A 55,838-nucleotide genomic window follows, 5' to 3' on the forward strand; every position below is an offset into this window, starting at 1 on the left:
CTCTCCGTTCCTGCGGCCCCGGATCTTGCGCATCAACCACTTGGCCGGGTCGTAGTAATCCCCGACGACCCGTTCCTTGAGCGGGATGATGGAGTTGTCCGTGATGTTGATGTGCTCCGGGCAGACCTCGGTACAGCACTTGGTGATGTTGCAGAATCCAATGCCGCCCCGGCCCTCCTTGAGGTACTCCGTCCGGTGGCCGGTGTCCATCGGGTGCATCTCGAGGCTCTGGATCTTGGCGAAGAACCGCGGGCCGGCGAACGCCGGGTGCTTGTGATGGCTGCGCAGCACGTGGCACACGTCCTGGCAGAGGAAGCACTCGATGCACCGCTTGGGCTCATATAGCCTCTCTACGTCCTCCTCGTACATGGTGAACGGGGCCTTCTCCGCCGGCTTGAACTCCGGTATGGAGCGGGCGACCTCGTAGTTCCAGGAGACGTCGGTGACGAGGTCCTTGATCAGGGGGAACGCCCGCATGGGGCTCACCCTTATCTCCTCGCCCTCGTAGTCGTCCACCCGGGTCTTACACAGCAGCTTGGGCCGGCCGTTCACCTCGCCGCCGCAGGAGCCGCAGTGCGCGGCCTTGCAATTCCAGCGTACGGCCAGATCGGGGGAGATGTGAGCCTGGACGTAGAGGACGGCGTCCAGTACCACCATTCCCTCCACCAGCGGTACATCGTACTCCACGAACTCACCGCCCTCGGCGTCGCCCCGGTAGATGTTTATCCTCACCGTCTTCTGCGTCTCGGGGCTCGCGCCCCGGTGCTGGCTGCTCTCCATTCAGTCCTCCTCAAAAAGCCGGGAGAGATGTTCCGGCATGGGCTCTATCTCACGGGTCGTGATCTCGACCTCTCCGTCGCTCCCCTTGCGGGCGACGAAGTTCACCTTTCCGAGCTCCTCGTCCAGCCCCTCATGATCCAGCCGCCACTGCGCCCCGCGCTGCTCGCGGCGCTCCAGCGCGGACATGAGGATGATCTCCGAAACCTGGAGCATGAAGTGGATGTCCAGCGCGGTGTGCCAGCCGGGGTTGTACATCCGCGAACCCTCGATGCGTACCCCCGGCGCGCGCTCCTTGAGCGCCCGCACCTTTTCCAGCCCCTCCCGGAGCGACTCCTCGGTGCGCATGATGCTGGCGTGCTCCTGCATGATCTCCTGCAGCTCGGACTGGATGGCGTACGGGCTCTCGCCGCCCTCCGGGTTCTCGAAGGGCCTTAAGACCCGCTCCTTCTCCTGCCGGATCTGGTCCTCGTCCACCTCCAGCGAGTAGCCGTTGGCCTTGACGTACTCCGAGGCCCCGATCCCGGCCCGCCGGCCGAAGACGAGCAGGTCCGAGAGCGAGTTCCCGCCGAGCCGGTTGGCCCCGTGCAGCCCGCCGGCGACCTCACCGGCGGCGAAGAGCCCGGGAACCGTGGTCGCCCCGGTCTCGGCCTCCACCCGGACCCCGCCCATCGTGTAGTGGATGGTCGGGTAGACCTCCATCGGCTCCCTGGTTATGTCCACGTCCGCCAGCTTGAGGAACTGCTCGTACATGGTGGGGAGCTTCTTCTTTATCTTCTCGGGCCCCAGATGTGTTATGTCCAGATAGACGCCGCCGTGCTCGCTGCCGCGGCCCTGCTCGACCTCGGTGTAGTTGGCGCGGGCCACGACGTCGCGCGAGGAGAGCTCCATCTTCTCGGGGTCGTAGCGCTCCATGTAGCGCTCGCCCCTGGAGTTCTTGAGAATCCCGCCCTCGCCGCGAACCCCCTCGGTGACGAGTATGCCCCGCACCCCGGGCGGCCATACCATGCCCGTGGGGTGGAACTGCACCATCTCCATGTCCACAAGCTCGGCTCCGGCCTCGTAGGCCAGTATCACGCCGTCGCCGGTCCCCTCCCAGGAGTTGGAGGTCACCTTGTAGATCCGGCCCCACCCCCCGGTGGCCATGATCACGGCCGGGGCCTTGAAGTGAACGAAGCGCCCGGTCTCCCGCACGTAGCCGAGAGCCCCGACCACCCGCTCGCCGTCCTTCAGGAGCCTCGTGATTGTGGTCTCCATGTAGACCTCAGCCCCGGTGTGCAGCACCTTGTCTTGCAGCGTCCGGATCAGCTCCAGCCCCGTGCGGTCCCCGACGTGACAGAGCCGGCGGTAGGTGTGCGCGCCGAACGGACGCTGCATGATCCTGCCGTCCGGCGTGCGGTCGAAGAGACCGCCCCACTCCTCAAGCTCGTAGACCCGGTCGGGAGCCTCCTTGGCGAATATCTCAGCCATCCGCCAGTTGTTGATGAACTTCCCGCTCTTCATCGTGTCCTTGAAGTGGGTCTCCCAGCTGTCGTCCGGGTCCACGTTACCCATGGCCGCCGCGATCCCACCCTCGGCCATGATCGTGTGCGCCTTGCCCAGCAGCGACTTGCAGACGATCCCGACCGAAAGCCCCCGCTCGGCAGCCTCGATCGCCGCCCGCAGACCGGCCCCGCCGGCCCCGATCACCAGGATGTCGTGCTCAACCGTGTCGTGCCTCTCCATGCTCAAAACCTCAGATCCGGAAGAGTATCGGGTCGCTTATGATCTGGGCTATGACCAACCTCAGGTAGATGTCCGCGAACACCACCGAGAACAGGCTGGCCCAGGCCCAGGTCGCGTGCCGGGCGTTCAGCTTGCTGACCCCCTTGTAGAGCTTGCGCAGCGCACCGCCGCCCTTAAAGCAAGAGTAGCAATCCAGCCGGCCTCCGATCAGATGCCTGAATGAGTGACAGCCGAAGGTGTATCCGCCGAGCAGGATCGCGTTGATCAGCAGGATCAGAGCCCCCAGCGGCAGCGCGAACCCGCCATCCACCGGGAACATCGCCAAGACCGCCTCTATGGCGAGAAACGTGACGATTATGATCGAACCGTAGAAGAAGTAGCGGTGAATGTTGTTGAAGATCCAGGGCGCGGCCCGCTCGCCCCGGTAGCTCTCGGGCTCGCGGGGCTCCTTTCTCTGAGCATCGTCCGAGCATGCCGGAGGGTCCCAGAAGAAGGCCCGGTAGTATGCCTTGCGGTAGTAGTAGCAGGTTGCCCGGAAGCCGAGCGGAATCCACAGGATGAAGACCGCCGGCGAGAGCCACTCCCACGGGCTGGGTATGTAGGGCGAGTAGAAGGGTGACAGGTAGTTTATACCTTCAGGGGTCTGGTACGTCGCAGCGTGCGACTGAAAGAACACCACCCACAGCGAGTAGAAGGTGAACAGCGTGAGCGCCGTGACGATGGCTATCGGACCGGCCCACCACGGCAACCGCCGGTTGATGGCCGATGTGATGGCTGCCAGACTCAAACCGGATCACGCTCCCTCGATGCCTCTCCCATAGAACGCACCTCTCTCCCTCGGGGAAGATTCCTCGACGATAGTGAAGAATAAACCACCCGCACCCCTAACGCTGTGAAAAGTTTCTGCGGAGCCCTCTCAAAAGAGAAAGCGCCCGGCCGCCCCGTAAGCCGGATTCTGTTCTATCCCGCCATCCATCTCCGGGAGGCCGTCCCCCCGGGCCTCTCTGAGAGAGGCCGCGCCTACCAGTCCGGAATCTTCCGGACAATTTGGCTTGCTCGCACCGGTAGTTTACCTGGCCGGTCCCTCACGGGATACCGCCGGTGGGCTCTTACCCCACCCTTTCACCCATCACCTGTGCCCAGGGAAACTCCCCCGGGCCATCGGCTGGTCTACTCTCTGTTGCACTTGACGTGGCGGCGGGCTTGCGCCACACCGCCCCTCAGGTTGTTAGCCTGAGCGGCCTTTCCGGACCCGGATGTCTCCACCCGGGCCCTCGCGAGTCCGGACTTTCCTCTGCACCCGCCGGAGGCGGGCACAGCGGCGGGCCGGACGGCCGGGCGTTTTCCATCCCCTGATTATACCGCGCGATCTACTTGCGGCGGAGTAAGACGATGCGTCTTGGGGTTACGTGAACCTCCACCTCCCGCACCCTCTCCCAGCGGCGAGTCCAGTAAGGATCCTCCTGCACCTCGGGATCGAACCACACCCCCCACCGCCCCTCCTCACAGTCCAGAACCCCCTCGTAGGAACTGTACTCCTTCGGATCGTGCAGCGCCGAACCGGCATCCCTGCGGTAGATCCCATTGCGCGACCGGAAAGACTGCACAGAGGACGCACTCGTCCCCAACGCACTGGCTATCCACTCGTCGCTCTTCCCCTCCTCTACCCAGCGCCGGATGTCGTCTACGAACTTCCTGAGCGAAACCCTCTGGTTTATTCCCATAACCCTTCCACTTTCCACTAGCCTTACATCGCAGTATATCCGGTCGCGGGGGTGATTTACAGGGCCGGGCGTAGATTTTGTCAGACAGGCATTATCTGGTATACATCTTGCGTGACATGGAGACGCTGATAGACATTCTAACGGAGATACTGCGGCTGATACCTTTAATTCTGGCGTACTACATACCGGCGTTGCTGGCCTTCATCATCTGGCGGGAGCGCAGTCCTAACTACCGGATGAAGGCGGGTCTGATACTGGCTGTGGGGTTCGGGTTCATCATCTTCGTGAAGCTGCTCTTCCAGCCCGGCACACAGCTTGCGGCGCTGGCGCTGGTCTCCTCCGTTCAGATAGCGGCGGCGATGCTCTTCGCCTACCTGACGGTTTACCGGCTGGCCGATTAGGGGTTCAGGGCCTCTTTCACGGCCTTCTGCCGCCGGTCCAGGCGGTAGAGCGTGATATCTGCTTTGGCTCCCTTGTAGGGCTTCTTGCGGGCCGGTTTGAGGTAGCCCTGCCGGAGCATGGCGTCTAGGACGCTGCGGATCTCCTCCCGCGAGAGCTCCAGCTCGCCGCGTTCGGTACGCTCGCGGATACTGCTGAAGATGTTCACGAAGGAGGCCGGGGTCTCCAGGTCGGCCACGCTCTTGCACACGATGCCGAACTCGTAGGGCGTGAGGTCGCTCAGCTCGAGCTCTCCGTTCGGTGAGGCGGGGGCCTCGGCGGACCTCTCCTTCCCGTTCCTCTTTGCGGGAGTCTTCTTCGGTTCCGCGGCGGGTCCGGGCTCTTCGGCCGGCGGGATCTTCTCGTCCGGCAGGTAGACGTGCAGTTCCAGGTCTTCGTCTACGGTATTGACCAGCCCCCGCTTTTCGGCTTCGACCACGAAGTCCTTGAACTTCTTGAAGCCGTGGTCGCGTTCGTCGAACGAGCCGAGCTGCACGATCATCTGCTGCTTGACCTGCCCCAGCACCCGGGTCTTGTCGCCCTTCTTGAGGGTTCTGACGGCGCGCACCAGTTCCTCGTACGGGTCCACCGCTTTCCTGGGCTTCTCGTCCCGAGCCGCGCGCTCCTCCTCCAGCAGCGAGGCGTAGGAGATGAACCGGTCGGCGGACTCGATGAGGTGGTAGGAGGTCGCCTCGGAGACCCCGATAACGACCACCTGCTTGCCCCGGCTCCTCAGCAGGTTCACAAGGGGTATGAAGTCCCCGTCGCCGGTCACCAGCACGTAGGTGTTCACCTGCGGGTGGTTGTGCAGGAAGTCCGAGCACTCCACCGCCAGCATCACATCTATGGAGTTGGTACGGCGCTTAGAGGCCCGGCCGCCCGGGAAGTACCGGGCGGAGATATAGCGCGGGGCTATGCCGTTGGAGTACAGGGTCGGTGGCGCCTCGCGGAAATCTCCGTCGGTCCAGTCGGCGTAGGCGGTAGCCGCCACGATGCGGCCGAACTCCCGGCTCTTCTCCAGAATCGCCGAGACGTTCGGCTTCGCCCCGTACTCATTCACCGTGGAGATGTAGATGTTCTCCCAGTCTATAAAGATCGCCAGGTCTTCGGAAAGGTTCTCTTTAGCCATCTCTTCTTCGTCTCTATACGTTGTAGCGCTCCCGGATCCAGACCGCCGTCTGGGAGACGGTGCTGTCCTCCAGCACGGCCTCGACCCAGAGCACCCGCTCCTCGGCGGCGAAGTCTTCGGGAACGTCAAACTCGGCTATTATGGTCTGCGACTCGCTCTCGTCGAACCAGAGGGCATACTCCTCGGACTCCTGCAGGACCTGGCCGTCCTCGTCGGAGACCAGCACGGAGGCCGGCCAGGGCCGGTCGCCCGCGTGCTCGCAGCCCTCGAACTTGGCGTAGACCACGAAGGAGGCGGGACTCCGGGGCTCGACCTTCAGCTCCTCCAGGATGCCGAAGAGCGTGATCTTGCCCTCTACCTCCGCGTAGCCCTCGGCTATCACGAGAGCCGTGCAGTCAACTACGCCTTCGCAAGAGTTGTGATCCACGGCCTACCCCTTCTGATTACGCTTGCCGTCGCCGTTGGCGATTCCCTCGATGGCCAGCTCGTCCCCCTGGTTGGCCCGGTTTTCGACTATGTTGCCTGAGGATACCACCTTGGCCAGCGCGCTGACAGAGTCGCCGACGCGCAGGTTCATCACGCGCACGCCCTGCGCGCCGCGGCCCTGCTGCGAGACCGAGCCGGAGTCGATGCGTATCGTGGTCCCCTGGTTGGAGACGATGACCAGATCGTGCATCCCCGGCTTCACCACCCGCACCCCGGCGATCCGGCCGCGCTCCTCGCCGGTCTTCATGGCGATGACCCCCTGACCTCCCCGGCCCTGCGCCCGGAACTGGGAGAGCGGGGTGCGCTTGCCGTAGCCCTTCTCGGTGATCATGAAGAGATCCGCCGCGTCGTCCGAGACCACGTCCATCGAGAGCACCGAGTCGCCCTCCCTGAGCGTGATGCCCTTGACGCCGGCGGTGGCGCGCCCCATGGCCCGCACGTCGCTCTGGCGGAACCGGAGGCCCTTGCCGCCCCGGGTCACCAGTATCACCTCGTCCCCCTCGGAGGCGTGCCGCACGTCTATGAGCTCGTCGTCGCCGGCGAGGTTGATGGCGATGATGCCCTCGTTCTTCAGCGGCGTGTTGTACTCGGAGAAGAGCGTCTTCTTCACCACTCCGTTCCTGGTGGCGAAGAGCAGGTACTCGGCCTCGTCGAACGCTCTGGTCGCGATCACGGCCGCGATGCGCTCATCCTGCGCGAGCGGGAGCAGGTTCGCTACGTGGCGGCCCCGGGCCGTGCGGCCCATGCGCGGGAGCTGGTGCACCTTGAGGCGGTAGACCTTGCCCTTGTTGGTGAAGAAGAGCATGTAGTGGTGGGTCGTGGTGATAAAGAGGTGCTCTATGTAATCGCCCTCCTTGAGCTCCATGCCGTTCACCCCGACCCCGCCGCGGCCCTGCTTCCGGAAGGAGCTGACGGGTACGCTCTTGAGGTAGCCGCCGCCGGTGATGGAGATGACCACCTCCTCCTCGGCGATCAGATCCTCCACCTCGAAGTCCGCACCCTCCTCGGAGGCTATCTGGGTCCGGCGCTCGTCGGCGTAGGCGGCCTTGATCTCCAGCAGCTCCTCCCGGATGATCTCGTACACCTTCCGTTCGTCGGCGAGCACGCCCTCCAGGTACTCGATCTTCTCCAGAAGGTCTCTGTGCTCGCGCTCGACCTTCTGCCGCTCCATGGCGGTCAGCCGCTGCAGCCTGAGGTCCAGGATCGCCTGCGCCTGACGCTCGGAGAGCCTGAACTTCCTCATCAGGTTCGTGCGCGCCGTCTCGACGCTGCGCGAGCGGCGGATGGTCTCCACCACCTCGTCCAGATTGGCCAGCGCGATCATGAGGCCCTCAAGAATGTGCGCCCGCGCCCGCGTCCGCTCCAGCTCGTAGCGCGTCCGGCGCGTTATGACCTCGAACTGATGGTCGATGTAATGCCGGAGAGCCTGCTTGTACGAGAGCGTCCGCGGTACGCCGTCCACCAGCGCGACCATATTCACACCGAAGCTCTGCTGCAGCTGGGTATGCTTGTACAGGTTGTTTAGAACGACCTTCGGGACAGCCTCACGCTTGAGCTCGATAACGATGCGCATCCCGGTCCGGTCGGACTCGTCCCGGAGATCCGAGATGTCCCTGATCTTCCGCTCCTTGACCAGCTCGGCGATCTTCTGCAGCAGGTGGCTCTTGTTGACCTGGTAGGGGATCTCGGTGATCACGATCTGGGTCTTGTTGCCCTTGATCTGCTCGGTGTGCGCCCTGGCCTGGACCCGGATGGAGCCGCGCCCCGTCCGGATGGCGTTCCTTATCCCCCGCCGCCCAACGATTATGCCGCCGGTCGGGAAGTCCGGACCCTTGATGTACCGCTCCAGCTCCTCGTCCCCGAGATCGGGATCCTCGATCAGGGCCACCGTGGCGTCGATAACCTCGCCCAGGTTGTGGGGCGGGATCTTGGTCGCCATCCCGACCGCGATCCCGTCCGCCCCGTTCACCAGCAGGTTCGGGAAGCGCGCCGGCAGCACCTCGGGCTCCCGCTTGCTCTCGTCGAAGTTCGGGACGAAATTCACCGTATCCGAGTTGATGTCCCGCAGCATCTCGGTCGCGATGCGGGTCATGCGTGCCTCGGTGTAGCGCATGGCCGCCGCCGGGTCGCCGTCTATGGAACCGAAGTTCCCCTGCCCGTCCACGAGCGGGTGACGCATCGCGAACTCCTGCGCGAGCCGCACCAGCGTGTCGTAGACGGCCGCATCCCCGTGCGGATGGTAGTTACCGATGACCTCGCCGACGACCGTCGCGCTCTTGCGGTACGGCCGGTTGGGCTGCAGCCCGAGGTCGTGCATGGCGTACAGTACCCGCCGGTGAACGGGTTTGAGACCGTCCCGTACGTCCGGCAGCGCCCGCGAGACGATCACGCTCATCGCGTAGGAGAGGAAGGAGTCCTTTATCTCCTCTTCTATGGAGTGGGGCTGAATGTTTCCCGAGAACGTATCAAGCATCTATGTTCTTCACCTCTTTGGCGTTGGCCTCGATGAACTCCCGGCGGGGCTCCACCTTGTCCCCCATCAGGGCCGTGAACAGCTCGTCGGCGACCGCCGCCGACTCTATCCCGACCTGCAGCAGCGTCCGCTTCTCCGGGTCCATGGTGGTCTCCCAGAGCTGCTGGGCGTTCATCTCCCCAAGCCCCTTGAAGCGGGATATGGTGGCCGCACCATCGGCCCCGAGCCTGCTTAGGATCTCCCGCAGCTCGGCGTCGGTGTAGGCATAGTAGTCCCGGCGCTGGTAGGTGATCTTGTACAGCGGCGGCAGCGCTATGTAGACGTAGCCGGCCTCGATCAGCTCCGGCATGTTCCGGAACAGGAACGTCAGGACCAGCGTCCGGATGTGGCTGCCGTCCACGTCGGCGTCGGTCATGATCACGATCTTGTTGTACCGGGCCTCCTCGATGTTGAAGCTCTCCCCCACCCCGGCCCCGATGGCGCTGATCATGGCCTGTATCTCGGCGTTGGAGAGAACCTTGTTCAGGTTCGCCTTCTCGACGTTGAGTATCTTGCCCCGCAGCGGCAAAATGGCCTGGAAGTTCCGGTCCCGGCCCTGCTTGGCGCTCCCGCCCGCCGAATCTCCCTCCACGATGAACAGCTCGCTGCGCGCCGGGTCCCGGGAAGTGCAGTCGGCGAGCTTGCCGGGCAGCGTGGAGCTCTCCAGATACCCCTTGCGGATGGCGTTGCGCGCTTTGCGCGCCGCCATCCTCGCCCGCGCGGCGTTGAGCGCCTTGTTGACGATTGCCTTGGCCTGCCCCGGGTTCTCCTCCAGAAACTCGGCCAGGAAGCGGTTCGTCGCACTCTCGACGAGACCCTTGATCTCGGTGTTCCCGAGCTTGGTCTTGGTCTGCCCCTCGAACTGCGGCTCCTTGAGCTTCACCGAGATGACGGCCGCCAGCCCCTCCCGGATGTCGTCGCCGGTCAGGTTCTCCTCCTTCTCCTTGAGAAGCCCCTTCTGCCGCGCGTAGTCGTTGATCGTGCGCGTCAGGGCAGACCGGAACCCCGAGAGGTGCGTCCCTCCCTCATGCGTGTTGATGTTGTTGGCGAAGGTGAAGACGTTGTCCTGGTAGCCGCTGTTCCACTGCAGGGCGACCTCCACGTGACCGGCCTCCTCCTCGCGCTCGAAGTAAAAGACGGTCTTGTGGATCGGGTCCTTGGCCTCGTTGATGTGGGCGACGAAGTCCCGGATGCCGCCCCTGTACCGGTACTCGACCGTCCGGGGCTCCTCACCACGCTCGTCGGTGAGCCGGATCTTGAGCCCCCGGTTCAAAAACGCCGACTCCCTGAACCACCGCGAGAGCGTGTCGAAGGAGAACTCCTGCGTCTCGGTGAAGACCTCCGAGTCCGGCTTGAACCGGATGGTAGTGCCCGTGCCCTCCCTCTTCTTGAGCTTCGCGCCCCGCTTCAGCTCACCCTGCGGGAATCCGCGCTCGTAGCGCTGGGTCCATACGTACCCCTCGCGCTTTATCTCCAGCTCCAGCCACTCCGAGAGCGCGTTGACAACCGAAGCACCCACGCCGTGCAGACCGCCCGAAACCTTGTACCCCTGGCCGTCGAACTTCCCGCCGGCGTGCAGGGTGGTCATGATGACCTCCGCGGCGGACTTGCCGTACTTCTGCATCCTGCCGACCGGCATGCCGCGCCCGTCATCCGCAACGGAGATGGAACCGTCCCCGTGAATGGTGACGCCTATCTCCGTGCAGTAACCGGCTAGCGCTTCGTCTATGGAGTTGTCTACGATCTCCCTTACGAGATGATGTAGACCCCGCGGACCCGTGGACCCGATGTACATTCCCGGGCGACGCTTGACCGCCTCGAGCCCCTCGAGGACTTGTATGGAACTGGCATCGTACGTGCTCTCGGCAGCACCGGATCCGGTCCTAGCAGCCAAAGCGAAAGACCTCCCTCGTGATATAACCTCTGAAGTTGCCTATTCTCAGCCGGGAATCGCCAGATATTTTGCTCAATGGTGGCACCCGTAGATTTTAACACAAAAAGCTACTTCTTCCCAGAAAAAGGGGCTTTTCGGGTCCCTACCCGGCCTTCTGATCCGGCTCCTGAATGACGCTCCCCCCCGCAACGCGGACCACCCGGGCCCGCTTTAGAACCTGCGGGCTGAAGTACTCCCGGTTGGTGGTGGTCACCACCGCCTGCGAGCTCTCCATGAAGTACCCCGCCACGTACTCCCGCCGGCGCTCGTCCAGCTCGCTCATAACGTCGTCCATGAGCAGCACCGGGTCCTCCCCCGTCACCTCCCGCACGTACTCCCTGGCTGCGAACTTGAGCGCCAGCGTGGCCAGCCGCTGCTGCCCCTGAGATCCGTAGGTGGTCAGGTCCACCCCCCCGAGCAACAGCGTAAAATCGTCCCGGTGCGGCCCGACCGAGGTCCTCCCCCGCTCTATGTCCGACTCGTGAGCCTCTCTGAGCGCCTCCGCGTACGCTTCCGGGGTCACACTATGGGAGTAGCGCATCCCGGCCTTCTGAGAGCCATACAGGGCCCTCAGAGCGTCGCTGAACATCTCGCCCAGGGGTCCGATGGCCGCCTCCCGGCCGCGCAGGAGCTGCAACCCCAGCTCCACCACCCGCCGGTCCCAGGTGGAGAGCGTGCGGCGGGAGGAGATCCCGTCCCGGATGCGCCGCAGGAGCTGGTTCCTGTGCTGGACGGCCCGGGCGTAGTCGGCCGCGGCCCGGGCATACGCCGGCCGCAGCGAAGAGAGGATGCCGTCCAGAAATTCCCGGCGGTCGGCCGGAGCCCCCTTCACCACCCGGATATCGTCCGGGAAGAAGTTCACGACCCGGACGCCGGCCTCGCCCGCGGCGTAGCGGGCGAGCGAATCCCGGCGCACCCCATCCACGCTCAGGCGCTTCTTCTGACCCGGCGCGTAGCCGACCGCCACGGCCCTCTCGCGCCCGCCGGCGACGACCCGCATCTCGGTGCGCGCGAACTCTGCCCCCCAGCGCACTACCTCGGAGTCGTTCGGCGTGCGGGGCGAGGAGCCGGTGGCGGTGAACGCCAGCGATTCCAGCAGGTTCGTCTTGCCCTGGGCGTTGTCCCCGACGACCACGTTGAGCCCGGGGGCGAGACTCACCGCCGCGTCCCGGTAGTTCCTGAAGTTCACCAGTCGGATGGCCCGGATGTAGGAGCTCATCCCACCTCCAGCCGCCGGCCGAAGACCTCCACCACGTCCCCGGACCTCAGCCGCCGGCCCCGGCGCGTCTCGACCTCGCCGTTTACCTTCACCTCTCCGGACTGGATCACGACCTTCGCCTCCCCCCCGGTGGAGACCACGTCGGCCAGCTTCAAAGCCTGGCCGAGCCTGGTGCCGGCGGGCACCTTCAAATCAGCTCCGGTACGGGTCGCGCATGGGCATGATCAGGTACAGGAAGTCTCCTTCCTCGCCGTCCTCGGACTCCGGCACGATCATACCGGGCTTGAGCGACTCGTTGAACTTGAAGATCACGTTCTCCGAGTCCACAAGCGACACCCCGTCCAGCAGATACTCCGGATTGAAAGAGATGGTGAACTCGTCGTCGCTGGAGGCACTCAGGCGCTCCCGCGCCTCGCCCAGCTCCTGACTGCGGACCATCACCTCTAGCTCTCCCCTCGAGAAAGCGAGGCTGACCGGCACCGGCGGATTCTGCCGCTGCACGAAGAGGCTCACGCGCCGCAGAGTCTCCAGCAGCTCCCGGCGGGGTACCGAGATCTCCCGCTCGAACACCTCCGGCAATAGCCGCCGGTACTCCGGGAAGCTGCCCGCGATCAGGTTCGTCCCGAGCACCACATCCCCGATCCCGAACACGGCCTGGTTCTCGGTGAGCGAGACCTGTATCCCCTCCTCCCCGGAACCGCCGTAGATCCGCTTCACCTCCTGCAACGCCCGGGCCGGAACGATCGCCTCTATGGAGCCCTCGAACTCGTTCTCCAGCGGTGTCTCCTTGATGCTCAACCGGTAGGAGTCCGTGGTCACCATCCGCACCCGCGAGTCCTCGAAGTTGATGAGCACCCCCGTCAATACCGGACGCGTCTCATCCCGCGAATAGGAGCGCGAAACCTTGTCCACGGTCTCTATCAGAGCGTTCCCGGCGAGCGTGAACGACCTCTCGGGATTCAGCTCGGGCAGCTCCGAAAACTCCTCGGCTGCAAACGCCCGGATCTTGTACTCGTTCCCCCGCGTCGCCAGACGTATAACCCCGGCCGATGAATCGTGCTCCAGCTCTATCCGTCCCTCCGGCAGCGACCGCACGATGTCGTTGAAGATCCGGGCCGGAATGAGCACCCGCCCCTCCTCCTCCACATCGGCAGCAAGAGCAGTCCGGATCGAGAGCTCTATGTCCGTCGCCGCCAGACTTACCTCGCCTCCCCCCGCTTCCACAAGGATGCCCTCGTGGACCTGGTGAGTAGACCGGACCGGAGCTATCCGGGCGGCGAGTGCCACCTTCCCGGCAAGATCTTCCTTGTTACAAACTACCCTCAACTCCGCAACTCCTTTCTCTATTACTACTATTTAAAACCATTTATCTATTGTCGTAGTAGTAGTAATAGTCCCTGTGGATATGTGGATAACCGCCTGAATCCCTTTTACCTAAGCCGAAAAACCATCGTGCCGGTTGTGGATAAACCTGTGGATAAACGGCGTAAACTTGTGGATAACCTGTGGATAAATCGCCCACTTATCCACAGCCCGAAGTTATCCACAAAATTATCCACAGAGTTATCCACAGATCAAGACCCTCTTATCCACAGAGTTATCCACAGGGGATAAGCATGAAAACACTAAATTACTTACGTAATAGGTGGGTTGTGGATAATTTTATCCACAATTGTGAGGAGTTATCCACAGATTTTGTGGATAACTCGCATCGACTGTGGATAAAAAACCGGTGGTTATCCACAGGCGACGCGTCGCCTGTGGATAGTGTGTGGATAATTTTCCGGGGAGCGGCCGCAACTTTGTAACTATATTCCTCCCCCTCAGGGAGAGGGGTTGTGGAGGTTTTTTGGCTAGCGTTTGCTCTTGATCTGGTAGGTGAGTTCGTGGATCTGGTTAAAAACGTCGCGGTCGCTGTTGATAAGTTTGGCTATCTTACCGGTGGCATGGATGACCGTGGTGTGGTCCCGGCCGCCGAAGGCCTTCCCGATCTTCGGGAGCGATTCGTCCGTCAGTTCCCGGCAGAGGTACATGGCGACCTGCCGCGGGTATGCCAGCGACCGGGATCTTCCGGAGCCCAAAAGGTCGGACTTGGAGATACCGAAGTACCGGCAGACCTCGTGCTGGATGAGCTCGACCGGGATCTCCCGGTAGTCCGAGTCGGGCAGAATGTCCTTCAGGACCTCCTCGGCCAGATGCACGGTCACCTCCCGGCCGTACAGAGCTGCGTAGGCCAGGATCCGGACCAGCGTGCCCTCCAGCTCCCGGATGTTCGTGGAGACCTTAGAGGCGATGAAGGTCATCACCTCGTCGTCCACCTCCAGCTTATCCATCATTGCCTTCTTGCGCAGGATGGCGATGCGGGTCTCCAGATCCGGGGGCTGAATGTCGGTCACCAGCCCCCACTCGAAGCGGCTTACCAGCCGGTCCTGCAGGGTCTGGATGTGCTTGGGGTGCCGGTCGGAGGCTATGACGATCTGCTTGTTCTCCTCATACAGCGCGTTGAAGGTGTGGAAGAACTCCTCCTGGATACCCTCCTTCTTCTCCAGAAACTGGATGTCGTCTATGAGGAGGACGTCGTTCTCCCGGTACCGGCGCTGGAAACCGAGCGGCTTGTCGTCCCGGATGGAGTTTATGAAGTCGTTGGTGAACTGCTCGGCCGTGACGTACTTTACCTGCATGTTCACGTCCTGATCCTCGATGTACTGCCCGATGGCGTGCAGCAGGTGCGTCTTGCCGAGCCCCACCCCGCCGTAGATGAAGAGCGGGTTGTATACCACACCCGGCGTCTCGGCCACGGCCAGCGCCGCCGCGTGTGCGAAGCGGTTCCCCGCCCCGATGACGAAGGTGTCGAAGGTGTACTTGGCCTTGAACGGCCGCGGCTTCCTGGCCTGCAGCACGGACTCGACACCCTCGTTGAACCCGCTCCGGCCGCCATTGCCTTCTCGCCCGCGCGGCCGGTCCGGGTTCTCCACGTTCACGATCAGGTTCGCATTCTCGTAGCCCGTCACGTCCGTCAGAGCTTCCTCGATGAGCTCCTTGAACTTGGTCTCTATGTAATCCCTGGCGAGGTCGTTGGGAACCTCGATCTCCAGCGTCCCCTCGTAGAGATCCACCGGCCGCGTTCCCTCAAACCATAGCCTGAGCGAGGGAGCGTTTATGTGCTCCGAAACGATATCTATTACCCTGCCCCAGACATCCTCTACGTTATTGCGCATGCCCTACTGGACCCAGCTCTTGACTATGGCGCGGACGAGATCCCTCCCCAGCGGGGTTACCACCCGCTTCCCCGACTCGTCGCTCTCCACGAGCCCATTTCCCTCTAGTACCGAGAGATCGCGGTACGCAGTGCTGACGCTTATCTCCAGCCGGTCCGCCACCGTGGACGGACCCACCTCACCGTACTCCATTACCGTCAGCAATACTTTCTGCTGCCGCTCGGAGATGTTTATCCTGGGTACCGCATCCGGATACTTCCGCGGCGCAGATGCCTCACCGACCCCCTCCGAACGCTCCGGCGCTCTGCAGGAGATCGTGACCACCGTGCCACCGCCGATGTTGTCCTCTATCTCTACCCGGCCCCCTACCCTCTCAGCCGCCGCCCGAGCTATCCCCAGCCCGGCCCCCACACCTCGTATCTCGCTACTGATCTCCGGCGAAGCCCCAGTGAAACCGAACTCGAATGCCCGGTCCTTCTCCTCTATGCCCGGCCCCTTGTCCGAAACCCTTAACGTGCTGCCCTCATCTAGCAGCGAAATGACCACACCCCGGTAGCCGGCGTGTATGAGATTGTCCAAAACCTCCCGTACGGCCTCCTCGGGTAGCCTCCCCCCCAGCTTCCGCACGCGGTCGAAGATGATCGCACAGAGCTTGCTGGTGGCAGACTGCGGCCGGGAGGCAGAGACCTCTAGAATCTCCAGCTCGCGCTCGCCGGAGTACACGGCGATGCGAACGCTGATCTCAGCGCCGCCCGGAGCCGGTTCGAACCTGTTGGAGCGAGCTACCCCCACGGGGAAAATTATACTTATCCACAACCACCGTGCCAGACTGTTGAAAATCGAAAACCTGATTTGCAGGATATTCCTGAGGTTATCCACAACTTTATCCACAGCCTGTGGATAAAGTTGTGGATCTGTCCCCCGCCGGCCCGGACTTTCTGCGGAACCCGTCATGCCGGCGACCACCGAATTAATGCCCGTTTGCTGGTGTTTTCTCCGGAATGTTTCCCCGTTTCCAGGGGGTGCGGACCGGGCGTCGGGTTGGATGGCCGTGGACGGTTCGGATATACTCATCCGCTGGCGTATTCAGCGAGTTTTCCGGATCTGACAGGAGCACGGATATGAAGCGCACCTACCAGCCTAACCGACGCAAGCGGCACAAGACGCACGGTTTCCGACGCCGCCGCCGCACGACGGCCGGGAGGAAGATCCTCGCGGCCCGCCGGCGCAAGGGTCGCAAGCGGCTGGCCGTCTAATCCCCGGTTGGCGAGGCGCAGGGTCACCCGGCTGAGCAGCTCGCTCGAGTTCGACCGGGTCTACAGGCGGGGCAGGGCGTACCGGGGCGAACTCTTCTCGATCCACGCCTTCCCCAACCGGGCCGGGACGCCCCGACTCGGCATCTCGGTCTCCAAGCGGGTGGGGAACGCCGTGACCCGGAACGCGGTCCGTCGGCGGCTGCGCGAGATCTTCTACTCCTCGCTGCCGGAGATACCGGAGGATCTGGATCTCGTGATCTCGGCCCGGCCCGCCGCAGCTAAAGCGGATTTTGCCGGCCTCAAACGGGAGTTCGAACGCTTTTTGGATAGAATTAGGGAGCACCAGAGCTCGAGAGATTAAAAGGTGGCGGTTCCGTTGGTCGGTAGAGGTATGGTCGCGGTTGTCAGGTTCTACCAGCGGTTCGTCTCCCCCGCCTTTCCCCCATCCTGCCGGTACTACCCGAGCTGCTCCGAATATACCATACAGGCCATCGAACGGTACGGACCCCTGCGGGGAGGCCTGATGGGCGCCTGGCGCATCCTGCGCTGTAACCCTTTCTCCAAAGGAGGTGTCGACCCCGTGCGGTGAAGGGCGCTCACCCGACGAACCACACGGCACCAGAGGGAAGAGTGAAGAGGAGATGAGAGGATGAACACGGAGAAGATCGAATTCCACGCCGGAACCGTCGATGAAGCACTGGATAAGGCTTCCGCCAGACTCGGTATCCCCCGGGAGCAGCTCTCATACGAAGTCCTGGACCCAGGAAGCGCCGGCTTTCTGGGCCTCGGTACCCGGGACGCCCGAATCCTCGTTGAGAACGACGCCAGAACCCCGGATAGCCGGGCGATCGTGGAGGAGGTCTTCGCGGAAAGCGGTGGCGAAACCACCGAAGAGGAAGCCCGCCCTTCCGGAGAAGCCTCCCCCGAAATCCTAAAGACCACGAGGGAACAACTCACCAGAATCGTCGAGAATATGGGACTCACTTCCTGCGAGGTCGAAGTGTACGACGCGGGAGAGATCATCGCCGCAGACGTCAGATGCGAGGAATCCGGACTCTTTATCGGACATAAGGGCGAAACGATCGATGCCGTACAGTACCTGCTGAATGTGGCCGTCTACCGCAGACATGAATATGAGAAGAAGATCGTGGTGGACTGCGAAGGATACCGCCAGCGCCGCATAGAAGCCGTCCAGAGCATAGCACACCGTACTGCCCGCCGATCCATCAAAGAACGCCGCCCCCTGAAACTGCCCCCAATGAACGCCGCCGAACGCCGGGCCGTGCACCTCTATCTGAAAGATAATCCCAAAGTCACCACCGTAAGCGAAGGCCGGGACGAGAACCGCCGGGTGGTGGTCAAGCCGCTGTGAATAGCGTTTCACGTGAAACACCGCCCGGACGGAATGCCGAATCACCACACCGAACGGCCTTGACGACAGATTATTGTAGACGCAAACTTCTGTCGCACAACGGAGTTCGTTTCACGTGAAACGCGAGGTGTGGGAGGAGCTTCGGGAGGCGGCGCGGTGTTTCGGTTTTGATCTGGATCGCCGCCGGCTGGGTCTCTTCGAGCGTTACGCCGATCTTTTGCTCGGTTACCGGGAGGCGAACGTTGTGGGGGTTCGGGATCTGCGGACGCTGGTGCGGAAGCATTTCGTGGATTCGCTAAGTTGTCTGTTGGTTGAGGGGGTACGTAGGGCTGGGTTGATTGCGGATGTGGGGAGCGGAGGGGGTCTTCCGGGCGTTCCGGTAAAGATAGTCCGGTCCGGTGCCGGGGTGGTTCTGATAGAGGCGACGTCCAGGAAGTGTGTCTTTCTCCGGCGGGTAGTCGAGGAGTTGGGGCTGGAGGGGGTGGAGGTGGAGAACGGGCGGGCTGAGGAGCTTGCGAGGAGGGATGATCTCCGGGGTTTATTCGATGCGGTGTTGGTCAGGGCCGTTGCGGAGCTTCCGGTGGTTGCGGAGTACTCCGTTCCGTTCTTACGGGAAGGTGGAGTTCTCGTTGCGATGAAAGGCAGAATCTCCGGGGAGGAGCTTACGGCCGGGGCGCTGGCGGCCACGGAGCTCGGGGCCGGTCTAGAGGAGGTGCGTGAAGTACCCGAGGTGCCCGGCGTCTTCGAAGGTATGGAGCGGCGGCTGGTGGTGATTCGCAAGATGGGCGTTACGCCGGCGCGGTATCCGCGGCGGGCGGGGGTGCCCCGGAAGCGGCCTCTCGGGGTTACGGGGGGTAGCTAGCTCAGGCTCCGGCGTGTTAACATGCTTCCGGTGGCCAGGGTAGCGGCAATAGTGAATCAGAAAGGCGGGGTGGGGAAGAGCACGACCGCCATAAACCTCGGGGCTTACCTGGCGCAGCGCGGCGAGCGCGTACTCCTGATAGACATGGACCCTCAGGCCAACGCTACCAGCGGGCTTGGCATTGGCTCCAACGGAGAGCTCGCCGGATGCATGTACGACGTTCTGCTCGACGGGAGGCCTCTGGAGGAGATAATAGTGTCCACGGCGGTGGAGCGCCTCCACATTGCGCCGGCCAGCATCCAGCTCGTGGGGGCTGAGGTAGAGCTCGTCTCCAGTCTGGCGCGGGAGCTGAAGTTACGGCGGGCGCTCGAGAAGCTACCGGAGGGCAGGTACGAGCGGATCCTCGTGGACTGTCCGCCGTCTCTGGATCTCCTCACCCTCAATGCGCTGGCCGCTGCGGACGAGGTATTGATCCCGGTCCAGTGCGAGTACTATGCGCTGGAGGGGCTCACGCAGCTCATGCGCAGCATCCGGATGGTACGGGAGGAGCTCAACCCCGGGCTGGAGATAGGGGGTGTGTTGCTCACCATGTTCGATGCGAGGACCAACCTCTCCCGTCAGGTAGCCGAGGAGGTACGTTCCTTCTTCGGCGGGCGGGTCTTCAAGACCGTGATCCCGCGCAGTGTCCGGCTCAGTGAGGCGCCCAGCCACGGGATGCCCGTCTCGCTCTATGCGCCGTCCAGCAGTGGGGCGGAAGCGTACGCCGCGGTAGCGGGGGAGGTGCTAGGGGGTGACTAGGCGCGGGCTGGGGCGCGGGCTCTCCGCCCTCATAGCCACGGGTGAGAGTGTGGGCGGTCTGCGGTTCGATGAGATCCCCATCTCCGCCATCCGGCCCAACGCCAACCAGCCCCGCCGCAACTTCTCCGAGGCGGCGATCCGGGAGTTGTCCGACTCCATCCGGGAGGTGGGGATCCTGCAGCCGCTCGTGGTACGTCCGGTGCTCAACGGTTTCGAGCTCATCGCCGGCGAGCGGAGGCTCCGGGCCGCCCGGATGGCGGGTTTGGACCGGGTGCCCGTGCTCATACGTCAGGCGGCTGAGGGAGAATCCATGGAGCTCGCGCTCGTCGAGAACCTGCAGCGCGAGGATCTCAACCCCCTGGAGACCGCCACCGCGTACCAAGCCCTCATGGACGGGTTCGGGCTCAGCAAGGAGCAGCTCGCCGCGCGGGTGGGCAAGAGCCGGGCTGCGGTCACCAACACGCTGCGTCTGGTACATCTGCCAGACGAGGTCAAGACGATGCTGCTGGAGGGTCAGATCTCGGAAGGTCACGCCCGGGCGCTGCTGGCGCTCAAAAACGGAGCCCAGATACTGCGCCTCGCAGAGCGGGTGCGGGAGGAGAAGCTCTCCGTCCGGAAGACCGAGGAGCTAGTGCGCAGCTACCAGGCCGGCCGGAGAGAAGCGGGGCGAAGCTCTCCGGTGCAGGAAGACCCGCGCGAAGCCGAAGAGCTCGACAGATCCGCCCGGGCATTACAGCGGACCATCCGGATGCCGGTCAGGATAAAAACGCTCCGCCGGGGCGGAAAACTGGAGATCCGCTTCAAAGACCGGGCAGAGCTGGAGGCCCTGGTGGCCCGGCTCTCCGGAGGGACGGAGAGCGAAGGTAACAAAAATATCTAAAGCTTTCGCGAGGGTTCCGGCGGGTTTAGTATCTCCTTCGAGAGGTTGCGCGTGGAGGGGAAGGTATGAGGAAGAGGTCTGTCGGTTCGGTAATCCTCCTCGCGGGTGCTCTGCTGGCGGTAATCTCCGGGATTGCGGGAGCCCGGGAGCCCGGGGAGGTTCAGCGGCAGATCCTGGAGCTGGAGGGAGAGCGGCGGGCGCAGGGTGAGGCGCTGGCGCGGGAGATGCAGCGGGTTGTGTTTCTTGGCGAGGAGCTCAGGGAGGCGCAGGCCCGGCTGGAGGCCGCACAGAGCCGGGCCGGGGAGTTGGAGTCCGAGGCCCGGGAGCTCCGCCGGCTGGTTCGTGAGCGGGAGAGCGCCGTTGCGGAGCGTCGGTCTGAGTACGAGGAGAGTGTACGGGCCGCCTACCGGGGTGAGGGGGTCGGGGAGCTCGTCGGAATTCTGGAGAGCCTCGCTGGCGGGGAGAGCTTTCTGAGCGGGGTTCGGGCTGTGCGGGTGCTCGGGCACCGGCAGTCCAGCATGGAACGGTATCGGGAGTCGCGCGTGCGGTTAGAGAACACGGCGCGACAGCTAGAGCAGAAGGGCGAGGCGTACGAGCGGGCGGCGGGCGAGGAGCGGCGGCAGCAGCGGGAGCTCTTACAGAAGAAGCGGCGGCTGGAGCGGGCAATATCGAGGCTCGGGGAGGATGTGGCGCGGATAGATGCCGAGCTCGTGCGGCTGCGGGATGAGCATCGGGAGCTACTCTCGCGGCCGGGGGTGAGCATGGGAAGCTCCGGCGGGCTGGCGTACGAGCTCTCGGTTGCGGATAAGATCGTGGCGGAGCCTGTGGAAGAGCTGGAGCTCATCGAGTACCAGCGTCTCTACCGGGAGGCCGCCGAGGAGTACGGCTTCGGCGAGGACTGGTACATTCTGGCGGCCGTGGGCAAGGTCGAGTCCAATCACGGCCAGAACATGGGGCCTTCGAGCGCCGGAGCGCTAGGTCCCATGCAGTTTCTGCCCTCTACCTGGGAGGCGCACGGGGTGGACGGCAACGGCGACGGCTGGGCCAACATCATGGATCCGGAGGACGCCATTCCGGCTGCGGCCGCGTATCTGGTGCTGAACGGCGCGCCCGGGGACTGGTACCGGGCGCTCTTCGCCTACAACCACGCCGACTGGTATGTGATGCAGGTGCTCGCCGTCGCCGAGGCGTACCGCCAGAGAGCTGGCGACGAGGATGTGGGGCCGTACACCTAGCGGGGCTGCTTCAAGCCGCTCCGTCTTCCGTCAGGAGCATTACGCTGGTGGCCTTGACGAGCGCCGTGGCCTCTTTACCGGGTTCGAGGCCCAGCTCCTCGCAGCTCTCGCGCGTGATCAGGGCCACGATGTGGTTATCGCCGACCCGCAGCGTGACCTTGGCCATAACCTCATCCTTGACCACCTCGGTGACGATTCCCGGCAGCCGGTTTCGGGTGCTCATCTTCATCTTCCGCTCCTCTCTCCATGGCCAGCAGTCCGAGCTGAAGGGCCAGCCGGTCGCGGGGGTTGCCGAGATCCAGCCCGGCCAGCTCTTCGATGCGTCTCAGCCGGTAGAGCAGGCTATTGCGGTGGAGGAAGAGGCGTTCGGCGGTTTCGCTGGAGTTGCCGTTAGCGAGGAAGAAGGTGCGCAGGGTGCGCACCAGATCCCCGCCGCGCTCCCGATCGTAGCGTTCAAGCGGCTCCACCAGTGCGCGGAACGGTCTCAGATCCGGGGAGTGGATCAGGCGCTCCAGAAGCAGCTCTACCGCATTCGACGTCATCCGATCTAGCCGGGTGTATAACACAGGTTCTCCGTCCGTGCTAAAAAGGGACTGCCGCAGTGCGAGGTCGGCGCGGGAGGAAGCGTGGAAGGTTCGCGAGTCGAGATGTTCCGCCGGCTGCTCGAGCGGGACCCGGACAACCCAATGGTGCTCTACAGCCTCGGGACCGAGCTCTTCAAATCGGGCGAGTACGCCGAGGCCGCCGGTCATCTGCGGCGGGCCATCGAGAACAAGCCGGACTACTCGGTCGCCTACCGCACCCTCGGCCGGGCGCTCTACGAGCTCGGGGAGTATGGGGAGGCCAGAGAGGTGTTCGAGCGGGGGCGTGAGGTCGCGCAGGAGAACGGGGATCTGCAGACCGTCCGGGAGATAGGCGTCTTCATGCGGCGGCTGGAGCGGCGGGAGGGCGGGAGATGAGTACGCCCACGGTGGGCATCTTCGTGGACTACGAGAGCCCGCTGGCTCGCGCCGTGGCCGGCGACATCTGGGCCGGGCTCTCCCGGCAGGTCCTGAGCACCGGGCGCACCAGAGCCAGCGCCCGCTGGGAGAGCCTGCGCGAACCCCCCGGTCCTCACGCCACCGGGGGCCTTCTGGCCTGCGTCTTCGCCATCGGGCAGGACCGGCCGGACGCCGTGGACGCCATAGAGGCGTCCGGGATATCCGGTCCGGAGTCCCCCAGGATATACGGGGTCGTCGTCGCGGTCCCCGCGCGCCCGAGCCCGCTCTCCGGGGCTCTGCTCTATCAGGGTGTGGAGCGCCTGACCCGGGGCGGGGTAAGGGCCAGGGCCGTGGAGCCGGCGCTGCTGCACGCCGTCTCTGCGGAGTGCGAGCGGTACGCCCGGAGGCTCTTCGAGAGGGTTGAGCACTCCGGCAAATAGAGAAGCGCCACGGGCGGGGGGAGACCGTGGCGCTGCGGAAAAGAGGAGTGCCACGGAGGGGGAAGCACCGTGGCACTATGGAAAAGGGGACGCCCATATATACGGGGGCGCGCGGTGAAAGTTTCGGGATCCGGCAAGAAAACCGTCAAAAATTTCGGACTTCTCCGCCGGCCGGGTCCGGAGTGCGGCCGGTGACCGGTGTGATCGCACTGGCGGAGGCCGGGATCGTCACGGGGATCTTCGCCGCGCTGGCCTACCGGCTGGGGATGGTCAGCCGCGGCGGCGCGGCCGGGGGATTCGCGGTGGGGGTCGCGATCTACGCGGCTCTCGGGCCGGCCGGGTTCTCCGTGCTGGCGCTGTTCGTGATCTGCGCCTCGGTTCTGACGAAGGTCGGCTACGCCCGGAAGCTCAGCAGGAGGGTGGCGGAGGCCGGACGGGGCCGTCGGGGGGCGCGCAACGCTCTGGCCAACTGTGCGGTGGCGGTCATCTGCGCGCTGCTCGCGGCGGCCTCCGGGAGGCCGGAGGCTCTCACGGCGGCTTTTGTAGCTGCAATTGGGGCGGCGTTCGCGGACACGGTCGAGTCCGAGCTCGGGCAGCTCGCTGCCCGCAGGCCGCGGCTCATAACCAGCCTGCGCTCCGTCCCGCCGGGAACGGACGGGGCCGTTTCCCTGCCCGGGACGCTAGCCGGGGTGGGGGCTGCGGCGCTCACGGCCGGGGTGGGGGCCGCGGTCGGGCTCATCGGGAGCTGGGCGGGGGCCGTGGTGGTCGCGCTGGCGGCGTTCGCCGGGACGCTGGTGGACAGCTGGGTGGGGGCCGTGGTTCCTCGGGCGGGCAACGAGCTCACAAACGTGTTGTGCACGCTGAGCGCCGCGGCTCTGGCGGCGCTCGGAGTTGTGGTAGTATTAGCGGCATGAATGCCGGATCGGACAGAGCGCACCCGGCCCGCGCGCTCCGACTACGAGCTTCCGCGTCTTAAAACCGCACTCCCAAAGTAAAGACCTGCGGAGATCTCTTGCAGAGGGGTATCGAGCATGAGCGAAGCCAAGGTAAGACAGAGCTACCGCCCCGTTGAGATGGAGCGCCGCTGGCAGCGGCGGTGGGCGGAGGCCGGCATCTACGAGACCGATCAGGACACCGCGAAGCCCAAGCACTACGCGCTCACCATGCTGCCCTATCCGAGCGGGGATCTGCACGTCGGGCACTGGTACGCGATGACCCCTTCGGACACGCGGGCGCGCTACATGCGGATGCGCGGCCACCGGGTGTTCTTTCCCATAGGCTTTGACGCCTTCGGTCTGCCGGCGGAGAACGCGGCCATCAAGCGCGGCATCCACCCGTACAAGTGGACCATGTCGAACATAGAGAACATGCGCGGCCAGCTGCGGCAGATGGGCACCATGTTCGACTTCGATGCCGAGGTCGTCACGTGCGACCCGGAGTACTACAAGTGGAACCAGTGGTTCTTCCTCAAATTCTACGAGAAGGGGCTTGCCTACCGCAAGCAGGCCCCGGTGGACTGGTGCCCCTCCTGCAACACCACGCTCGCCCGTGAGCAGGTGGTGGGGCCGGAGCGGCTCTGCGAGCGCTGCGACACGCCGGTGGTCAAGAAGAACCTCTGGCAGTGGCTCTTCAAGATCACGGACTACGCCGAGGAGCTGCTGGACTTCTCGAAGATAGATTGGCCCGAGCGGGTCGAGACGCTGCAGCGGAACTGGATCGGCCGCTCTGAGGGGGCCGAGCTCGTATTCGAGGTCGAGGGCTACGGTCCCGTGGAGGTCTTCACCACCCGGCCCGACACCGTCTTCGGGGCCACCTTCTTCGTGATGTCGCCCGAGCACCCGGCGGTCGAGAAGATCACGGCCCCCGAGCGGGAGGCCGAGGTGAGATCCTATGTCGAGCGGGCGGCAAGGATGAGCGAGATAGACCGCGCGGACGCCACGCGCGAGAAGACCGGCGTGTTCACCGGGGCCCACGCGGTAAACCCGGCGACCGGGGAGCGCATCCCGATCTACATCGCCGACTACGTGCTGATGGGGTACGGTACGGGAGCGATCATGGCCGTTCCCGCGCACGACGAGCGGGACTTCGAGTTCGCCAGGAAGCACGGAATCGAGATCCGGACCGTCGTGGCCCCACCGGGGTGGGAGGGGGAGCCTCTGCAGGAGGCGTACGTCGGCGAGGGCACGATGGTCAACTCCGGGCGCTTCGACGGGATGCCGAGCGGCAGGGCCCGGGAGGAGATAACCTCCTGGCTGCAGGAGCGGGGCCGGGGCCGGCCGGCGGTGACCTACCGGCTGCGCGACTGGCTCATAAGCCGCCAGCGGTATTGGGGCACGCCGATACCCATAATCTACTGCGAGAAGTGCGGGACCGTGCCGGTTCCGGAGGAGGATCTGCCGGTGCTTCTGCCCGAGGATGCGGAGTTCATGCCGACCGGGGTATCGCCGCTCAAGCTCAACGAGGAGTTCCGGAACGTGGAGTGCCCGCGGTGCGGGGGACCGGCCGAGCGCGAGACGGACACGATGGACACCTTCGTGGACTCCTCGTGGTACCAGTACCGCTACCTCTCGCCGCACTACGACGAGGGGCCGTTCGACCCGGAGGCGGGAGATAGGTGGCTGCCGGTGGATCAGTACACCGGCGGCGTGGAGCACGCCACCATGCACCTGCTCTACACCCGGTTCTGGACGAAGGTGATGCGGGATCTCGGCCTCGTGGACTTCGATGAGCCGATGCTCAGGCTCTTCAATCAGGGGGTCATCCTCGGTCCGGACGGCAACCGCATGAGCAAGAGCCGGGGCAACGTGGTCACACCGCAGGAGTACGTGGACCGCTACGGCTCGGACGTGCTGCGCTGCTACCTGATGTTCATCGGGCCCTGGGACCAGGGCGGGCCGTGGGACGGCAAGGGCGTCGAGGGGGTGGCGCGCTTCCTGCGGCGGGCGTACTCGATGGCGGTCGAGGGATTCGCCTCGGACGCCGGCGCGGACCCGGACGAACTGGAGCGCCGCACGCACCGGACGATCAAGAAGGTCACGCAGGATCTGGAGAACTTCCGGTTCAACACGGCCATCGCCGCGCTCATGGAGCAGAGCAACTACCTGATGGCGGTGCGCAACCGGGTGGACGAGGAGCGCTGGAGCGAGGCGCTGCGGCAGTTCATCCTGCTGCTCGCTCCGTTCGCTCCGCACCACGCCGAGGAGATGTGGGCCGCCATCGGCGGGAAGTTCTCCGTACACACGCAGAACTGGCCGGAGTGGGACGAGAGCCTGGTCGCGGTCGAAGAGATCGAGCTCGTCGTTCAGGTCAACGGCAAGGTTCGGGATCAGATCAAGGTCCCGACGGACGTGAGCGAAGCAGCGGCGAAAGAGCTCGCGATGCAGAGCGAGAAGGTCGCCCGCCAGCTCGAGGGCCGGAGCGTGCGGAAGGTGATCTACGTGCCGGGCCGGATCATAAACTTCGTGGCCGGGTAACCCCGAGCCGGGGTGTGCGCCCTCACCCTTTGAAACGGCAGCTGCGTAGTAGAATCAGGGCGCGATGCGAAGCTTCGGTTCCCTCAAGAAGCTCTCCGGACGGAGCCTCCTCGCAGCCGGTCTCGCGCTGGCGGGGGTAGTACTGCTGGCCGCTCTTGCGGCGGCGCTGCTCCTGCGGGGCGGGGGGGAGGACGAGGTCTACGTGGCCCGCATAGACGGCGCCATAAACAACCGCACGGCCGCTTACGTAGAGCGCGTGATCTCCGAGGGAGAGGAGGCCGGAGCGCGGGCCGTGGTCTTCGAGATAGACACCCCCGGCGGGCGGCTGGACTCCACCCAGCGCATAGTCCAGACCATAACCAACGCCGGAGAGGTGCCCGTCGTGACCTACGTCGCGCCCCAGGGAGCGCAGGCGGCCAGCGCCGGAACCTTCATCGTGATGGCGAGCGACGTGGCCGCGATGGCGCCGCAGACCCGGATCGGGGCGGCCCAGCCCGTCACGTTCTTCGGGGGAGACATCCCCGGTGACCTGGGCGAGAAGGTCACCAACGACGCGGTCGCCCTCATAACCGGGCTGGCCGAGGCGCACGGCCGCAACGAGGAGTGGGCCGAGCGGGCCGTGCGGGAGAGCGCGGCGGAGGATGCGGCGGAGGCTCTGGAGCTAAACGTCGTGGACTACGTGGAACCGGATCTGGAGTCGCTGCTCGAGGCCGCCGACGGGACGACCGTCGAGCCCAAGGGCCTGACGCTCCGGACGGCAGGCGCGGTTCAGGTCGAGCGGCCCATGAGCTTCGCCGAGCGCTGGGGCGTCTCGCCGTATCTCCTCGCCATCATAGCCGGGGCGGGCGCGCTGCTGCTGGCCGTCATCGCGGTCGGCGCGTACCGGTCCTTCAAGTGGCGGGTCTCCACGGGGACGGAGGCCATGATCGGGGAGATCGGCGTCGTGCGCAGCCCGGTCGGCTCCGGCCTCGGCGGGCAGGTCTTCGTGCACGGCGAGCGGTGGCGGGCCGTCCCTGAAGACCCGGCCTCCGGCCCGCTAGAGGTGGACTCCGAGGTAGAGGTGGTGGGATTCCGGCACGGGAGCGTCGTGGTGCGCCCCCGGAAGGACTCCTAGTATACCCGCCCGCCGGGCGGCACCTCCCGGTCCGGTCCGAGCAGTACCACCTCGCCGGCCTCGTCCGGCACGCCGAGCACCAGCACCTCGCTCTCAAAGCCCGCTATGCGCTTGGGCGGGAAGTTCACGACCGCGACCACCTGCCGTCCCACCAGCTCCTCCGGGGTGTAACGGGCCGTGATCTGAGCGCTCGTCCGCTTCCTGCCCAGCTCCTCTCCGAAGTCTATGGTGAGCTTGATCGCGGGTTTGCGGGCCTCCGGAAACGGTTCGGCTCCGACGATGCGCCCCACCCTCATGTCTACCTTCCGGAAGTCCTCCCAGCTTATCTCGCTCACGAGCAGAGCCTCCCGACCTTCGCTGATGCTGTGTCCCAGGATAGCGTATCCGGGCCCGGCGGCGCTCTTCGGGCTATACGCCCCACTCCCCCGGAGACGCGCGTTGTGCTAGTCTTATCTTGCCCGCAGAAGGCCGCGGGAGAGAGCCGCCGCGGGCGGCCGCCGAAGGTGAAAGGCTCTTTTAAGTGTAAGGAGCCGAATCTCTCAGGCAAAAGGACCGCTGGCCGGAGGGCGTCCTGGAGAGTCCGGCCGGAGGCCGGCGCCGACGGGGTAACACTCTCAGGTTTTCGGGGACAGGGCGAGGATAAACGAGGACCGTCCACCCGACGAAGGGGGTAGTTGCGTGGCGCGATTCACACCGCACACCGAGGCGGACATCCGGGAGATGCTGGACACCATCGGGGTGGATTCCCTGGACGATCTCTTCGCCGACGTCTCGCCCGGGTTCGAGGGGAGGCTGGATCTAGAGCCGCCCCGGAGCGAGTACGAGGCTCTGTGGAGCGCCCAGAAGGTAGCGCAGAAGAATGCCACCGGGATGCCGATCTTCCTCGGGGCCGGGGCCTACGACCGGATCGTGCCGGCCGCCGTGGGGGCCATAACCTCCCGCGGCGAGTTCATGACCTCCTACACGCCCTACCAGCCCGAGGTCAGCCAGGGCGTGTTGCAGTCCATCTTCGAGTTCCAGAGCATTATCTCCGAGCTGACGGGGCTTGAGATCTCCAACGCCTCCGTCTACGACGGGGCGACCGCCGTCGCCGAGGCGGCGCTCATGACCGCCCGCCAGACCCGCCGCGAGCCGGTGGTCGCCGTCTCCGCCGGGCTCAACGCCCGCTACCGGGAGGTGATCGAGAGCTACCGCGTCGAGCTCGTCGAGCTGCCATTCAAGAACGGAACCACGGACTTCTCGAACGTTCCCGCAGATGTCTCCGGCGTCTTCGTGCAGAGCCCCAACTACTTCGGGATCGTAGAGGACGTGGCCGCCGCCTCCGAGGCGGCTCATGCAGCGGGCGCGCTCGCTGTGGCGGTCTGCGACCCGATCTCGCTCGCCGTCCTGGAGAGCCCCGGCGCGCTCGGGGCCGACGTGGCCGTCGGTGAGGCGCAGCCGCTCGGGATGAACCTCTCGTTCGGCGGTCCGTACGCCGGGTATATGGCCACGAAGAAGGAGTACGTGCGCCAGCTCCCGGGCAGGATAGCCGGGAAGACCGTGGATCTGGAGGGCGAGACCTCCTACGTGCTCACCCTGCGCGGCCGGGAGCAGGACATCCGGCGGGCGCGCGCCAACTCCAACATCTGCACCAACCAGGCGCTCACGGCGCTGGCCGCGACCGTCTATGCGGCGCTGATGGGGCCGGAGGGCTTGCGCGAGGTGGCGGAGCTCTCCATAAGCAAGGCCCACTACCTGGCCGGGAGGCTCCAGGAAGAGGGTTTTAGGCTCCGGTACCCGGAGGCGCCGTTCCTCTGGGAGTTCGCCGTGGAGCTGCCGGACGTGCGGCGGGCGAACGCGGCGCTGCTGGAGGCCGGGATCGTCGGGGGGCTGGACCTCGGCGACGGAGCGATGCTCGTCGCGGTGACCGAGAAGCGCACGAGAGAAGAGCTCGACACCTTCGTGGAGGTGGTTAAGAATGCTGATTAAAGACCGCGGCCGCGCCGGGCGGCGCGGATACAGGCTCCCGGAGTTCGACGTGGAGCGGGTAGGCCTGGAGGACGTGATCCCCGAGCGGCACCTGCGGCGGGAGAAGCCGGACCTGCCGGAGGTGGACGAGCCGGCCGTCATCCGCCACTACACCAACCTCTCGCGCAAGAACTGGGGGATAGACACCAACTTCTATCCTCTGGGTTCCTGCACGATGAAGCACAACCCGCGCGCCAACGAAGAGGCGGCGAAGATCCCCGGCTTCGCCACCCTGCACCCGCTGCAGCCGGAGGAGCAGGTGCAGGGCGCGCTGGAGGTCATGCACGACCTGCAGGGCTACCTCTCCGAGATCTCCGGGCTCCCGGCGGTCTCGCTGCAACCGGCGGCCGGGGCGCACGGTGAGCTCACGAGCATCCTGATGGTGGCCCGCTACTTCGAGGAGGTGGGGGACGAGAGTCGCACGACCGTTCTCGTCCCGTCCACGGCTCACGGCACCAACCCGGCCACGGCCACGATGGCGGGGTTCAAGGCGAAGGAGATCGGGCTGGACGAACGCGGCTGCGTGGAGGTCGAGGAGCTGCGCGCGGCCGTGGACGAGACCACCGCGGCGCTCATGATCACCAACCCCAACACGTTAGGCGTCTACGAGCAGAACATAGAGGAGATCTCAGAGATCCTGCACGACGCCGGGGCCTTCCTCTACATGGACGGGGCGAACGTGAACGCCATTATGGGCCGCATGCGGCCGGCGGAGGCCGGTGTGGACGTGATGCACTTCAACCTGCACAAGACCTTCTCCACCCCGCACGGCGGCGGCGGTCCGGGGTGCGGAGCCATCGCCTGCTCGGAGGCTCTGGCGCCCTTCCGGCCGGACCCGGTCGTGGAGAAGGCCGGGGATGCCTACCGCCTCGCGCGGCCGGAGAAGAGCATCGGGCGCATTATGGGCTTCCACGGCAACTTCGGGGTCATGGTGCGGGCCTGGAACTACATCCGGATGCACGGCCCGGAGCTCAAAGACGTCACGGACATGGCCGTGCTGAACGCCAACTACGTGCGGGCCAGGATCCGGGAGAAGTACCGCATCCCCTACGACACGCTCTGCAAGCACGAATTCACCGCCCAGCCCCCGAAGGGCAAACGGGCGCTGGACATCGCCAAGGGCCTCATAGACCGGGGCTTCCACCCGCCCACGATCTACTTCCCGCTGGTCGTCAAGGAGGCGATGCTGATCGAACCGACCGAGACGGAGCCCAAGGAGACCCTGGACGCGTTCGTAGACGCCCTGCTGGAACTGGCCGAGGCGGATCCCGGGGAGCTGGAGGAGGCTCCGGAGCGTGCCTTCACCCGCCGCCTGGACGAGACCCGGGCGGCCCGGCAGCTGGTTGCGAGGTGGTAGGGATGCTCCGGCGAACCCCGCTCTACGAGGAGCACAAGGCCCTCGGCGCCCGGCTGGTGGACTTCGCCGGCTACGAGATGCCCGTACAGTACACCGGAGTGAAGGCCGAGCATCAGGCGGTGAGGACCGCGGCCGGGATCTTCGACGTCTCGCACATGGGCGAGGTCTTCTTCCGCGGTCCGGACGCCGAGGCCGCCGTGCAGCGGCTCGTGACGCGGGACGTCTCGCGGCTGGAAGCCGGGCAGGCCGGCTACGCGGCCGTCTGCTATAAGAGCGGCGGAACGGTCGACGACGTGCTCGTCTACCGGCGGCCGGACGGCTACCTTGTGGTCGTCAACGCCGCCAACCGGGAGAAGGACGTAGAGCACTTCCGCGAACACACCACAGATCTTGACGTGGAGATCTCGGACGAGTCCGACGAGTGGGCACTAATAGCGCTGCAGGGGCCGAAGTCCGCGGAGATCCTGCAGCGGTTCACCTCCGCCGACCTCTCCGGCCTCCGGTACTACCGGTTCGTCGAGGGCGAGGTGGACGGTTTGTCCGCCACCATCTCCCGCACCGGCTACACGGGCGAGGACGGGTTCGAGATCTTCGCCCGGCCCGAAGACGCTCCCGTCCTCTGGCGGAGGCTGCTCGACGCCGGAGCCACGCCTGCCGGTCTTGGGGCCCGCGACACGCTCAGGCTGGAGGCCGGGATGTGCCTATATGGCAACGAGCTGGACGAGGACACCTCGCCGCTGGAGGCCGGTATCTCCTTCGCCGTGCACCTGAACAAGACGCCGGAGTTCGTCGGGCAGGCGGCGCTCAGGCGCCAGAAGGAAGAGGGCCTGAATAGGAAGCTCGCCGGGTTCGAGGTTGTGGGGCGTGGCATAGCCCGCCACGGCTACCCGGTCGTCGCGGGCGGCCGGGAGGCGGGGGTCGTCACCAGCGGCACCCAGTCTCCGACGCTGAACAAGGCGATAGGGCTTGCGCTCGTAAGCCCGGACGTGGAAGATACCTTCGAGGTGGTGATCCGGGGCCGGCCCGCGGAGGCCAGGGTCGTCCCGATCCCGTTCTACAAGCGCGAGCGTTAGCGGCCGGAGGAGGAAGGGTTGAGCAACGTACCGGGAGAACTCAAGTACACCAGGAGCCACGAGTGGGTCCGGGAGGAAGGCGACACGGTAACGGTGGGGATCACCGACCACGCTCAGGAGGAGCTGGGGGACGTGGTCTTCGTGGAGCTGCCGCAGGTGGGCGACTCCTTCGGCGCGGGCGAGAGCTTCGGGGTCGTGGAGTCGGTCAAAGCGGTCTCCGACCTCTACGCGCCGGTCGGCGGCGAGGTGGTGGAGGTAAACGAGGCGTTGAACGAGAGGCCCGAGCTGGTCAACGAGGATCCCTACGGCGAGGGGTGGATGATCAAGCTCAAAGCCGAAGGCTCCGGCGACCTCCTCTCCGCCGCCGACTACGAGAAGCACCTCGCAGAGGAAGCCGAGTAGCTGAACCTCGCCGTGAGCTACCCCCCGTACTCGTGCGCCTTGCGGGTCATGAGGCGGGCCGTGAGGATCACGGCGAAAGCGAAGGCCAAAACCAGCACCGAGAGCGCCACCGCCGCGTCGAAGTCCCGCTCCAGCTCGCTGAAGATGGCCAGCGGTATGGTCTGGGTGACGCCCCGGAAGTTCCCGGCGAAGATGATCGTGGCCCCGAACTCCCCCAGAGCCCGGGCCCAGGCCGTTACCGCCCCGGCCAGAAGCGCCGGGAACGCCAGCGGCACGGTAACCCGCAGGAAGACCGTGATCCGGCGCGCCCCGTCCACCAGCGCGGACTCCTCGACGGACCGGTCGACCTGCGCGAAGCCCACGCTCGCCTGCCGCACGTAGAAGTGGCTCGCCACAAATAGCTCGGACATCACGACCGCCGCGGTGGTGAAGCTGATGGTTATCCCGAGAGCGGTGAGATGCTCGCCGAGCAGCCCCGCCCGGCCGAAGGTCAGAAGCAGCGCTATGCCCGCCGCCGAAGGCGGCAGCACGGCGGGAATGTCCACCAGAGTATCCACCAGACGCTTGCCCGGAAACTCGTAGCGGGCCAGGATGTAAGCGGCCGGGGTGCCGACCAGGAGTATGATCACCATCGTTACGGCCGTGGTGAAGGCGCTGAGGCGCAGGGCGTCGAGCGCCACGGGATGGGCCATCGCCTCCCAGGACTCCTCGCTCACGGTCCAGATCACGAGGCTCGCCAGCGGCAGCGCTATGAACCCGGCCAGAAGCGCCAGCGCGGTCACCCCGATCCCCGGGGGACCTCCCCGCCCGAACAGGCCCCCGCGTCCGGGAGAAGCGGACGCCCGATCCCCGGCGGGCCGCCCGGGCGTCCCCGCCGCCGGAGCCGGCTCCTGCATCAGACTCCTCCCGCTAACCGGCCGGCGCAAAGCCCCGGCTCTCCAGTATGCGCCGGCCCTCTTCTGAGAGGACGAACTCCACCCACCGCCGCGCGAGCTCCTCGTTCTGAGCCGCAGTGGTCACGGCTATGGGGTAGGTGGCGACCACGTTCAGCTCCGGAGGGATCTCTATGACCTCCACCCGCCGCTCCAGGTCCGGGGTTATGTCGCTCTCGTAGACGAAGGTGGCGTCGGCCTCGTTCAGCGAGACCCGGTTGGCTGCCGCCTTCACGTCCACCTCTCTTGAGGAGATGTTATCGAGCACCCGCCCCGCGAAGCCCTCTCCGTACTCGGCCTCGGCGTTTTCCAGCACCTTCTCTGCGTACTCGGCTACCGGAACCCCCTCCTCAGCCAGAACCAGCGTCACGCCTTCGTCGGCGAGATCCCCGAGGTTCTCGATCCCGGCCGGGTTGCCCTCGGGTACGATCACGGCCAGCTCGCCCTTGGCGAAGGGCCGGGGATCTCTTACCAGCCCCTCCCGGAGCGCGAGCTTCATCTTCTCTTCGTCGGCCGGAGCAAAGACGTCGGCCGGAGCTCCCTGCCGGATCTGAGTCAGAAGCGTGGAGCTGCCGGCGAAGTTTATCCGCACCTCCACGCCCGCATTCTCCTCCTCGAAAACTTCCTGCATATCCTCGAAGGCCTCTATCAGCGAGGCGGCGGCGAAGACGTTTATGCTCCCCCCGCTCCCACCCCCGCATCCCGCCACCATCGCCGGCACTAAGAACAGTGCGGAGAGCGCGAGAACATACCCCGGGCCCCTCATGCGCCCGCCGCCTCCTTTCCATACAGATCAGACCCCGAAACCCACTCCTGAGAGGGCTCCAGATCCCGATCGTAAAGGCAGCCCGCCCGGAAGTCTTCGTGCACCCTGCACGAATTTCCGGCGGGAACCCAACTCAGCACCCGGCCCGCGCGCCCGCCAGAATCTCGTCCGCATGCGCCTCCGGGCAGATCTTCGCAACCCTCCCCATCCAGAGCAGGAAGGTGACCCGGTCCGCCCGGCTACCCAATATGTTGCAATCCTGTAATTACAGGACTATAGTAATGTGAGAAGCACACGATGAGTTTGAGAAGGGAGGGAGGAGATGAGTGGGGATTTGGTTAGGCCCTTCGCTGCGGGGATAGACGGGGCGAGTGGGGGTGTGGATCCTGCGGGCGTGGTGAGTGAGCGGAGGCTCTCGGATCTCAGGGGGCTCTTCCGGGATGCGGCGGCGCTGGAGCGCGCGGTGGGCGAGGGGGATGAGGTCGTCTACCGGGTGGTGGCTGCGCCGGTCCCGGAGGTGGAGGGGGAGGTACCGTTCTCTGTGACGACGATCGAGGCCGGGCGGGTGGGGGATGAGTTCTACATGACGCGGGGGCATGCGCACCCCGAGCCGCAGGGGGAGGTATATTTCGGGCTCTCCGGGCGGGGTGTGTTGCTCATGTACGATGGGGAGGAGGTCCGGTGGGTCGAGATAAGGCCCGGGGTTGCGGGATATATACCGCCCGGCTGGGCGCACCGCACGGCCAACGTGGGCGGGGAGCCGTTCAGGTTTCTCGCCGTGTATCCCGGGTCCGCCGGCCACGACTACGCTATCGTTGCCGAGGGCGGCATGGGGGCTCGCGTCGTCCGTTCGGCGGCGGGGTACGAGGTGGTTGAGGAGCCGGGCGGTGCTGGCCCCGCCGTGCGGGAGTACTACCGGCGGCGGAAGAAGCGGGGGTGATCTGGTGTGATCCTGGCCCATGATCTCGGAACCACCGGCGACAAGGCTTCCCTGTATGCGGATTCCGGGGAGCTCATCGCCGCAACGACCGTGGAGTACGCCACGGACTATGGGCCGCGGGGTAAGGTAGAGCAGAGCCCCGAAGAATGGTGGTCCGCAGTTGCGGCGGCGACGAGGGGTCTGCTAGAGAAGGCGGGTGCTGCCTCCCCGGACGTCGAGTGCGTCAGTTTCTCCGGCCAGATGATGGGTGCTGTGTTTCTGGACGGCGGGGGGACCCCTCTGCGGCCCGCGATCATCTGGGCCGACACTCGCGCTCAGAAAGAGTGCGACCTGCTCGTCGAGCGCGTGGGGATGGAGCGCTGCTACGAGATAACCGGGCACCGGCTCAACCCCACCTATACGCTCTCCAAGCTGATGTGGGTGCGCGGCAACGAGCCTGAGGTGTGGTCGAAGACCCGGAAGGTGCTCCTCGCCAAGGACTACATCGCCTACCGGCTCACGGGCCGCGCGGTGACCGACCCCTCCGACGCCTCCAGCACGAACGCCTACGACCAGGGTGCCGGGGACTGGTCCGGCGAGCTGCTGGAGGCTGCGGGGGTGGAGCGCGGGATCATGCCGGAGATAGTGCCGTCCACGACCGTGCTCGGCGGCGTCACGAAGGAGGCCGCCCGGCAGACCGGCCTGCTCGAGGGGACGCCCGTGGTGCTCGGTGGCGGGGACGGGCCGTGTGCGGCGCTCGGTGCGGGGGTCACCGGGCCGGAGTCCGGCGCGTACGCCTATCTGGGCTCCTCGTCCTGGATCTCGCTCGCGGCGGACCGGCCGCTCCTGGACCCGCAGATGCGCACCATGACCTTCAACCACGTGATCCCGGAGCGTTTCGTCCCGACGGCGACCATGCAGGCCGGCGGGGCCTCCATGGAGTGGATAGCGGAGGTCCTGGATCCCGGCCGGTCGCCGGACCGCTACCGGCGGCTGGCGGAGGCCGCAGCAGAGGTGGAGGCCGCCGGCGAGGGCCTAATCTTCCTCCCCTACCTGCTCGGCGAGCGTTCGCCGTACTGGAACCCGCGCGCCCGGGGGTGCTTCATCGGGCTCGCCCGGCACCACGGTCCCGCCCACCTCGTACGGGCCGTGATGGAGGGGGTGGCTATGAACCTCCGGGTCGGGCTGCTCGCCTTCGAGGAGCAGGGCGAAAAGATAGCGTCGGTGGACGCCATCGGCGGTGGGGCGCGCAGCGACCTGTGGCTCCAGATCTTCGCCGACGTCTGGGGCAGGCCGGTGAGCCGCCGCTCGCTGGTCGACGAGGCCAACGGGCTCGGAGCCGCGGTCGTGGGCGGCGTGGGCGTGGGCATCTTCGAGGACTTCGAGGTCGCAGCCCGGCTCTCCCGCGTGGAGAAGACGGTCGAGCCGGACCCCGGGCGCCACGCCCGGTACGGTGCCCGCTACCGGCAGTTCCTCGGCGCCTACGAGCGGCTCGCGCCCCTCTTCGACGAGTTGCTGGGAGGCTGAGTCTTGGGAGCGGTGGTCCTGGTAACCGCCCGCTCGTTCGGCTCCGGTACGGCCGATCCGGCCAAGCTGCTCAAGAGCGCCGGGCTCAGGGTCGTCCGGGCCGCCGCCGACCACGATCCCGACGCTCTCCGCGAGCCCCTGGCCGCCGCCGGGGCTTGGATCGCCGGCACCGCTCCCATACGGGAGCGGCACCTCTCGCTGGCCCCGAACCTGAAGGTCATCGCCCGCTACGGGACCGGGGTGGACTCCGTGGACCTCGCGGCCGCCGGAAGGCGCGGCATCGCCGTCACCAACACGCCCGGGGCCAACACCGGAGCCGTCGCCGACCACGCGGTTGGGCTCATGATCGCCGCGCTCCGGCACTTTCTGGCAGGGGACAGGGCCGTCCGAAGCGGCGAGCGTCCCGCTCTGCGGGGCCGGGAGCTCGGAGCGTTGACGGTCGGGTTGGTCGGTTTCGGGAACATAGGACGGGCCGTCGCCCGGCGGCTTGTCGGAGGGTTCGGCTCGCGGGTCGTGGCGTACGACCCCTACATCCCTCCGGAGGAGATGCGAAAAATGAAGGTCTGGCCGGCAGATCTTGACGAGCTCGCCGCCTCCTCGGACGTGCTCTCGCTTCATCTGCCGGGCGGGAGCGGACCGCTCGTCGATGAGGCCTTCCTGAGGCGCATGAAACCCGGGGCGGTGCTGGTAAACACCGCGCGCGGCGACCTGCTAGACGAGCGGGCCGTGGCGCAGGCGCTCTCCGAAGGACGGCTCGCCGCCGCCGCGTGCGACGTCCGGACTTCGGAGCAGGGGGACGAGAGCCCGCTGCTGGCCGCTCCCAACACCCTTCTCACGCCGCATATCGCGGCTCAGACGGTGGAAGCCATAGACCGGATGGGGATGATGGCGGCGGAGGAGGTGGTGCGCGTTCTGGCCGGCGAGTCGGCCCGCCACCCCGTCGTCCCCGCAAAAGACAGGAGATTGCCGTGAACGAACATGCTGCGCCGGAGAAGATCACGGGCCCCCGCCCCGCGGGTGAGGAGGCGCGACGTTGAGCGTCCCGGCCCGGAAGATGGAGTTCATCGGGGTGAGCACCGCCCGGTCGTCAATCATGGAGCTCTTCCCCCGCTGGGCGAAGGTGCTCGGGCTCAAGGACGCCCGGCTGGTCGGCCGGGACCTCCCGCTCGACGCGAAGCCCGAAGCCTACCGGCGGGCGGTGGAAGAGCTCCGGACCGACGAGCTCTCGCTCGGCGCTCTCATAACCACGCACAAGATCCGGCTCTTGGAGGCGGCTTACGACCTCTTCGACGAGCTCGACTACTACGCCCGGCTCTGCGGTGAGGTCTCCTGCATCTCCAAGCGTGACGGCCGCCTCATAGGCCACGCCAAAGACCCGGTGACCGCAGGCCGGGCGCTGGAAGATCTGCTCGCTCCCGGACACTTCGGCAGGACCGGGGGAGAGGTGCTCTGCTTCGGTGCCGGAGGCGCGGGAACGGCCATCTCCGTCCACCTCATGACCCGCCCCGATCCCGCAGACCGGCCGGGCCGGATCGTGATGGTCGACAGAGACGCCGGGCGTCTCGAAGCGCTCAGGAGAGTGCACGCCGGACTGCATTCCGGCTCGCCCCGGGCAGAGTACGTGCGGAACTCCGGCCCGCACGAAAACGACCGGCTGCTCGCCGAACTGCCGCCCGGCTCCCTCATTATCAACGCCACCGGCATGGGAAAGGATACCCCCGGATCCCCCATCACCGGCGAAGCCCGCTTCCCGGAGAAGGGCGTGATCTGGGAACTCAACTACCGGGGAGAGCTGGACTTCCTGCGCCAGGCCCGCGCCCGACAGCGGGAGCTGAACCTGACCGTCGAGGACGGCTGGAGATACTTCCTGCACGGCTGGAGCGAACACATAGCCGAAGTCTTCCACCTCCGGCTCTCACCGGAACTTCTCCAGCAGCTGAACGCCGAGGCCAGAGACGGCCGGATGAAGCCGAACCGTTGACTTCTGCCGGAGCATGATGTACCCTGTGCACATCCTATAATCATGTAATTACAGGTATGTGGTTTGGGTGGGAACAAAAAGGGACCTCTGTACGGGGTGCTCAGAGGGAAGGTTCTGGAAGGGAGAGGATATGGCGCGTGTAGCGGTTTCGGTGTGTCGGAGGGGCCGGTGGGCGGTGCTTGCGGTGGTTTTGCTGCTTCTGGCCGTTGCCTGCGGTCCTGAGGAGCGTCCGGGTGAGGAGGGTTTTGAGGGGGTGACGCTGAGGCTTGCGGTCGAGGTGGGACCTGCTCTGGGCAATCCGATCAAGCCCTATGTTGAGCAGTGGGAGCAGGAGACCGGGGCACAGGTTCAGTTCGTGGAGATTCCGTTCGCGGAGATCTTCCCCAAGCTCATGTCGTCGTTCCAGGCGCGCACCGACGAGTACGACGTGGTGATCATCCTGCCGACGTGGCTCGGGGATATGGCCGGTAGGGGTTTCCTGGAGCCGCTGGACGAGCAGATTGAGGGGGATGAGCGGGTAGACTGGGACGACATATTGCCGCGCTGCCAGGACATCAACGTGTGGGAGGGCGAGACCTACATTGTGCCGCTCGACTGCGACGTGTTTATGTCCTACTACAACCGCCAGCTCTTCGAGGATCCCGGGCACCAGGAGGCGTTCGAGGAGAGGTATGGGTATCCGCTCGGGCCTCCCGAGACCTGGGATCAGTACCGCGACATCGCCGAGTACTTCAGTGAGGAGACCGAGGCGGCCGGTGCCATGGAGTCCATGGCTCGCCAGACGCAGACCTTCTGGACGGCGCTCTCGCGCATGGTGCCGTATGTGTCGCGGGGCGAGGGCTGGGAGCTGTTCTTCGATCCGGACGACATGACGCCTCTGATCAACAGCCCGGGGCACGTGCGGGCGCTTGAGGACATGGTCGAGATAGTCGAGTACGGGCCGTCCAACATCCTGGAGTTCGACGTGGGAGACATCCGGGCGCAGTTCCCGCAGGGGGATGCGGCGCTGGCCCTCGATTGGGCTTCTATCGGCATGATCCCGCCGGACCGCACCAACCAGGAGGTCATAGGGTTCCAGCAGATCCCCGGCGTGGACCGGGTCTACGACCACGAAGCCGGGGAGTGGGTGGAGCTTGAGGAGCCCAACCGGGTGCCGTTCATGGCGGCCAACGGATGGGGTGCGGCCATACCGGTGACGAGCCCCAACAAGGAGGCTGCCTTCGACCTCATCAGCTTCCTCACCAGCACCGAGATCAGCGTCCAGTTCGTCTCGATGCGGGACAACCAGGAGTCGGCTGTCGGATACCAGCCGTTCCGCAGGTCGCACTTCGAGAACATCGACGCCTGGACCGAGTCCGGCTGGGAGCGGGAAATCGCGGAAGAATACCTCGACCAGACGCTGCAGAGCCTTGAGGCCGACTTCGTGCAGCCGGATCTCAGGATCCCGGGTGCCTTCGAGTATCTGGATGCGCTGGACGCGGGGGTTACGAGCGCGCTGGCCGGCCAGCAGACGCCCCAGGAGGCGCTCGATCAGGTAGCGGAGCAGTGGGATCAGATAACCGACCGGCTCGGGCGCGAGGAGCAACTCCGGCTGTACCGGGCGTCGCTGGGGCTTGAAGGGTGAGGCAGTCCGGTTCCGTGACGCCCGCGGGTGTCGGGACCCGCGAGGAGGTCTCGGTCTGGAAGCGGTGGTCGAGTGGCTCTAAGGTTCAGCGGCGGGCATTCCTGTTGCCCGCCGTTATCCTGCTCCTGGTCCTCTCGATCTTCCCCTTCTTAGCCACCATCGCCCTGAGCTTCGGGACCTGGGAGATGGGCCGGGAGGGGGCCTACGGCTTCCGGGGGCTTGAGAACTTCGCCCGGCTCATCTCCGACGCCCGCTACCTGACCAGCCTGATCAACACGGTCATCCTGGTCGGCGGGAGCGTGGCCCTCCAGTTCGTGCTCGGGCTCGCGCTGGCGTGGATGGTCTACCAGCGTCCGCCGGGCCACAGGTTCTACCGGGTGCTCTTTCTCCTGCCGATGATGCTGACCCCGGTGGCCGTCGCCTATATGTGGCGGCTGATCTTCGAGAGCCGTATCGGGGCTCTGAACTTCTTCCTCGGGGCCGTTGGGATTGAAGCCGTCCCGTGGCTCACGCAGCGGACCACGGCCCTATTTGCGGTCATCGTCGTGGAGACCTGGATATGGACCCCCTTCGTGTTCGTGTTCCTGTACGCCGCGCTGGAGAACATCGAGCGCGACGCGCTCGATGCAGCCATCGTGGACGGGGCCAACAGCTGGCAGGTCTTCCGGTATGTGATCTTCCCGACCATCCTGCCCGTGGCCGTAGCCGTTCTGCTGCTCAGGTCGGTCGAGGCGCTCAAGATCATCGACACCGTATACGTGATGACCGGTGGGGGACCCGGCAACAGCACGGAGTCCGTAACGCTATACGCTTACCGGACGGGCCTGCAGTTCTTCGACCTCGGGTATGCAGCGGCCATCGCGGTGACGCTGTTCATAGGGGTCATCGCCGTCGCTCTGCCCATCGTTATCAGGATGTCCAGAAGGGCGGAGGCCGGGTGATGGTGCACGCATCGCGCTCGCTCCGCTGGTTCGTCTCGGGCTTCCTGCTCTTCTGGGCCTTCGTCGTCCTCTTCCCGCTGTACTGGACGTTCACGATCTCGCTAAAAGATTCCGCGGGGATCTTCGGGGGCGCCAGCTTCATCCCCTGGGTGGACTTCGAGCCCACGCTGGACGCGTGGCGGCGGGTGTTTTTACAACCGGGAGGAACGCTCCTGAGCCTGTCGAACAGCGCGATCATCGGTGTTATCAGCGCGGCATTCGCCACCATCACCGGGGGACTGGCCGGCTACGGACTGTCGCGCTTCCGCTACAAGTTCGGCCCCCTGCGCAACCGGGACATAGCCTTCTGGATACTCTCGCAGAGGATGCTGCCTCCTGTGGTCGTCGTGCTGCCGCTGTTCGTCATGTTCAGCACCGTCGGGCTGATAGATTCCCGTTTCGGCATGATCCTGCTCTACACCATGTTCAATTTGCCCATCGCCGCCTGGCTGATGTACCAGTACTTCACCCAGATCCCGCTGGACCTCGACGAGGCGGCCCGGATCGACGGGGCCACGGACCTCCAGGTCTTCCGGCACGTGGCTCTCCCGCTGGCCAGACCGGGGCTGGTGGCGACCTTCATAGTGTCGCTCGTGTTCGCCTGGAACGAGTTTCTCTTCGCCCTGATCTTCACTTTCAGCCAGGCCCGCACGATGCCCATCCTGGTCGCCGGGCAGGCTACGCAGCACGGGCCGCAGTGGTGGGATATCGCGGTGATGGCGCTCATAACCGTGGCGCCGCTGGTCCTGATCACGGCCCTGCTGGGCCGGCGCTTGCTGGGCGACATACTGGCGGGCTGGGGCAAGTAGAGCTTGGAGAGGAGGAACTTGAGCGACAGATTCACCGATCGGGTGGCCATCATAACCGGAGGGGCTTCGGGCATCGGGCACGAGACCGCCGCCCTGCTGCTGGACGAGGGTGCGCGGGTCGCCATCGGAGACGTACGCGAGCCCCGGGACCTCCCGCAGGACGACCGGATCCTGTTCGTTCCCACCGACGTGCGGAGCGCCGCGGACGCCCGCCGGCTCGTCGAGCGCACGGTCGAGCGCTGGGGCCGGGTGGATATCCTCTTTAACAACGCGGGGACACCGGGCCGGCTTCCGCGTCCTCCTCTGGCCGAGCTGTCGGAAGAGGAGTGGGACGAGACCGTGGACATCAACCTCAAGGGCACCTTTCTGTGCTCCAGAGCGGTTGTTCCCCGGATGGTCGAGCAGGGCAGCGGCGTGATAATCAACAACGCCTCGATGCTCGGGATAGTCGGCATGCCGGAATCGGCCGCCTACTGCGCCTCCAAGGGAGGAGTCGTCCTTCTGACCAAGTCGATGGCGCTGGAGCTCATCCGGCACAACATCCGCGTCAACTGCGTGTGCGCCAGCTTCATAGACACGCCGATGTTCCAGGACTGGCTCGGGCTCCAGCCCGATCCCGAAGCGGCTACTCAGGAGTGCATCGCAAAACTCCCGATCGGCCGTCTCGGCTCCCCGTCGGAGGTCGCAAGATCGGTCCTGTTTCTGGCTTCCGAGGAGAGCTCCTATCTCGTCGGGCACGCTCTCTACGTGGACGGAGGCTACCTGGCTCAGTAGATCAGCCGCCGGCCCCCAGCCTCGACCAGACTTTCGGGTGGCGCAGGGAGTCGGCGACCATGTCGGCGTCGAGCGCTATGCCGGGCTGCGAGGGGACCCCGATCACATACAGCCCGGCGGCCCGGGCCGCCGCTACCCCGACGGGGGAGTCTTCGAGCGCTACCGAGTCTCCGGGAGAGATCCCGAGCCGCTCGCAGGCGGTGGTGTAGATCTCGGCCGCCGGTTTGGGCTTTCGCACCTCGTCGCCACCGACGATGGCGTCGAACCCGTCCACACCGGCCGTCTCCAGAGCCTCCAGCACGAGCGCCCGCGGGGAGTTCGACGCGAGCCCCACCGGAATCCTGCCCCGCAGCCGCTCCAGGAGCTCGGCGGCTCCGGGGCGGGGCCGGGCCCCGCGAACCACCTTCTCCCAGCAGCGCTCCAGCCGCTCCGCAGCCAGCCGCTCCTCTTCTCCGGGCCGGTCCAGAAGCTCGGCCAGCACCCTGCCCGCCGCCTCGCTGCTGGTGCCCAGAAGCCGCCGCTTGTGCTCCGGCGTGAACTCTAGCCCGTAGGCGGCGAACAGCTCCTTCTCACCCAGGGTCCAGCAGTCCTCGGTGTCCAGCAGCAGGCCGTCGCAGTCGAAGACCGCGGCGCGCGGCTTCTTCTTCATCTTACTCCTTCGCTTCTTCTCTTCCGGTAGCTGCGATCATGTTCGGCACTCCACCGGGCAGCACGGCCCCACCCGGCCCGCGCCGGCGCACCAGGGTGACCTCGAAACGGCTCAGATCGCCGCGGTGGTGCGCGATGAAGTGCTCTATGGGACGGTCATCCACCCCGTAAGAGGTGCTGCGCAAAAGCAGGATGAGCCCGCCCTCCTCTATCCCGAGCGCCTCCGCCACCGCCGGAGTGGCCGCAGCGGCCTCCACCGAACGCCGGCCGTAGGAGATCTCGATCCCGTACTTCTGCTCCAGGACCGCGTACAGGGACTGCTCGCTCATGTCCTCCTCAAGCAGCTGCGGGCAGAGCCCGTAGGGCAGGTAGGTCGTCACCACGACCCACGGCACGCCGTCCACGAAGCGGAGCCGGTCCAGCACTATTACCGGATCCCCCTCCTCCAGACCCAGCTCCGCAGCGACCGACGCCGGAGCCGCAGCGCGCTCCAGCCGCCGCACCTCGCTCCTGAGCGTCCCCCCGCGCGCCGTCACGTCCTCGTACAGACCCGTGAGGTTCTGAAACAGGCTCTCGGAGACCTTCTTCGGAGCCACGAAACTCCCCCGGCCCTTGCGCCGCTGCAGTAGCCCCTCCATCTCCAGCTCGCCCAGCGCCTGCCGCACCACCGTGCGCGAGACGCCGAAGGTCCGGCACAATTCGTGCTCTCCCGGCAGACGATCCCCCGGCCGGTAGGTCCCGGCCTCGATCTCCTCCGCCAGGATCCGCTTCAGCTGATAGTAATACGGAATGGGCGAGTCGAAGTCTATGCGGTGTTTCACCCTCATGTAGTCCTATGATAACAGGCGCGAGAGTGGTAAGCGTTACGGGCGGGTGAGCGTGTTCACCATCTGCTACCGCAGCCGCCGGGCTTTGAACCAGCGGGGCGGGTTCACGAAGCTCTCCTGCGCGGGGACGAGCTGCAGCTCGCGGGCGCCCGCCCGGTGCGTGGCTTCCAGGATGGCGTGGATCGCCGAGGCGGTTCCGGAGAGTGCTTCGGCCGGGTCGCCGTGTTTCAGGTAGCGCGCCAGGAAGATGGCTGCGGTTGCGTCTCCGGCTCCGTTAACCGTGAGGGGGAGCAGCGGGGTCTCGACGATCCAGGCCCCCTCGCCGCAGACGGCGAGCATCCGCATCTTCTCCCGCTCGTCTTGCAGCAGGAGGCTCGTGACCAGAATTAGCCCGGGACCGAGCGCCCGCGCCCGGTCCGCCGCTTCCAGTGCGCTCTCCAGGCCTTCTATACGCATCCCCGTCAGGAATTCCAGTTCGAACTGATTGGGCGTGATAACGTCCGCCAGCGGCACGGCCACGTCGCGCATGAACTCAGGGATGCCGGGCCGGACGAAGAACCCCCGGCCCGTGTCTCCCATTACCGGGTCGCAGCAGTAGACGGCCTGCGGGTTGAGCTCCTTCACCTTCGCGGCCGCGGCCGCGATCACCTGCCCGAGCGAGGCGTCGCCCATGTAGCCGCTCAGGACCGCGTCGCACTCCGGCAGCACCCCCCGCTCTTCGAGGCCCCGGATCACCTCCGCTATCTCCGGAGCCGGCAGCACCGGACCGCGCCACTCCCCGTAGCCGGTGTGGTTGCTGAAGTGAACCGTGATGACCGGCCAGACCGAGACGCCCATCCGCTGCAGCGGAAACACCGCCGCACTATTACCCACGTGCCCGTAAGCAACCGAGGATTGTATGGACAGGATGTTCACGCCCGCTATCTTACCGCAGAGGCCCGTCAGGAGATATTGCGGACCTCGAAGAGCTCCCGGATGACGTGCAGATCCAGGCGCCCCGGAAGGAAGGTATTGCGCGACCACTGAACGGGCCGGCCGTCGGTCAGATACATGGTCTCGACCAGCGAGAGGGCGGCGGAGACCGAATCCAGATTCAAGACCCGCCCGACATCCTCCTCCGGCCGGACGAGCACCGCGTCTATGACCAGCTTGCTGAAGCCGATGGGCACGCCCTCGGAGACCAGGAGATCCAGCAACATAGCCTCCGGCCGGAAGCGCTCCCTCACCGACTCCGCCGTTATGATCTCCTCCGGCACCACGTCCACCATCCAGGCCGCCGGCTCGCCGTCGACGAGCAGGACGCGCGAGACCCTCACCAGCCGACTGCCCCGGGCCACCTCCAGCGCCACAGCCTCCTCCGGCCCGGCCGCAACAGACTCCACGCGCAGATGCCGGCTGCCCAGCTCCAACCCCAGCCGCTCGGCCTGCACCGTGTAGGTCTCCAGCCGCTCCAGCCCGTTCCGTAACCGAACCCCCTCCGGAGGACGTACCAGAAACGTCCCGCTTCCCTGCCGCCGCTCCAGCAGCCCCCTCTCCACCAGCCGCCCCAGCCCCGCCCGTACCGTGGCCCGGGATACACCCAAACTCTCCACCAGCTCCGCCTCCGGCGGTATCCGATCCCCCGCCCGGTAGCGGCCGCGCACCAGCAGATCCTCTATCCGCCGCTCCACCTGTACGTAGAGCAGACTCCTGTTGAGCGGACCAACCCTGTTCTGCCCGAGCTCTACCACCAGCCTCCTCCTGACCATGATTCTAACAACTCCGGCCCGATATACCGAAAGCTAACATATTTGTACCCTTGACTAACAAATTGGTCATTGATATTGTGAATTCGAGAGTTAGAGGATAGGCATGTTACAGGGGTTATGGCATCGGGGGCGGGTGGTGGTTCGTTCCGTTTCGGGGCGCGGACCTTCGTGCGCCGTTGGAGATGAGGAGGGGATGCCCTTGCGGGCGTTCTTCTGACGCCGGTTCGTTCTCTTGGGTTTGAGTCGGGTGGTATGAGGAGAAGGGGGAGAGGGTTGAACGAGCCGGGCAGGAAGGTTCGGGGGGTCGAGTATGAGAGTGTGGGGGAGGACTACCTGCAGAGGCGCCAGCTCCGGCGGGGGGCTGCTGGCTGGGTGTTGCTGGCGGGGCTTGGGGTGGCGTACGTCATCTCCGGGGACTTCGCGGGCTGGAACTTCGGGCTGGCGCAGGGTGGCTGGGGGGGTCTGCTCGTCGCCACGCTCTTGATGGCCACGATGTACACGTGCATGGTCTTTGCGCTGGCGGAGCTCTCTTCGGCGATACCGACGGCGGGTGGGGGGTATGGTTTCGCCCGGCGGGCGATGGGGCCGTGGGGCGGGTTTCTGACGGGGACTGCGATCCTCATCGAGTACGCCATAGCTCCGGCTGCGATAGCGGTGTTTATCGGGGCGTATGTGGAGTCTCTGACCGGGATCGGCGGGCCGCTGGTCTATCTGTTCTTCTATGCGGTCTTTATCGGGATACACCTCTATGGGGTAGGTGAGGCGCTGAAGCTGATGTTCGCCATAACCGCGGTTGCGGCGGTGGCGCTCGTGGTCTTCGTGGTCGGCATGATGCCGTTCTTCGATCCGGCCAACCTCTTCGACATCGCGCCCACGGACGCGGCCGGGGCGAGTGCGTTCCTGCCGTTCGGGTACGTCGGGATCTGGGCAGCTCTGCCGTACGCCATCTGGTTCTTCCTCGCCATCGAGGGTGTACCGCTCGCGGCGGAGGAGACGCGCGATCCTGCGCGGGACATGCCCCGGGGGCTCATAGCCGGCATGCTGACGCTGCTCGTCTTTGCGGCGCTCATCCTCACCTTTGGTCCGGGTGGGGCGGGGGCCTCCGCGATCCAGGACGTCGGCGACCCGCTCACATCCGCGATCGCCGCGCCCGGCGCCTACGGGACCCAGAACTGGCTCTACACGTTCATCAACTTCGTCGGGCTGGCGGGCCTGATCGCGAGCTTCTTCTCCATAATCTTCGCCTACTCGCGCCAGACCTTCGCGCTCTCGCGCGCCGGATATCTGCCGCGGGTGCTCTCCATCACGAGCGGCCGCCGCACGCCTTTTCTCGCCCTGATCATCCCCGGCCTCGTCGGGTTCGGGCTCTCGCTCACGGGGCAGGGGGATCTCCTGATCCTGGTCGCCGTCTTCGGGGCTACCGTCTCCTATGTGTTGATGATGCTCTCGCACATAATCCTGAGGCGCAGAGAGCCGGAGCTCCACCGTCCCTACAGGACGCCCGGGGGCGTCGTAACCTCCGGGATCGCGCTCGCGCTCGCCGTCGTTGCGGTCGTCGCGGGGTTCCTGGTGGACCCGCGCGTGGTCATCTACGCTGCCATCGTGTATGCGATAATGATCGCCTATTTCGGCATCTACAGCCGCCACCACCTGGTGGCGCAGGCACCGGAGGAGGAGTTCGCATTGATAGAGAAAGCCGAGGCCGAACTCGCCGGAAGCGGAGGGCGAGATGGTTGACGTGGCGCGACCCAGAGGGGGGAGGCTGGACCTGGACTCCCTGCGCGCCGAAGTTGAGGCGGGCGCGATAGACACCGTGCTGATCTGCATGGTGGACATGCAGGGGCGGCTGCAGGGCAAGCGGCTCACCGCGACCCACTTCCTGGACGAGGTGGTCGAGCACAACGCCGAGGGCTGCAACTACCTTCTGGCCGTGGACGTGGATATGAACACCGTGGAGGGCTACGCCATGAGCTCGTGGGAGCGTGGCTACGGGGACTTCGTCTTCAAGCCCGACCTCTCCACGCTGCGCCGCGTGCCCTGGCAGGAGGGCACGGCGCTGGTCATGTGCGATCTGGTGTGGGAGGATGGCACGCCGGTTGCGGCCTCGCCGCGCCAGATCCTCAAGCGCCAGCTGGAGCGGCTGGCCGAGCGCGGCTGGAGGGCGCTGGTCGGCACGGAGCTGGAGTTCATCGTCTTCCGGGACACCTACGAGGAGGCGTGGCGCAAGGGTTATCGGGACCTCGTGTCCGCCAACCTCTACAACGTGGACTACTCGATGCTCGGCACCGCGCGCGTAGAGCCGCTCTTGCGGCGCATCAGGAACGAGATGGCCGGGGCCGGGCTCGTGGTCGAGAACGCCAAGGGCGAGTGCAACTTCGGCCAGCACGAGATCAACTTCCGCTTCGACGAGGCGCTCGCCACCGCCGACGGGCACGCCATCTATAAGAACGGGGCGAAGGAGATCGCAGCCCAGGAGGGCTACTCGCTCACCTTCATGCCCAAGTTCGACGAGCGGGAGGGCAACTCCTGCCACATCCACCTCAGCCTCCGCGGCGATAAAGGCGAGCCGGTCTTCGCCGACGGACACGGCTTCTCGCGGATCTTCGAGCGCTTCCTGGCCGGGCAGCTCGCCTCCCTGCGGGAGCTGACGCTCTTTCTGGCACCGAACATCAACTCGTACAAGCGGTTCGCCAGAGGCTCCTTCGCCCCGACCGCGGTGGCCTGGGGCAAGGACAACCGGACCTGCGCCTTCCGCATCGTCGGCCACGGGCCCTCGCTGCGCCTGGAATGCCGGGTGCCGGGCGGGGACGTGAACCCCTACCTCGGGATAAGCGCCATGGTCGCCGCCGGGCTCTACGGAATAGACAACGGGCTGCCGCTGGAAGAGGAGTACGTAGGCAACGCCTACGAGGCGGACAGGCCCCGCGTGCCGGCGAACCTGAGAGAGGCGCGGGAGCTTTTTGCCGGCAGCGAGGTCGCCCGCGAGGCTTTCGGCGAGGAGGTCGTCGAGCACTACCTGAACATGGCCCGGGTGGAGATAGAGGCCTTCGAGGCCGCCGTCACCGACTGGGAACGCTACCGCAACTTCGAGCGCCTGTGAGGCCGACGGTCGGCATCACGGCGGCGGTCGAGCGGGTCAGCTACGGCTCCTGGAAGGGCGTGCCCGCCGCTCTGAGCCCCCTGAGCTACGTGCGGGCCGTACAGCGCGCCGGCGGAAGGCCGGTGCTCCTGCTCCCGGACGCAGAGGACGCCCGCGACCCCGCCGGGGTGCTGGACCTGATAGACGCGCTCATCCTCACGGGCGGGGCCGGGGATCTCGACCCCAAGCTCTACGGCCAGGAGCGCCACCCGGCCACCGGGCCGGTGCAGGAGGAGCGCGACGCCTACGAGCTGGCGCTGGCGCGCGCCGCACTGGAGCGCGGCCTGCCCACTTTGGGCATCTGCCGCGGGATGCAGGTCATAAACGTGGTCTACGGCGGCACCCTGGACCAGCACCTGCCGGAGACCGTCGGCCACGAGAAGCACCGGCACAACCCCGGCACCTTCTCCGACCACGAGGTGCGGCTGGTTCCCGGCTCGCTCGCCGCCCGGGCGGTCGGCAGGGAACTGGAGCCCGTCAAGTCTCACCACCACCAGGGCATCCGCGAGGTCGGCGAGGGCCTGGAGGCCACGGGATGGTCCACGCTGGACGGCACGGTGGAGGCCGTCGAAGACCCGCAGAAGAGGTTCGTGCTGGGGGTGCTCTGGCACCCCGAGGAGGACGAGAAGAGCGCCCTGATCCGGGCGCTCATAGAGGAGGCCTGATTGCTCAACATCCTGAACCCCGCCAACGAGAAGCTCCTGGAGCGCCTGGAACCGGCCACGGAGAGCGACGCCGACGCCGCGGTCGCCCGCGCGAAGGCTGCTTTCCCGAAATGGCGCGCCGTCGAGCCCGTAGAGCGCTCCCGGATGCTGCGGCGGCTGGCCGGCGCCCTGGAGTCCGAGCGGGAGCACCTGGCGCAGCTGGAGTCGGCCAACACCGGTAAGCCCATCTCCGATGCGCGGGGCGAGATGGGGATGGTCGTCGAGACCTTCCACTACTACGCGGGGATGCCCGAGCGCCTGCTGGGAGAGACCATCCCCGTAGCCGGCGGGGTGGACTTCACCTTCCGGGAGCCGCTGGGGGTGGTCGGGCTCATCGTGCCGTGGAACTTCCCGCTGCAGATAGCGAGCTGGAAGATGGCCCCGGCGCTGGCGGCCGGGAACACGGTCGTGCTCAAGCCCGCCGAGCTGACGCCGCTCACCGCGCTGGAGTTCGAGCGCATCGCGCTGGAGTCAGGGATACCCGAAGGAGTAGTCAACGTCGTCGTGGGACCGGGCAGCGAGGTCGGGCGGCGGCTGGTGGAGCACCCGGAGGTGGCCAAGATCGCCTTCACCGGCTCAACGGAGGTCGGGCGCGGTATCATGGCCGCGGCCGCCGGGACCGTAAAGCGCGTCACGCTGGAGCTGGGCGGCAAGTCCGCCAACGTTATCTTCGCCGACGCCGACCTGGAGCGGGCCGCCGCCTCCGCTCCTCTGGCCGTCTTCGGCAACGCCGGGCAGGACTGCTGTGCCCGGTCTCGCATCCTCGTCGAGCGGAGTGCCTACGACGAGTTCCTCTCGCTGCTGGAGCCGGCGGTGAAGTCTCTGCGCGTTGGGGACCCGCAGGACGAGAGCACGCAGATGGGGCCGCTCATCTCCGCGGAGCACCGGGAGAAGGTGGCCTCGTTCGTTCCGGAAGACGCGCCGGTCGCCATAAGGGGTGAGGCTCCGCGGGGCAAGGGTTTCTGGTTCCCGCCGACCGTGCTCGCCCCGGTAGACAACGAAGACCGGGCGGCGCGGGAGGAGATCTTCGGCCCCGTGGCCGCCGTGATCCCGTTCGAGGACGAGGCGGAGGCCGTCCGGCTCGCCAACGACACGATCTACGGGCTCTCCGGGTCGATCTGGACGGAGAACGGCGCGCGCGCCCTGCGCGTGGCGCGCGCCGTCGAGACCGGGGTGCTGTCCATAAACTCGAACACCTCGGTGCGGGTCGCCACGCCGTTCGGGGGCTTCAAGCAGTCCGGTCTCGGGCGCGAGCTGGGACCGCACGCCCTGGAGCACTACACCGAGGTCAAGAACGTCTACTACGCCACGGAGGAGGGCTAGGTTGCCGGGGAGGCTGGAGGGCAAGGTCGCCGTCATCACCGGCGGCGCGAGCGGCATCGGGCGGGAGAGCGCCCGGCGCTTCGCCGAAGAGGGCGCGCGGGTCTGCGTCGTGGACCTCGCGCAGGAGGCCGGAGAACGGGTGGCCGCAGAGGTCGGGGGGCTCTACCTCAACGCCGACGTGACCGACCCCGACGCCGTGCAGGGGATGTACCGCAAGACCGCCGAAGCTCTCGGCGGCCTGGACGTGCTCTTCAACAACGCCGGCATCTCGCCGCCGGAGGACTCCTCCATCCTGGAGACCGACCTCGACGCCTACCAGAGGGTGCAGGACGTGAACCTCAAGAGCGTCTTCCTCTGCTGCAAGCACGGCATCCCGCACCTGCTGGAGCGCGGCGGCGGCTCGGTCATAAACACGGCCTCTTTCGTCGCGGTGATGGGGGCGGCGACCTCCCAGATCTCCTACACCGCCTCCAAGGGCGGCGTGCTCGCCATGAGCCGCGAGCTCGGGGTGCAGTTCGCCCGGCAGGGGGTGCGGGTCAACGCCCTGTGTCCCGGCCCGGTGAACACGCCGCTCCTGCAGGAGCTCTTCGCCAAAGACCCGGAGAAGGCGAAACGACGACTGGTGCACCTGCCGATGGGCCGTTTCGCCGAGGCGCGCGAGATCGCCAACGCCGCGCTCTTCCTCGCCTCCGACGAGTCCTCCTACATAACCGCCTCCACCTTCCTGGTGGACGGCGGCCTCTCAGGAGCCTACGTCACGCCCGAATAAGCCCAGCCCCCGAACAGGGACCGGCGGCGGGGTTAATAGAAGATGGTGCGGAAGAGCCGGTCGATCTGCTGCGCAAGCACAACATCGCGGTTCTTGGCCTGGACGAGGCGCTGGTGGCGAGCGCTCTGCTGTGTCGCCTCTCCGGCCGCGTCAACTACGCCGACGCCCGGGGTTATGGCGCCGAGCGGCTCTACACCTTTCCTTCGGGGGGTCTGAAGCTCGGACGACCGGGTTAGCTCGAAGGATTTGGAGTAGACCTTCCGGTGTACTATCCCGTCCATCTCCCGCAGGTGCCTGTGAGCATCCGCACTTGAAAAACCGGCCGCCGGTGCCAGTATTAACCCTGCAAACGTCAGAAAGGTATGCCAGGATGAGAGTAGCCGTCTTCGGAGCGACGGGCAGGACCGGCCGGCTGGTGGTGGAGCGGTTGCTGGAGGAAGGGCACGAGGTTATAGCCTTCGTGCGCGACCCGTCCAAGATCCTCGAAGGCCATGACGAGAAGCTCCGGACCGTGCGCGGCGACGTGCTGGACGCGGCGGCCGTGGAGGAGGTTGTAGAGGAGGTGGACGCAGTGCTCGTCGCGCTCGGGCATACGAAGACCTCCCCGAAGGACGTGCAGGCCCGGGGTACGCAGAACATAGTCGCCGCGATGCGCAGGCACGGAGTGCGGCGGCTCATCAGCCTCACGGGAGCCGGGGTCCGCGACCCGCAGGACGAGCCGAAGGTAGTGGACCGGGCCATAACCGGGCTCCTCAAGCTGCTGCAGCGCGACGTGCTGGAGGACGCCGAGCGGCATGCCGAAATCATCCGCAACAGCGGCCTGGACTGGACCCTCGTGCGCGTGCCGCGGCTCGTAGACGGGGAGCGGACCGGGGAGTACCGGGCGGGCTACATCGGCAAGGACAGCGGGACCAGGATCTCGCGCGCCGACGTGGCGGACTTCATGGTCCGGCAGCTCACCGACGATACCTACCTGCGCCGGGCTCCGGTGGTCAGCTACTGAGGGCTCGCGCCGGGCGCGTGCTTGCGGTAACCTGCGGGCCGTATGGAGGATAGCCGGATACGGGCCGTGATCTTCGACCTCGACGGCTTGCTGCTGGACTCCGAGGAGGTCTGGGACGCCGCGCGGCGGCGGCTCGCCGAGGAGCACGGGGGGCGCTGGCACGCGGAGGCCACCCGGGACATGATGGGGATGAGCTCTCACGAGTGGTCCCGCTACATGAATGAGAACATCGGGGTTGACATGGAGCCGGAGGAGATCTCGGCCGCCGTGGTGGAGAAGGTGGAGGAGATCTACCGCGAGCGGCTCCCACTGCTGCCCGGCGCCCGGGAAGCGGTGGAGCGGCTGGCGGCGCGGTGGCCGCTCGGGCTGGCCTCCTCCTCCAACCGCCCGGTAATAGACTTGGTGCTGGAGCTGGCAGACCTGGAGAGCTTCTTCAAGGTCACCGTCTCTTCCGAGGAGGTCGCGCGCGGCAAGCCCGCCCCGGACGTCTACCTGGAGGCGGCGCGGCGGCTCGGCGCGGAGCCGGAGCGGTGCGCCGCGGTGGAGGACTCCACGAACGGCATCCTCTCGGCGCGGGCTGCCGGGATGCGGGTGATTGCGATCCCCAACCCCGCCTTCCCGCCGGACGAGGATGCGCTGCGGGAGGCGAGCGTGGTGCTTGCCTCCCTCCAGGAGCTGCGGCCGGAGGTCGTGGCTTCCTGAGCTAGTCCGAGATGTTCTTGCGTGCGACTACCCGGGTCGGAGCGACGCGCACGAGCAGCTCGCCCGGCACGGCGTTGCGGCGGCCGTAGGCTTCGGCCAGCTCCTCGCCCATGTACCGGCCGCCGATCCTGGTAGCCCAGCGCAGAAGCTCCTCCGGGTCGTCAACTATCTCCGCTTCACCCTCCACGATGACGAAGGCGAAGGGCGGCTCCTCGTCGTCCACGCAGAGGCTGACGCGCGGGTCGCGGCGGATGTTCCTGCCCTTGACCGTGCTCTCGCCGGTGGTGAAGAGCAGGTCTTCGCCGTCGAGGTCGAACCAGATGGGGGCGACGTGCGGCCGGCCGTCGGCGCGCACCGTGGCGAGCTTGGCGGTGCGCGGGCGGTCGAGCATGAAGCTGCGCCACTCTCTACGGCTCATCTCCTGCACGGCTACATCTTACCCGGCCCGCTCGGCCCGGCGCAGCCCGAGGAGCGCCCACGGGACGAAGAGGAGCACGAGCACCATGCCGGTGAGGAACGCCCGCCCGACGTTGGCCGGCCGGCCGGAGATCAGCTCCCGCCCGCCCTCCACGACGAGCGTGATGGGGTTGAGGGCGGCGACGGCCTGGATCCAACCCTCCAGAAGCTCCATCGGGACGAAGACCGGCGTGAGGAAGAGCGCCAGGAAGAGGGGGGTCTGGATCAGGGGCCCGGCCTGCTGGGTGCGGAGCATCAACGCCACACCGGTAGTGAACAGCGTGGCGGCAATGTTGAGCAGAAGCGCCAGCCCGAAGAGCCCGAAGAGGTCTATCTCCGTCCCAAGCACCCGCATCCCGGCGACCAGCGCCACTACCGTGACCAGCGTCCCGGTGAACGCCGTGCGCACCATCGAGGCCAGCAGGTAGCCGAGGATGATGCCCTTGCGGTTCGGGGCGGCGAGCAGGAGCCTTCGGGCGAACCCGCTCTCGAAGTCGCGGGCGATGGAGAAGCCGGTGAACGCGCCGCCGAAGGACATCGCCTGCAAAAGCACCCACACGTACTGGAAGGAGGTGTAACCCGCCGGGTAGTCGAAGCCGGGCACCTCTCCGTCGCGCTCGAGCGAGAAGTGGATGTGGAAGCCAGATCCCCCCTGGTCGTTGAACGGCTTGCCCATGAACGTGGCGACAAGCCCCCGCATCGCGGCCTGCAGCTTTACGTGCTCCCAGCCGGTCAGGAACGGGTCGAGCGCCGCCTCCTGCAACGCCGCCCCTATTGAAGCCCGTACCCGCGGCCCCTCCCGCACGATGTCGTAGCCGCCCACCCGCGCCGTCCCGCCGGTGGGCGGCAGGAGGGTGGTCAGCATGTGCACCGTCGTGGACTTCCCGGCCCCGTTCGGGCCGAGGAAGCCGTAGATCTCACCCGGCGAGACGTACAGGTCCACCCCGTCGACCGCCCGGATGCCGCCCCTGAACTCCCGGACCAACCCCTCCGCCTCGATGCTGTTCTTGCTGGCTTCTGACATCTCTTCCCTCTAGAAGAAATCTTCTGGCAAGACCCGGGCTCAGATCGGGTGCAGGACGACGACCGGTATCTCGCGCGAGGTCTTCTTCTGGTAGTCCTCGTAAGGCGGGTAGGCTTCCACCGCCTTCTGCCAGAGCCGGCCGCGTTCGGGGCCGGTGGCTTCCGTAGCCCGCACCCGGAGCTTGCGGCCGCTTACCTCCACTTCCGCTTCCGGGTTGGCGCGCAGGTTCAGCCACCACGCCGGGTGGTTGGGCGCGCCACCTTTGGAGGCAACCACGACGAGGGCGTCTCCGTCTGGCACGTAGAGCAGCGGGGCGGTGCGCCGCTTGCCGGACTTGCGGCCGGTGGTGGTGAGGAGCAGAATGCCACCGCCCCGGAACCTGCCCGCGACCCGCCCGCCCGTCAGGCGGTAGACGAGGGTGTGCAGGTCCGAGGCGAGGCGGAGCGTGCGCTCGGCTAGCGGAGAGAATTTGCGCCCGGTATGTCTCTCTGCCTCTGGCACCAGAACGGTAGTTTACCTCTCCGGGCGGGGTCTCTGGTGTGTGAGGGCTCGCAGGGCCGGGCTCAGGCGGGCTCCGCGAGAGCGGACATCGATCCCTTGCAGCGCGGTATGAGCGGGTCGGGACCGAACGATTGGATCTGGTCGCGCTTCAGCTCGGCCTGCTCCAGGTTGGTGGTGGCGACGACGGCGCGCCCGGCGGTGTGGACCTCCAGCGCCAGCCGGTAACCTTTCTCCGGCGGGTGGCCGAAGAGCGCGTTCAGCATGTGTATGAC

Annotated in this window: 60 protein-coding genes, 1 other RNA gene and 1 riboswitch (2 of these 62 cut by a window edge); of the genes, 33 read left to right on the forward strand and 28 right to left on the reverse strand. The window is 66.1% G+C overall.

Going from position 1 to position 55,838, the window contains the following annotated elements; genetic code table 11:
* The 5 genes from E0L93_RS11630 to E0L93_RS11650 all read right to left on the reverse strand — a co-directional run.
* A protein-coding gene (locus E0L93_RS11630) for a succinate dehydrogenase/fumarate reductase iron-sulfur subunit (protein ID WP_132692100.1) crosses the window boundary here: on the reverse strand, positions 1-780 show its 5' portion. It extends 3 nt beyond the left edge of the window; the window shows 780 of its 783 coding nt (coding positions 1-780); its start codon is at positions 778-780; its stop codon lies off the left edge, out of view.
* A complete protein-coding gene (locus E0L93_RS11635; protein WP_207890463.1) occupies positions 781-2,502 on the reverse strand; it encodes an FAD-dependent oxidoreductase in 1,722 nt (573 codons plus the stop codon).
* A gap of 10 nt (positions 2,503-2,512) precedes the next feature.
* Entirely contained in the window at positions 2,513-3,289 is a 777-nt protein-coding gene (locus tag E0L93_RS11640) for a succinate dehydrogenase (RefSeq protein ID WP_132692104.1), read from the reverse strand.
* A gap of 141 nt (positions 3,290-3,430) precedes the next feature.
* Positions 3,431-3,840, reverse strand: an RNA gene (gene rnpB / locus E0L93_RS11645) — RNase P RNA component class A.
* A gap of 32 nt (positions 3,841-3,872) precedes the next feature.
* Positions 3,873-4,226: a hypothetical protein gene (locus E0L93_RS11650; protein WP_132692106.1), complete on the reverse strand. Its 354-nt coding sequence runs from the start codon at positions 4,224-4,226 to the stop codon at positions 3,873-3,875.
* Between the two features lie 107 nt (positions 4,227-4,333).
* Here E0L93_RS11650 and E0L93_RS11655 point away from each other — a divergent pair, with 107 nt between their 5' ends.
* A complete protein-coding gene (locus E0L93_RS11655; protein ID WP_132692108.1) occupies positions 4,334-4,627 on the forward strand; it encodes a hypothetical protein in 294 nt (97 codons plus the stop codon).
* Here E0L93_RS11655 and E0L93_RS11660 read toward each other — a convergent pair.
* The 9 genes from E0L93_RS11660 to E0L93_RS11700 all read right to left on the reverse strand — a co-directional run bounded on the left by E0L93_RS11660 (position 4,624) and on the right by E0L93_RS11700 (position 16,040).
* Positions 4,624-5,793 carry an NYN domain-containing protein gene (locus E0L93_RS11660; protein ID WP_132692110.1) on the reverse strand — a complete coding sequence of 390 codons (1,170 nt, stop codon included), beginning with the start codon at positions 5,791-5,793 and terminating at the stop codon, positions 4,624-4,626. The two genes, E0L93_RS11655 and E0L93_RS11660, sit on opposite strands and share 4 nt — an antisense overlap.
* A 13-nt stretch (positions 5,794-5,806) precedes the next feature.
* Positions 5,807-6,220, reverse strand: a complete 414-nt coding sequence (locus tag E0L93_RS11665; RefSeq protein ID WP_132692112.1) for a hypothetical protein — start codon at positions 6,218-6,220, stop codon at positions 5,807-5,809.
* 3 nt (positions 6,221-6,223) lie between these two features.
* A complete protein-coding gene (gyrA, locus tag E0L93_RS11670; RefSeq protein WP_132692114.1) occupies positions 6,224-8,752 on the reverse strand; it encodes a DNA gyrase subunit A in 2,529 nt (842 codons plus the stop codon).
* A complete protein-coding gene (gyrB, locus tag E0L93_RS11675; RefSeq protein WP_132692116.1) occupies positions 8,745-10,685 on the reverse strand; it encodes a DNA topoisomerase (ATP-hydrolyzing) subunit B in 1,941 nt (646 codons plus the stop codon). Before gyrB ends, gyrA begins: the two co-directional genes overlap by 8 nt.
* A gap of 142 nt (positions 10,686-10,827) precedes the next feature.
* Positions 10,828-11,943, reverse strand: coding sequence for a DNA replication/repair protein RecF (recF, locus tag E0L93_RS11680; RefSeq protein ID WP_132692118.1), 1,116 nt, complete (start codon positions 11,941-11,943; stop codon positions 10,828-10,830).
* Positions 11,940-12,134: an RNA-binding S4 domain-containing protein gene (locus E0L93_RS11685; RefSeq protein WP_132692120.1), complete on the reverse strand. Its 195-nt coding sequence runs from the start codon at positions 12,132-12,134 to the stop codon at positions 11,940-11,942. The genes recF and E0L93_RS11685 overlap by 4 nt, the downstream gene beginning before the upstream one ends.
* Before the next feature lies 1 nt (position 12,135).
* A complete protein-coding gene (gene dnaN, locus E0L93_RS11690) occupies positions 12,136-13,269 on the reverse strand; it encodes a DNA polymerase III subunit beta (protein ID WP_165874325.1) in 1,134 nt (377 codons plus the stop codon).
* Positions 13,270-13,796: 527 nt separating this feature from the next.
* On the reverse strand, positions 13,797-15,161 hold the full coding sequence (gene dnaA, locus E0L93_RS11695) for a chromosomal replication initiator protein DnaA (RefSeq protein ID WP_132692124.1): 1,365 nt from the start codon (positions 15,159-15,161) through the stop codon (positions 13,797-13,799).
* Positions 15,162-15,164: 3 nt separating this feature from the next.
* Positions 15,165-16,040 carry an ATP-binding protein gene (locus E0L93_RS11700; RefSeq protein WP_165874326.1) on the reverse strand — a complete coding sequence of 292 codons (876 nt, stop codon included), beginning with the start codon at positions 16,038-16,040 and terminating at the stop codon, positions 15,165-15,167.
* Positions 16,041-16,282: 242 nt separating this feature from the next.
* Between E0L93_RS11700 and rpmH the strand changes: the two genes are divergently transcribed.
* From rpmH to E0L93_RS16475, 8 genes are all read left to right on the forward strand, one after another.
* Entirely contained in the window at positions 16,283-16,417 is a 135-nt protein-coding gene (gene rpmH / locus E0L93_RS11705; RefSeq protein ID WP_132692128.1) for a 50S ribosomal protein L34, read from the forward strand.
* A 7-nt stretch (positions 16,418-16,424) separates the two neighbouring features.
* A complete protein-coding gene (rnpA, locus tag E0L93_RS11710; protein ID WP_132692130.1) occupies positions 16,425-16,778 on the forward strand; it encodes a ribonuclease P protein component in 354 nt (117 codons plus the stop codon).
* Positions 16,779-16,808: 30 nt separating this feature from the next.
* Positions 16,809-17,006: a membrane protein insertion efficiency factor YidD gene (yidD, locus tag E0L93_RS11715; protein ID WP_132692220.1), complete on the forward strand. Its 198-nt coding sequence runs from the start codon at positions 16,809-16,811 to the stop codon at positions 17,004-17,006.
* A gap of 60 nt (positions 17,007-17,066) precedes the next feature.
* Positions 17,067-17,789 carry an RNA-binding cell elongation regulator Jag/EloR gene (gene jag / locus E0L93_RS11720; RefSeq protein WP_132692132.1) on the forward strand — a complete coding sequence of 241 codons (723 nt, stop codon included), beginning with the start codon at positions 17,067-17,069 and terminating at the stop codon, positions 17,787-17,789.
* 115 nt (positions 17,790-17,904) lie between these two features.
* The gene (rsmG, locus tag E0L93_RS11725; RefSeq protein WP_132692134.1) at positions 17,905-18,651 is read left to right on the forward strand and encodes a 16S rRNA (guanine(527)-N(7))-methyltransferase RsmG; all 747 of its coding nucleotides are present in this window, start codon (positions 17,905-17,907) and stop codon (positions 18,649-18,651) included.
* A gap of 30 nt (positions 18,652-18,681) precedes the next feature.
* Complete coding sequence (locus E0L93_RS11730; RefSeq protein WP_132692136.1) at positions 18,682-19,449, forward strand: ParA family protein; 768 nt, start codon at positions 18,682-18,684, stop codon at positions 19,447-19,449.
* Positions 19,442-20,329, forward strand: coding sequence for a ParB/RepB/Spo0J family partition protein (locus tag E0L93_RS11735; protein ID WP_132692138.1), 888 nt, complete (start codon positions 19,442-19,444; stop codon positions 20,327-20,329). The genes E0L93_RS11730 and E0L93_RS11735 overlap by 8 nt, the downstream gene beginning before the upstream one ends.
* Positions 20,330-20,394: 65 nt before the next feature.
* Positions 20,395-21,564, forward strand: a complete 1,170-nt coding sequence (locus E0L93_RS16475; protein WP_279387495.1) for a lytic transglycosylase domain-containing protein — start codon at positions 20,395-20,397, stop codon at positions 21,562-21,564.
* Positions 21,565-21,574: 10 nt separating this feature from the next.
* Here the strand turns inward: E0L93_RS16475 and E0L93_RS11745 are convergent, their stop codons facing one another.
* The gene (locus E0L93_RS11745; RefSeq protein WP_243638209.1) at positions 21,575-21,787 is read right to left on the reverse strand and encodes a TOBE domain-containing protein; all 213 of its coding nucleotides are present in this window, start codon (positions 21,785-21,787) and stop codon (positions 21,575-21,577) included.
* Entirely contained in the window at positions 21,735-22,106 is a 372-nt protein-coding gene (locus E0L93_RS15880) for a PucR family transcriptional regulator (protein WP_165874327.1), read from the reverse strand. Before E0L93_RS15880 ends, E0L93_RS11745 begins: the two co-directional genes overlap by 53 nt.
* A gap of 84 nt (positions 22,107-22,190) precedes the next feature.
* Here E0L93_RS15880 and E0L93_RS11755 point away from each other — a divergent pair, with 84 nt between their 5' ends.
* The 5 genes from E0L93_RS11755 to E0L93_RS11775 all read left to right on the forward strand — a co-directional run bounded on the left by E0L93_RS11755 (position 22,191) and on the right by E0L93_RS11775 (position 27,571).
* Positions 22,191-22,523: a tetratricopeptide repeat protein gene (locus E0L93_RS11755; protein WP_165874328.1), complete on the forward strand. Its 333-nt coding sequence runs from the start codon at positions 22,191-22,193 to the stop codon at positions 22,521-22,523.
* Positions 22,520-22,984: a hypothetical protein gene (locus E0L93_RS11760; protein WP_132692146.1), complete on the forward strand. Its 465-nt coding sequence runs from the start codon at positions 22,520-22,522 to the stop codon at positions 22,982-22,984. The genes E0L93_RS11755 and E0L93_RS11760 overlap by 4 nt, the downstream gene beginning before the upstream one ends.
* Before the next feature lie 191 nt (positions 22,985-23,175).
* Positions 23,176-23,898: a DUF92 domain-containing protein gene (locus E0L93_RS11765; protein ID WP_165874329.1), complete on the forward strand. Its 723-nt coding sequence runs from the start codon at positions 23,176-23,178 to the stop codon at positions 23,896-23,898.
* A gap of 117 nt (positions 23,899-24,015) precedes the next feature.
* Entirely contained in the window at positions 24,016-26,457 is a 2,442-nt protein-coding gene (gene leuS, locus E0L93_RS11770) for a leucine--tRNA ligase (protein WP_132692150.1), read from the forward strand.
* 64 nt (positions 26,458-26,521) lie between these two features.
* On the forward strand, positions 26,522-27,571 hold the full coding sequence (locus tag E0L93_RS11775; protein ID WP_132692152.1) for an NfeD family protein: 1,050 nt from the start codon (positions 26,522-26,524) through the stop codon (positions 27,569-27,571).
* Here E0L93_RS11775 and E0L93_RS11780 read toward each other — a convergent pair.
* Complete coding sequence (locus E0L93_RS11780; protein WP_132692154.1) at positions 27,568-27,906, reverse strand: tRNA-binding protein; 339 nt, start codon at positions 27,904-27,906, stop codon at positions 27,568-27,570. The genes E0L93_RS11775 and E0L93_RS11780 overlap by 4 nt on opposite strands.
* Positions 27,907-28,032: 126 nt before the next feature.
* Positions 28,033-28,136: riboswitch (glycine riboswitch) on the forward strand.
* 113 nt (positions 28,137-28,249) lie between these two features.
* Here E0L93_RS11780 and gcvPA point away from each other — a divergent pair.
* The 4 genes from gcvPA to gcvH are packed head-to-tail and all read left to right on the forward strand — an operon-like array spanning position 28,250 to position 32,410.
* Positions 28,250-29,539, forward strand: coding sequence for an aminomethyl-transferring glycine dehydrogenase subunit GcvPA (gene gcvPA / locus E0L93_RS11785; RefSeq protein ID WP_132692156.1), 1,290 nt, complete (start codon positions 28,250-28,252; stop codon positions 29,537-29,539).
* Positions 29,529-30,935: an aminomethyl-transferring glycine dehydrogenase subunit GcvPB gene (gene gcvPB, locus E0L93_RS11790; RefSeq protein WP_132692158.1), complete on the forward strand. Its 1,407-nt coding sequence runs from the start codon at positions 29,529-29,531 to the stop codon at positions 30,933-30,935. Before gcvPA ends, gcvPB begins: the two co-directional genes overlap by 11 nt.
* 2 nt (positions 30,936-30,937) lie before the next feature.
* Positions 30,938-32,008 (forward strand): glycine cleavage system aminomethyltransferase GcvT, encoded by a 1,071-nt coding sequence (gene gcvT / locus E0L93_RS11795; RefSeq protein ID WP_132692160.1) that lies wholly within the window; start codon positions 30,938-30,940, stop codon positions 32,006-32,008.
* A gap of 18 nt (positions 32,009-32,026) precedes the next feature.
* Positions 32,027-32,410, forward strand: a complete 384-nt coding sequence (gene gcvH / locus E0L93_RS11800) for a glycine cleavage system protein GcvH (protein WP_132692162.1) — start codon at positions 32,027-32,029, stop codon at positions 32,408-32,410.
* A gap of 17 nt (positions 32,411-32,427) precedes the next feature.
* On the opposite strand, the gene E0L93_RS11805 is transcribed toward gcvH, so the two are convergent.
* On the reverse strand, positions 32,428-33,306 hold the full coding sequence (locus E0L93_RS11805) for an ABC transporter permease (RefSeq protein ID WP_132692164.1): 879 nt from the start codon (positions 33,304-33,306) through the stop codon (positions 32,428-32,430).
* A gap of 13 nt (positions 33,307-33,319) precedes the next feature.
* Positions 33,320-34,108: a molybdate ABC transporter substrate-binding protein gene (gene modA / locus E0L93_RS11810; RefSeq protein ID WP_132692166.1), complete on the reverse strand. Its 789-nt coding sequence runs from the start codon at positions 34,106-34,108 to the stop codon at positions 33,320-33,322.
* 334 nt (positions 34,109-34,442) lie between these two features.
* Between modA and E0L93_RS11815 the strand changes: the two genes are divergently transcribed.
* The 8 genes from E0L93_RS11815 (at position 34,443) to E0L93_RS11850 (ending at position 42,722) form a co-directional block, all read left to right on the forward strand.
* The gene (locus tag E0L93_RS11815) at positions 34,443-35,048 is read left to right on the forward strand and encodes a glucose-6-phosphate isomerase family protein (RefSeq protein ID WP_207890456.1); all 606 of its coding nucleotides are present in this window, start codon (positions 34,443-34,445) and stop codon (positions 35,046-35,048) included.
* Positions 35,049-35,054: 6 nt separating this feature from the next.
* Positions 35,055-36,554, forward strand: coding sequence for a xylulokinase (gene xylB / locus E0L93_RS11820; RefSeq protein WP_132692170.1), 1,500 nt, complete (start codon positions 35,055-35,057; stop codon positions 36,552-36,554).
* 12 nt (positions 36,555-36,566) lie between these two features.
* Positions 36,567-37,526, forward strand: a complete 960-nt coding sequence (locus tag E0L93_RS11825; RefSeq protein WP_243638214.1) for a phosphoglycerate dehydrogenase — start codon at positions 36,567-36,569, stop codon at positions 37,524-37,526.
* Positions 37,527-37,587: 61 nt separating this feature from the next.
* Positions 37,588-38,535, forward strand: a complete 948-nt coding sequence (locus tag E0L93_RS11830) for a shikimate dehydrogenase family protein (RefSeq protein ID WP_207890457.1) — start codon at positions 37,588-37,590, stop codon at positions 38,533-38,535.
* A gap of 130 nt (positions 38,536-38,665) precedes the next feature.
* Entirely contained in the window at positions 38,666-40,159 is a 1,494-nt protein-coding gene (locus E0L93_RS11835) for an ABC transporter substrate-binding protein (RefSeq protein ID WP_132692174.1), read from the forward strand.
* Positions 40,160-40,173: 14 nt separating this feature from the next.
* Positions 40,174-41,100, forward strand: coding sequence for a carbohydrate ABC transporter permease (locus E0L93_RS11840; protein WP_132692176.1), 927 nt, complete (start codon positions 40,174-40,176; stop codon positions 41,098-41,100).
* Positions 41,100-41,948 carry a carbohydrate ABC transporter permease gene (locus tag E0L93_RS11845; protein ID WP_243638215.1) on the forward strand — a complete coding sequence of 283 codons (849 nt, stop codon included), beginning with the start codon at positions 41,100-41,102 and terminating at the stop codon, positions 41,946-41,948. The genes E0L93_RS11840 and E0L93_RS11845 overlap by 1 nt, the downstream gene beginning before the upstream one ends.
* Positions 41,949-41,966: 18 nt before the next feature.
* On the forward strand, positions 41,967-42,722 hold the full coding sequence (locus E0L93_RS11850) for an SDR family NAD(P)-dependent oxidoreductase (RefSeq protein WP_165874330.1): 756 nt from the start codon (positions 41,967-41,969) through the stop codon (positions 42,720-42,722).
* Position 42,723: 1 nt separating this feature from the next.
* Here the strand turns inward: E0L93_RS11850 and E0L93_RS11855 are convergent, their stop codons facing one another.
* From E0L93_RS11855 to E0L93_RS11870, 4 genes are all read right to left on the reverse strand, one after another.
* Positions 42,724-43,371 (reverse strand): HAD family hydrolase, encoded by a 648-nt coding sequence (locus E0L93_RS11855; protein WP_132692182.1) that lies wholly within the window; start codon positions 43,369-43,371, stop codon positions 42,724-42,726.
* Between the two features lies 1 nt (position 43,372).
* Positions 43,373-44,197 (reverse strand): GntR family transcriptional regulator, encoded by an 825-nt coding sequence (locus tag E0L93_RS11860; RefSeq protein WP_207890458.1) that lies wholly within the window; start codon positions 44,195-44,197, stop codon positions 43,373-43,375.
* Positions 44,198-44,263: 66 nt separating this feature from the next.
* Positions 44,264-45,112 (reverse strand): pyridoxal kinase PdxY, encoded by an 849-nt coding sequence (gene pdxY, locus E0L93_RS11865; RefSeq protein WP_132692184.1) that lies wholly within the window; start codon positions 45,110-45,112, stop codon positions 44,264-44,266.
* 26 nt (positions 45,113-45,138) lie between these two features.
* Positions 45,139-45,945, reverse strand: a complete 807-nt coding sequence (locus E0L93_RS11870) for a GntR family transcriptional regulator (RefSeq protein WP_132692186.1) — start codon at positions 45,943-45,945, stop codon at positions 45,139-45,141.
* Between the two features lie 273 nt (positions 45,946-46,218).
* On the opposite strand from E0L93_RS11870, the gene eat reads away from it, so the two are divergent.
* From eat to E0L93_RS11895, 5 genes are read left to right on the forward strand one after another with little or no spacing between them, the layout of a single operon-like run.
* Positions 46,219-47,682, forward strand: a complete 1,464-nt coding sequence (gene eat, locus E0L93_RS11875; RefSeq protein WP_243638210.1) for an ethanolamine permease — start codon at positions 46,219-46,221, stop codon at positions 47,680-47,682.
* Positions 47,675-49,045, forward strand: a complete 1,371-nt coding sequence (locus tag E0L93_RS11880) for a glutamine synthetase family protein (RefSeq protein WP_132692190.1) — start codon at positions 47,675-47,677, stop codon at positions 49,043-49,045. Before eat ends, E0L93_RS11880 begins: the two co-directional genes overlap by 8 nt.
* The gene (locus tag E0L93_RS11885) at positions 49,042-49,749 is read left to right on the forward strand and encodes a gamma-glutamyl-gamma-aminobutyrate hydrolase family protein (protein WP_132692192.1); all 708 of its coding nucleotides are present in this window, start codon (positions 49,042-49,044) and stop codon (positions 49,747-49,749) included. Before E0L93_RS11880 ends, E0L93_RS11885 begins: the two co-directional genes overlap by 4 nt.
* Positions 49,750-51,111 carry an aldehyde dehydrogenase family protein gene (locus tag E0L93_RS11890; protein WP_132692194.1) on the forward strand — a complete coding sequence of 454 codons (1,362 nt, stop codon included), beginning with the start codon at positions 49,750-49,752 and terminating at the stop codon, positions 51,109-51,111.
* A 1-nt stretch (position 51,112) separates the two neighbouring features.
* On the forward strand, positions 51,113-51,880 hold the full coding sequence (locus E0L93_RS11895) for a 3-oxoacyl-ACP reductase (RefSeq protein ID WP_132692196.1): 768 nt from the start codon (positions 51,113-51,115) through the stop codon (positions 51,878-51,880).
* Between the two features lie 32 nt (positions 51,881-51,912).
* Here the strand turns inward: E0L93_RS11895 and E0L93_RS11900 are convergent, their stop codons facing one another.
* A complete protein-coding gene (locus tag E0L93_RS11900) occupies positions 51,913-52,161 on the reverse strand; it encodes a hypothetical protein (protein ID WP_132692198.1) in 249 nt (82 codons plus the stop codon).
* A gap of 89 nt (positions 52,162-52,250) precedes the next feature.
* On the opposite strand from E0L93_RS11900, the gene E0L93_RS11905 reads away from it, so the two are divergent.
* Both E0L93_RS11905 and E0L93_RS11910 read left to right on the forward strand, forming a co-directional pair.
* Positions 52,251-52,883 carry an NAD(P)-dependent oxidoreductase gene (locus E0L93_RS11905; RefSeq protein ID WP_132692200.1) on the forward strand — a complete coding sequence of 211 codons (633 nt, stop codon included), beginning with the start codon at positions 52,251-52,253 and terminating at the stop codon, positions 52,881-52,883.
* 42 nt (positions 52,884-52,925) lie between these two features.
* On the forward strand, positions 52,926-53,585 hold the full coding sequence (locus E0L93_RS11910) for an HAD family hydrolase (RefSeq protein ID WP_132692202.1): 660 nt from the start codon (positions 52,926-52,928) through the stop codon (positions 53,583-53,585).
* 1 nt (position 53,586) lies between these two features.
* Here E0L93_RS11910 and E0L93_RS11915 read toward each other — a convergent pair whose 3' ends face one another.
* The 4 genes from E0L93_RS11915 to E0L93_RS11930 all read right to left on the reverse strand — a co-directional run.
* A complete protein-coding gene (locus E0L93_RS11915; RefSeq protein WP_132692204.1) occupies positions 53,587-54,003 on the reverse strand; it encodes a PPOX class F420-dependent oxidoreductase in 417 nt (138 codons plus the stop codon).
* 18 nt (positions 54,004-54,021) lie between these two features.
* The gene (locus tag E0L93_RS11920) at positions 54,022-55,065 is read right to left on the reverse strand and encodes an ATP-binding cassette domain-containing protein (protein WP_132692206.1); all 1,044 of its coding nucleotides are present in this window, start codon (positions 55,063-55,065) and stop codon (positions 54,022-54,024) included.
* A 39-nt stretch (positions 55,066-55,104) separates the two neighbouring features.
* Complete coding sequence (locus tag E0L93_RS11925) at positions 55,105-55,566, reverse strand: nitroreductase family deazaflavin-dependent oxidoreductase (protein WP_132692208.1); 462 nt, start codon at positions 55,564-55,566, stop codon at positions 55,105-55,107.
* A 62-nt stretch (positions 55,567-55,628) separates the two neighbouring features.
* Positions 55,629-55,838 carry the 3' portion of an ATP-dependent Clp protease adaptor ClpS gene (locus E0L93_RS11930; protein WP_132692210.1) on the reverse strand. The gene runs 102 nt beyond the window's last position, so 210 of the gene's 312 nt are visible here — the last part of the coding sequence; the start codon falls outside the window, past its right edge; it ends in the stop codon at positions 55,629-55,631.

The sequence above is a fragment of the Rubrobacter taiwanensis genome (assembly GCF_004337705.1).
Classification (GTDB): Bacteria; Actinomycetota; Rubrobacteria; order Rubrobacterales; family Rubrobacteraceae; genus Rubrobacter_C; species Rubrobacter_C taiwanensis.

Bases quoted from the DNA above. Each gene is read 5' to 3' on its own strand.
- E0L93_RS11905 (WP_132692200.1), top strand. From the start codon at position 52,251: ATGAGAGTAGCCGTCTTCGGAGCGACGGGCAGGACCGGCCGGCTGGTG.
- rpmH (WP_132692128.1), top strand. From the start codon at position 16,283: ATGAAGCGCACCTACCAGCCTAACCGACGCAAGCGGCACAAGACGCAC.
- gcvPB (WP_132692158.1), top strand. From the start codon at position 29,529: ATGCTGATTAAAGACCGCGGCCGCGCCGGGCGGCGCGGATACAGGCTC.
- modA (WP_132692166.1), bottom strand. From the start codon at position 34,108: ATGAGGGGCCCGGGGTATGTTCTCGCGCTCTCCGCACTGTTCTTAGTG.
- leuS (WP_132692150.1), top strand. From the start codon at position 24,016: ATGAGCGAAGCCAAGGTAAGACAGAGCTACCGCCCCGTTGAGATGGAG.
- E0L93_RS11915 (WP_132692204.1), bottom strand. From the start codon at position 54,003: ATGAGCCGTAGAGAGTGGCGCAGCTTCATGCTCGACCGCCCGCGCACC.
- E0L93_RS11650 (WP_132692106.1), bottom strand. From the start codon at position 4,226: ATGGGAATAAACCAGAGGGTTTCGCTCAGGAAGTTCGTAGACGACATC.
- jag (WP_132692132.1), top strand. From the start codon at position 17,067: ATGAACACGGAGAAGATCGAATTCCACGCCGGAACCGTCGATGAAGCA.
- E0L93_RS11745 (WP_243638209.1), bottom strand. From the start codon at position 21,787: ATGAGCACCCGAAACCGGCTGCCGGGAATCGTCACCGAGGTGGTCAAG.
- E0L93_RS15880 (WP_165874327.1), bottom strand. From the start codon at position 22,106: ATGACGTCGAATGCGGTAGAGCTGCTTCTGGAGCGCCTGATCCACTCC.
- E0L93_RS11900 (WP_132692198.1), bottom strand. From the start codon at position 52,161: ATGGACGGGATAGTACACCGGAAGGTCTACTCCAAATCCTTCGAGCTA.
- E0L93_RS11920 (WP_132692206.1), bottom strand. From the start codon at position 55,065: ATGTCAGAAGCCAGCAAGAACAGCATCGAGGCGGAGGGGTTGGTCCGG.
- E0L93_RS11635 (WP_207890463.1), bottom strand. From the start codon at position 2,502: ATGGAGAGGCACGACACGGTTGAGCACGACATCCTGGTGATCGGGGCC.
- gcvT (WP_132692160.1), top strand. From the start codon at position 30,938: ATGCTCCGGCGAACCCCGCTCTACGAGGAGCACAAGGCCCTCGGCGCC.
- E0L93_RS16475 (WP_279387495.1), top strand. From the start codon at position 20,395: ATGAGGAAGAGGTCTGTCGGTTCGGTAATCCTCCTCGCGGGTGCTCTG.
- E0L93_RS11855 (WP_132692182.1), bottom strand. From the start codon at position 43,371: ATGAAGAAGAAGCCGCGCGCCGCGGTCTTCGACTGCGACGGCCTGCTG.
- E0L93_RS11775 (WP_132692152.1), top strand. From the start codon at position 26,522: ATGCGAAGCTTCGGTTCCCTCAAGAAGCTCTCCGGACGGAGCCTCCTC.
- E0L93_RS11805 (WP_132692164.1), bottom strand. From the start codon at position 33,306: ATGCAGGAGCCGGCTCCGGCGGCGGGGACGCCCGGGCGGCCCGCCGGG.
- E0L93_RS11660 (WP_132692110.1), bottom strand. From the start codon at position 5,793: ATGGCTAAAGAGAACCTTTCCGAAGACCTGGCGATCTTTATAGACTGG.
- E0L93_RS11760 (WP_132692146.1), top strand. From the start codon at position 22,520: ATGAGTACGCCCACGGTGGGCATCTTCGTGGACTACGAGAGCCCGCTG.
- E0L93_RS11910 (WP_132692202.1), top strand. From the start codon at position 52,926: ATGGAGGATAGCCGGATACGGGCCGTGATCTTCGACCTCGACGGCTTG.
- recF (WP_132692118.1), bottom strand. From the start codon at position 11,943: ATGAGCTCCTACATCCGGGCCATCCGACTGGTGAACTTCAGGAACTAC.
- E0L93_RS11860 (WP_207890458.1), bottom strand. From the start codon at position 44,197: ATGAGGGTGAAACACCGCATAGACTTCGACTCGCCCATTCCGTATTAC.
- gyrA (WP_132692114.1), bottom strand. From the start codon at position 8,752: ATGCTTGATACGTTCTCGGGAAACATTCAGCCCCACTCCATAGAAGAG.
- E0L93_RS11870 (WP_132692186.1), bottom strand. From the start codon at position 45,945: ATGGTCAGGAGGAGGCTGGTGGTAGAGCTCGGGCAGAACAGGGTTGGT.
- yidD (WP_132692220.1), top strand. From the start codon at position 16,809: ATGGTCGCGGTTGTCAGGTTCTACCAGCGGTTCGTCTCCCCCGCCTTT.
- E0L93_RS11835 (WP_132692174.1), top strand. From the start codon at position 38,666: ATGGCGCGTGTAGCGGTTTCGGTGTGTCGGAGGGGCCGGTGGGCGGTG.
- E0L93_RS11880 (WP_132692190.1), top strand. From the start codon at position 47,675: ATGGTTGACGTGGCGCGACCCAGAGGGGGGAGGCTGGACCTGGACTCC.
- dnaA (WP_132692124.1), bottom strand. From the start codon at position 15,161: ATGCGCAATAACGTAGAGGATGTCTGGGGCAGGGTAATAGATATCGTT.
- E0L93_RS11845 (WP_243638215.1), top strand. From the start codon at position 41,100: ATGGTGCACGCATCGCGCTCGCTCCGCTGGTTCGTCTCGGGCTTCCTG.